This is a genomic window from Acinetobacter sp. A2, assembly GCF_048537555.1.
GTDB lineage: Bacteria > Pseudomonadota > Gammaproteobacteria > Pseudomonadales > Moraxellaceae > Acinetobacter.
In genome coordinates this window covers 1,384,113-1,441,783 of record NZ_CP183239.1, presented here as the reverse complement: position 1 = coordinate 1,441,783, position 57,671 = coordinate 1,384,113, and the positions used below count along the sequence as shown (strand labels likewise).

Here is a 57,671-nt window from a genome sequence, read left to right as displayed (position 1 = left end):
GTAAATCTTATTATTTTCAAACCTATGAATATTTATCTGGCCAGACCTTAAATACCTGGCTGCATCAGCAGCGCCAGCCGATTGCGCTTGAAACCGCCATCCAGATTACGGAACAGATCATTAAAGGTTTGAAGGCTTTTCACCGGCTGGACATGCTGCATCAGGATATTCGCCCTGAAAATATCATGCTGAATGCACAGTTAGAGCTAAAACTGATTGATTTTGGTGCAACCCTGGTCAAGGGGATTTCCGAATCACAGCCGCAACATGCCGCGGCTTTGGGCACCTTGGCCTTTATGGCGCCGGAATATTTTTGCTCGCGGCCGGTTTCCACCCGTTCAGACCAGTTTTCACTGGCCGTGGTACTGTATTATGTACTTAGCAAACAGTTACCCTATGGCACCGAACTGGCGCGTTGTCAGACGCTTAAACAGCTAAAAACGGTGCGTTATCATTCAATTTTAGAATATCGGCCAGATATTCCGGTGTGGATTGATGGAGCCTTGCATAAGGCCTTGGCCCTGATGCCAAATGAACGCTATGAGGTATTGTCGGAATTTCTGTATGATCTTAAGCATCCTAACCGGTATTTTTTAAAGCCGGTTCAGTCTTCCTTGCTGGATAAAAATCCTGTTAGATTCTGGCAGGCGGTTTCAGCTATGTTATTTTTATGCTTGCTGTTGTCTTTGGCGTTGATGTTTAGTGTTTAGACATCAGCTGGCTTGAACCGGTGGGCATCATTCTTCAAGAGTTGTTCAATCCGAACAATTTAAAAACTCCTGAATAATCCATTCAGGAGTTTTCTATTAAGCACAAAAACGATGGCTATGCTTATTTCGAGAATTTCAATAACGCTTCTGCGGTCGCCTCTGAGGAGGCCGGATTCTGTCCGGTAATCAGCAAACCATCTTGCTGTACATGCACCTGCCAGTCCTCGGCTTTTGAGTATTGCCCGCCGTATTCTTTCAGCATATCTTCAACTAAAAAGGGCACAACATTGGTCAGCCCAACCGCATCTTCTTCTGTATTACTAAAACCGGTCACAGTCTTGCCTTTGACCAATGGTTGGCCATCCTGTGCTTTGACATGACGTAATACTCCCGGCGCATGGCAGACCAACGCCACCGGTTTATTGGCTTGCAATGTTTGTTCAATCAAAGAGATAGAATCCGGGTCTTCGGCCAAATCCCATAAGGGTCCATGACCGCCCGGATAAAACACGGCATCAAAATCGGCAATCGACACCTCACTGAGTTTGCGTGTCTGCGCCAGATCTTGCATGGCGGCGGTATCCGCCTTAAAACGCTCGGTGGCTTTGGTCTGAGCATCGGGTTCATTACTTTTGGGATCAAGAGGCGGTTGACCACCTTTAGGAGAGGCCAAGGTCACCTCGGCGCCAGCATCAACAAAAGCATAATAAGGGGCGGCCAGTTCTTCCAGCCAGAAACCGGTCTGTTTGCCTGTATCACCCAGACGGTCATGAGAGGTCAGCACGATGAGAATCTTCATATCATTTTCCTGAATGGTTCATATTATTCGGTTCATCGGCTGTTAATTTAGCAAGCGTAATGGGCGCTAAGTGTTGTGATACGTTCAGTTGCTGTATCGGCATGTGTCAATCTCCAGATACTGCAAAGGATTTTAAGTGCCCATTAACAGGGCCTGCTGCACATCGGCCTGTTTGCGCAGGAAATCCCAGACCAGTTTGATTTTCGGCTCATGCTGTAAATCAACTAGGGTCAACATCCAGAAGGTATGGGTAAAACTGACCTGATCGCCCAGAACTTCTTGCAGATCGGGTTTATCATGCACCAGAAATCGCGGCAAAATTGCCAGTCCGGCGCCGGTACTGACCGCAATCTGCTGGGCCAGAATACTGTTACTGCGAAAACAAGCTGTCACTTGCAGCGGCAAACGTTCCAGCGAATACAGCGCCGAGCTATACACCAGATCATCAATATAATCGACAAATCGGTGCTGTTTCAGATCTTCCAGCTGTCTAATTGGTGGGTTTTGCTGTAAATAGCTTTGACTGCCGTACAGTTTTAAACAGTAATTTGAGAGTCGGGTAATGATATAAGGCCCGGATTTGGGCCGGTCAATTGAAATGACAATATCGGCCTCACGATGTGAAAGTTTGATGGTTTTTGGCACCGGAATCAGGTCAATAGTCAGCGAAGGATAATGCTGTGAAAACTCCGCCAGCAGCCGGGCCAGAAACGCCGTCCCGAAACCTTCCGGCGCACCAATGCGTACCCGGCCTTGTAAAGGGTCATGGCGTTTATCAATCTGGATAAAAGACTGTTCCATCTGTTCGACGCGGGGCACCAGTGCCAGACCTTCCGCAGTCAGCTCATAGCCTTTGGCTTCACGTTTAAACAGCTGGGTACCCAAGGTATTTTCCAGCGCCTGAATGCGCCGTGCCACGGTGCTGTGTTCCACTTCCATCAGGCGCGCAGCATTGGTGAGGGTTTTGGCCCGGGCCAAGACCAGAAAAAAGCGTAAGTGATCCCAATCAACTTTCATTTTATGTTTAACATCCTGTTAAATCTCTGTGCAAATTTGCACAATCGTCGTGCGCCAATCTCTATTGGTGCCAAAAGTGTTCTTTGTTAGTCTGCTGAAACAGCGTAAAAATAATACGTTAAAAACAGCCAGTAAAGGCAGATAAAACGACAATAACAAACCAGCACGGAGCGACCATGAACGCGATTCATCATCCCCATTCGAATACCGGCCTCACCACGGCAAAACTGCTGATTAATGGTGAATTTATCGACTCCAGAACCAGTCATTGGCAAGATATTGTCAATCCTGCTACCCAGGAGGTTCTGGGTCAGGTGCCGTTTGCCACTGCAGAAGAAGTCAATGCCGCCATTGCCGCAGCCCAACAGGCTTTTGCCAGCTGGCGTGAAACACCTATTCAGGCCCGTATGCGGATTATGCTGAAACTGCAGGAGCTGATCCGTCAAAACTTAAAAAGTATTGCACAAGTCCTGACCGCTGAACAGGGCAAAACATTAGCAGATGCCGAAGGTGATATTCAGCGTGGCCTGGAAGTGGTGGAACATGCCTGCTCGGTCGGTTCGCTGCAAATGGGTGAGTATATTGAAGGCGTGGCGCGCGGGGTGGATACCTATACCATGCAGCAACCCTTAGGTGTCTGTGCCGGAATTACCCCGTTTAATTTCCCTGCGATGATTCCGTTGTGGATGTTCCCAATGGCCATTGTCTGCGGCAATACTTTTGTCTTAAAGCCGTCGGAGCAGGATCCGCTATCAACCATGATGCTGGTCGAGCTGGCGATGCAGGCCGGTGTTCCTGCCGGAGTGCTGAATGTGGTGCATGGCGGTAAAGAAGTGGTCGATCTGCTGTGTACGCATTCTGATATCAAGGCCATTTCCTTTGTCGGTTCTACGGCGGTGGGTACCCATGTCTATAACCTGGCAGGCCAGCATGGCAAACGGGTACAGTCAATGATGGGCGCCAAAAACCATGTGGTGGTAATGCCGGATGCCGATAAAGAACAGACCTTAAATGCCTTGGTTGGTGCAGCCTTTGGCGCCGCCGGTCAGCGCTGTATGGCCCTGTCTGTGGCGGTGATGGTCGGTGAAAGCAAGCATTGGGTCGATGAGCTGGTCAATAAAGCCAAAACATTAAAGGTCAATGCTGGCCATGAACCGAATACCGATGTCGGACCGGTCATCTCAACCCGTGCCAAAGCCCGTGTGATTGACCTGATTAACAGTGGTGTCGAGCAGGGTGCAGAACTGCTGCTAGATGGCCGCGAGGTGCAGGTTGCCGGCTATGAGCAAGGCAATTTTGTTGGTCCGACCATTTTTAATCAGGTCACGACCGAGATGCGCATTTATAAGGAAGAAATCTTTGGTCCGGTCTTGGCCATCATTCATGTCGATACGTTAGAACAGGCTATTCAGCTGATTAATACCAATCCGTTTGGTAATGGCGTGGGCTTATTTACCCAAAGCGGCAGTACCGCACGTACTTTCCAGAACCAGATTGATATTGGTCAGGTCGGTATTAATATTCCAATTCCAGTACCGGTACCATTTTTCAGTTTTACCGGTTCCCGTGGCTCCAAACTCGGTGATTTAGGCCCGTATGGCAAACAGGCGGTGCAGTTCTATACCCAGACCAAAACCATCACCAGCCGCTGGTTTGAAGATGATCAGGAAAGCGCCGGTGTGAATACCACCATCAGTCTGCGTTAAGGAGAATGACCATGAAAATTGCATTTATTGGTTTAGGCAACATGGGCGGCTCCATGGCACAGAACTTACTCAAAGCCGGCCATCAAGTGTTTGGCTATGACTTGAGCGAGATCGCTTTAGAACATTTTGCCCAGGCCGGTGGCGTGGTTTGCCAGAGTCCGCGAGATGCAGCCCAACAGGCCAATGTGGTGGTGACCATGCTACCTGCGGCCCAGCATGTACGCACGGTGTATCTGGGTGAACAGGGTATTTTAAACGTGCTGCCGGCTGGCAGTTTATGTATCGACAGCAGCACCATTGACCCGAAAACCATTCAGGACGTGGCCGCAGCCGCACAGGCTCGACAGATTCAGGTCTGTGATGCACCGGTGTCTGGTGGAACCTTAGGCGCCAAAGAAGGCACCTTGACCTTTATGGTTGGGGGCGATGCCGCCACATTTGAAGCAGTGAAGCCGGTACTGAGTGCGATGGGGAAAAATCTGGTGCATTGTGGTGCTATTGGCACCGGGCAGGTGGCAAAAATCTGTAATAACCTGATTCTGGGTATTTCCATGACGGCGGTCGCCGAAGGCATGGCACTGGGAGTAAAACTCGGGATTGATCCGCAAGCGCTGGCCGGAGTCATTAACAGCTCATCTGGGCGCTGCTGGAGTTCTGAAGTCTATAATCCGTGGCCAGATATCTGTGCCAATGCGCCAGCATCTCGTGGTTATACCGATGGTTTTGCCGCACAACTGATGCTGAAAGATTTAGGGCTGGCGGTTGATGCTGCACATCAGGCCGAGCATCCGATTGTTCTGGGCAGTCTGGTGCAACAGCTGTATCAGCAGTTGTGTCAGGAAGGTCATGCACATCTGGATTTCTCCAGCATCATGCATCATTATACCGCGCCAACAGCGTAAAAAAATAGCAACATGATGGAGCAGGGACAGGCTACATCCATACACCTTGTCAGTAATAACGATAAATTCAGGCTGAGGTACATATGTTAAATTATCAAAAAACGGTTCAGGAATTTGATCTCAATACGGTTGCACGCCAGTATCTGTCTGGCACCATGCAGGCACTTAATGCCTGTTTTGAATGCTGCGACCGCCACGCCGGTTCAGATGCGATTGCCTTGTACTGGCATGGTAAAGATGGCCGCAAAGAGCAGTACAGCTTTGCCGAGCTAAAAAAATATGCCAGCCAGTTTGCCAGCTTTTTAAAAGCGCAGGGTGTGCAAAAAGGTGACCGCGTTTCTGGCTTATTGCCACGCACTCCGGAACTGATCATTACTATTTTGGCCACCTGGCGGATTGGGGCAGTGTATCAGCCGCTATTTACCGCCTTTGGACCCAAAGCCATTGAACACCGTATTCAGCTGGCTCAAAGCAAGCTGGTGGTCACCGATTTGGCCAATCGCGATAAATTGGTGGATATTGCGAACTGTCCAGACATTGTGACCGTGCATGCAGAGCGCCAGGCCGATGCCTATCCGCAAGATTTCAGTTTCTGGAGCGTATTGAAGGGTCAGGACGAGCACTGTGAACTGGAAATGCTGACGATTGATGATCCATTTTTATTGATGTTTACTTCGGGCACCACCGGGCCGGCCAAACCGCTGAAAGTGCCACTAAAAGCCCTGATTGCATTTGGCGGCTATATGCAAAATGCCATTGGCCTGCAACCGGAAGATGCGTTCTGGAATATTGCAGATCCGGGCTGGGCGTATGGTCTGTACTATGCCATTACCGGGCCATTGCTACTGGGGCATTCGACCCTGTTTTATGAAGGTGGTTTTAATGCCGAAAGTGTCTGCGAAATTGTTCAGCAATATGGCATCACCAATCTGGCCGGTGCCCCGACGGCGTACCGGATGATGATGGCTGCCGATCAGGCACAGATGGCACAGCTACGTGGCAAATTACGCGTGGTCAGCAGTGCCGGCGAACCATTAAATCCAGAAGTAATCCGCTGGTTTGAACAGGTACTGGATGTGCCCATTTACGACCATTATGGCCAGACCGAAGTGGGGATGGTGGTGTGTAATCATCATGCCTTGGAGCATCCGGTGCGTTCAGGTTCAGCCGGCTTTGCCAGCCCGGGCTATACCATTGCCGTGGTTGATGAGCAGGGTCAGGCCTTAGCAGCAGATACTGCGGGCATTCTGGCGATTGATATCCGTCAATCACCAATGATGTGGTTTGGCGGTTATGAAGAAAGCCGTAAATCACCATTTGTTGGAGATTATTACTTAACTGGCGATACCGCCGAAATTCACGCCGATGGCAGCATGAGCTTTGTCGGACGTAGTGATGATGTCATTACAACGTCAGGCTATCGGGTTGGCCCATTTGATGTGGAAAGCGCCTTGCTGGAACATGATGCGGTGATTGAAGCCGCCGTGATTGGTGTACCGGATCCGGAGCGTACCGAAGTAATTAAAGCCTTTGTGGTGCTGGCCCAGCAGGTACAAGCCACGCAACAACTTGAAGAAGAACTGGGACAGTTTGTCAAAAAACGTCTGTCTGCACATGCCTATCCACGCCTGATTGAATTTGTGACTGAACTGCCGAAAACCCCAAGTGGCAAAATTCAGCGCTTTTTACTGCGTAATCAGGAAATCAGCAAATTACAGCAGGCCAAAACTGCATAAAACGGTAAAAAACGAAAACGCCAACAGATCAAGAAAGACATCTCAATAAGAAGATTAAGGGAAGCAGGTATGCAATTTACGGAAGAACAACAGCTGATTCAGGACATGGCCAAAAGTTTTGCCCAGGAGCAGATTAAACCGAATGCTGGCGAATGGGATGAAAAAGGCATTTTCCCGAAAGAGGCTTTGGCCCAAATGGGTGAACTGGGCTTTATGGGAATGCTGATTCCGGAAGAATGGGGCGGTTCAGGCACGGGAACGCTGGCCTATGTGCTAGCCCTAGAAGAAGTTGCCGCAGCCGATGGTGCGACATCGGCCATTATGAGCGTGCATAACTCAGTTGGCTGTGTGCCCATTCTCAAATTCGGCACCGAGCAGCAAAAGCAGCAATATTTAAAGCCACTGGCTCAAGGTCAAATGATTGGCGCTTTTGCCTTAACCGAACCACATACCGGCTCGGATGCTGCTGCTATTAAAACCCGCGCAGTTAAAGATGGCGATCATTATATTATTAATGGTGCCAAACAGTTTATTACCTCGGGCAACAATGCCGGCATGATTATTGTGTTTGCCGTAACTGATCCAAATGCGGGCAAAAAAGGTATGAGCGCCTTTTTAGTGCCACGTGATACGCCCGGTTATGAGGTCATCCGGGTGGAAAATAAACTGGGCTTACATGCTTCTGATACCTGTCAGATTGCCTTAACCGATGTACGCATTCATGAAAGTTTAAGGCTGGGCGCCGAAGGTGAAGGCCTAAAAATTGCCCTGGCCAATCTGGAAGGCGGCCGCATAGGCATTGCCGCACAGGCGGTAGGTCTGGCGCGCGCCGCTTTAGAAGAAGCCAGCCGCTATGCGCATGAGCGTGTGGCCTTTGGCAAACCGATTTTTGAACAGCAGGCCATTTCTTTCCGGCTGGCCAGCATGGCCACCGAAATTGAAGCAGCACGGCAGCTGGTGCATTTCGCGGCCCGTAAAAAAGAAGCTGGTGAAAGCTGTTTAACTGAAGCCTCCATGGCCAAACTGTTTGCCTCAGAAATGGCAGAACGGGTTTGTTCCAAAGCCTTACAGATTTTTGGCGGCTATGGCTATTTAAAAGATTTTCCAATCGAGCGTATTTATCGGGATGCGCGTATTTGCCAGATTTATGAAGGCACCAGCGACATTCAGCGTCTGGTGATTGCACGTAGTTTATAATTGAACAGGGAGATTGATCATGCAATGGGAAACAATTTTACTTGAACAGCGTAACGGGGTTGGACTGATAACCTTAAACCGCCCGAAAGCTTTAAATGCCCTGAACCATCAGCTGATTGCCGAAGTCAATCAGGCGCTGGACCGGCTGGAAAAAGACCCGGATATTGGCTGTATCGTGATTACCGGTTCAGAAAAAGCCTTTGCTGCCGGCGCCGATATTAAAGAAATGGCAGATCTCACATTTCCACAAATTTATCTGGATGATTTTTTCAGTCTGGCCGACCGCATCGCCCAGCGCCGTAAACCGTTAATTGCCGCAGTCAGTGGCTATGCCTTGGGCGGTGGCTGCGAACTGGCGCTCATGTGTGACTTTATTTACTGTGCTGATAATGCCAAATTTGGCCTGCCTGAAGTGACTTTGGGTGTATTGCCGGGCATTGGCGGTACCCAGCGTTTAACCCTGGCAATTGGTAAGGCCAAAGCCATGGAAATGTGTCTGACGGCCCGCCAGATGGGCGCGCAGGAAGCTGAACAAAGTGGACTGGTGGCACGGGTGTTTGCCAAAGAGGAATTGTTAGAGCAAACTCTGCAAGCCGCAGAAAAAATTGCCGAAAAATCCCTGCCAGCAGTGATGATGATTAAAGAATCCATCAACCGTGCTTTTGAAGTCAGTCTGGCCGAAGGCTTGCGTTTTGAGCGACGTATTTTCCATTCCATTTTTGCCGGTCAGGACCAGAAAGAAGGTATGCAGGCCTTTGTCGAAAAACGCCCGGCCCAATTTAGCCATCAATAAAAATCATAATAGGAAAAATAAATGAGTACGGACAATAATTTAGCCATTTGTGTGCAGGGTGGTCTGGGCATGATTAGCCTGGACCGGACCAGCCACTTAAATGCTTTAACCTTACCGATGATTCAGGGTATTCAGGCACAACTGGAGCAATGGCGTGAGGATGCTGCGGTACAGGCCATCCTGATCAATTCCAACAGTCCGAAAGCCTTTTGCGCGGGCGGTGATATCCGTTATCTGTATGACAGTTATCAGGCCGGCAATACCCAATATCAGGATTTTTTTGCCACTGAATATCGCATGTTAAGCAACATCCGCAATTTTCCAAAAACCGTTATGGTGATGCTGGATGGCTATGTGCTGGGCGGCGGTTTTGGTCTGGCGCAAGCCTGTCATATCAAGATCAGCAGTGAAAAATCCCGCTTTGCCATGCCGGAAACTGCAATTGGCTTTTTCCCCGATGTCGGTGCCACCCATTTCCTGTCACGGCTAGATGATGTTGGTGTATATATGGCGCTGACCGGTGAACAGATCAGCAGCAGCGATGCCTTGTATTTAGATTTAATTGACTATCATGTGCCGAGTGCGCGCTTTGCTGAATTAGAAGCAGCGTTAATTGCAGCGCCGCTACTCAACCCGATTGAAATCCGCAAAATCATCAGCAGCTTTATTACCCATCCGGCAGAAAGTGAATTGCAAAAGCGTATCGAGCAGATCAATGCCCATTTCTCTTATGCAACGCTGGATGATATTGAACACAGTCTGGCTCAGGCAGGTACCGGTCCAGATCAGGAATGGGCGCAGAAAATGCTGGCTATTTTGCAGCAGCGTCCAGTAATGGCCAAACAGGTCAGCTTAAAGCTGCAACAGGTCGGGCAAAACTTGTCGCTGGAAAAGTCAATGCAGCTGGAACGCAATTTACAGGATGTCTGGATGCAGCAAGGTGATTTTATTGAAGGTGTACGCGCTTTAATTGTCGATAAAGATAAAAATCCGCAATGGCAAACTGACAATACTGCTTTTGAAAAAGTGCTGGAAACTTTGTGGCCGGTCTGGAATACGCAGCCGCTGGAGCAGATTTCTTAAACAGCTAAACATTCAAATATCAATAAAAAACCCTCTTTCAAATTGAAAGAGGGTTTTGGTTTAGAGCATCTAAAATGGACGTTTAGCTCTGCATAATTCCGCTGACACCGGTCACAATCATATCAATGGCAATGGTCCCAATCAGCAAGGCAGCCAGACGCCCGACAATATCGACATACAAATCAATATAATTGGAATGTTTATGCTGCAAATGATCATGCGCATATTTCATTAAAATAAGCAGGCTACAGGTCAGAAATAGCGTCACAAAAATCACCAGCACCAGTTGCCACAGGCTTAGCTGAATTCCGGTAATGACCGCGGCGCTGATGGTTCCCGGGCCAATCATAAACGGCATGGCAATGGTGCCGGCCAAATGATGTGGCGCACCGCGCATCACCCCAATGGTATCGGCGCCTTCAAACACATAGCGATAACCAATCACCAGAAAAATAATCCCGCCAAAAATCTGGAAAGATTCAAAACGGACATGCAGGACATCATGAAAAAAGGCTTCACCGGTTTTGGCGAAAATAATAAACACCACAAAGCTGATTAAACTGCCCTGAATCAGGGCGCGATTAAACACTCGGGCCTCGGAATTACGGATAATGCCGAGCATATAAATACTCATTAAAAACGGGTTTAATAATGAGAAAAACAGTGCAAAGGCGTGAAGCGATTCAGACATCCTACAGATTCCTTATTGATCCGGGTCTGGAAAGAGCGGGCGCTTGCCTGGACTAATCCGGTTGATGTGCAAGAACATCAAATGGCGCTCGTATTTATCCAGAATGTCGTTAATGACCTGTTCCTTGCTATAACCCACCAGATCATTGCCTTGCGAGCCTTCAAACAGATAGGTTTCCAGACGGTAATAGTATTTCTTGGTGCGTTTGCCGCGTGAACTGAAGTTGGGTGTGTCATAACGGATTGGCCAGATCTGGTAAACGAAGTTTTCTTCTTCATCCAGCTGAATGGTTAAATCCAGATGTGACAGTTCCGGTTCATCATCCAGGGCTTTTTCCGCCAGATCGACCTGAATGCCTTTGTTGATGAATTCTGTGGCCACCGCCTGCATTGCCGGTTTACAGACCTCTTCCAGCATTTGCTGGGTTTGCGATAAATTGGCATGCAGCATTACCCGGCTGAGGCGTTTTTTCCAGTTAAAGATGTCGACATTGCCGACCACGGGTGCCGCATTCATGCTGGTACTGGCCTGACGGAAATCTTCCAGTCTTAATGACTTGTACAGACCCGCCATCACAAAGAAAATCACAAAGCTAAAAGGCAGCCCCATAATAATGGTGGTGTTTTGCAGTGCAGTCACGCCATTGGCCATCAGCATGGCCAAAGTCAGTAAACCAATCGCCAGTGCCCAGAAGACACTTAACCAGCGCGGCGAATCATGTTCAATATTGGTAAATTTGGTGGTGAAATTCCCCAGTACCAGTGCGCCTGAATCGGCAGAAGTCACATAAAACAGCAAACCGGTAATGGTAGCGACGCCGGCCAGAAATGGGAACCACGGATATTGGGCAAGCAGGTCATAGAAACCATGTGCCGGATTGGCCAATACGGTGGTGGCCAGCTGGGTATTGCCATCAAAAATTACGCTGTGCAGGGCGCTATTTCCAAAAATTGACAGCCAGGTCAGGGTAAACAGCAGGGGAATAATTAAGGTACCGGCCACAAATTCACGGATGGTTCGGCCACGGGAAATTCGCGCCAGGAACAGGCCGACAAATGGCGACCAGGCAATCCACCAGGCCCAGAAAAACAGGGTCCAGCTGTTCATCCATTCTTTAGGCTGCTCAAAAGGAAAACTGCTTAAAGAGAGTTTCGGGAACTGGCTGAGATAATCACCAAAATTCTGAATTAGAGCCGCTAATAAAAACTCTGTATTTCCCATAAAGAGAATAAAGAGCAGCAACCCGATTGATACATAGATATTAATTTCAGACAGAACCCGAATACCTTTATTGACACCCGCAGTCACGGAAATAATAGTAATAATGACTGCAACGGCAATCAGCGCCGACTGGATCAGCAGGTTTTCTGGCACATCAAACAGTACATGCAGGCCGTAGTTGAGCTGAACCACACCAATCCCGCAGGTGGTGGCAATACCAAAAATGGTGCCCAAAACGGCCGCGGTATCAACACTATGTCCAATCCAGCCATTAACACGCTTGCCAAAAATCGGATAAAGCGCCGAGCGGATGGTTAGCGGCAGGTTATAACGATAACTAAAATAACCCAAAGCCACGCCAACCAAGGCATACATGCTCCAGCCAGTTAATCCATAGTGGAACAGGGTCCAGACCATTGACTGGCGCGCAGCCTCAAAAGTCTGACCTTCGCCGACAGGCGGATTCATATAGTGAGACAGCGGTTCGGCCACCGAGAAGAACATCAGGTCAATCCCGATTCCGGCCGAGAACAGCATTGCCGACCAGCTCAGCAGGCTAAATTCCGGCTTGGAATGTTTGGGACCTAATTTGATATCGCCATAACGCGACAGGGCAATAAACAGTACAAAGACCAGATATAAGGTGGCCGCCAGCAGGTAATACCAGCTAAAGGTCCGGCTGACCCAGTTCAAGATTTGGGTAATGAGCTGATTCGCCTGGTCATTAAATAAAATCGTAACCAGCGAAAACAGCAGGATGAGTGTTGCCGAAAGAAAAAAGACAACTTTGTTCAGACTATCGGTCGTCTGTTCAGTTTTCTTTTGCATAAATCTGTGACCATATTTTTTTAATTCGGATCTACAGCGCAGTGTGTTTTGGCTTAACCAGACTATAGGCATGGCTCTCATTACAAACATTTGCAAATGAAAAACAAACTGAGCTGTACATCAGGAAGCAGACGGGACTATAATTTATTTTAATTGAACGTTCAATTAAAATAACGTTTTTATATGTTACCTTGCCTTGTGCATGATTTTTATTAGTCAGGTCGATCTTATGCCTAAAGTTGGTATGCAACCGATTCGTCGTCAACAGCTAATTGATGCCACCTTATCTGCCATTAATGAACTGGGTTTTGCTGAAGCATCTATCAGCCAGATTGCCCAGCGGGCAGGTGTGTCTACAGGCATCATCAGTCATTATTTTCAGGGCAAGCATGGCCTGATTGAAGCGACCATGCGTTATTTGCTGCAACAGCTGGGCGATGCCATTTCTGCCAGTTTAAACGCCGCAGAAAACACCCCGGAGCAGCGCCTGATTGCGATTGTGCGTGCCAATTTCTCGGCCGAACAGACCGATAAAGCCGCCATGAAAACCTGGCTGGCATTCTGGGCCAACAGTATGCATCAACCTGACTTGCACCGTTTGCAGCAGGTCAACCATTATCGCCTGCATTCCAATATCAAGCATGAGTTTGCCAAACAGCTGGACCGCGAGCAGGCTGAACGCGCCGCGCAGGGTCTGGCCGCACTGATTGACGGTTTCTGGTTACGCGGTTCCTTAATGACCACTGAACTGGATGCCGATTTACCTATTCAGATTTGTGCCGACTATATCCGTCAGCAACTCAATATTCACTAAATTGCGAGGAGAACCAATTGATGCAATTCAATACACAACGACCTTATATTCACGGTCAGTTTGTCGATGCTTCATCCTCTGAAACATTCCAAAGTATTAATCCGGCCAATGCTGAGGTGTTGGCCACCATTCAGGCATGTAACCAGGCCGATGTTGATCGGGCAGTACAGTCTGCCAAACAGGGACAAAAAGTCTGGGCAGCCATGACCACCATGCAGCGTTCACGCATTTTAAATCAGGCCGTAGCCATTTTACGGGCACGCAATGATGAGCTGGCAGAAATTGAAAGCCTGGACAGTGGCAAGCCTTTAAGTGAAACCCGGAGCGTCGATATTGTGACCGGGGCAGATGTGCTGGAATATTATGCCAGCATTTTACCAGCGCTCGAAGGCCAGCAAATTCCATTAAGAGAAAGTTCTTTTATTTATACCCGCCGTGAACCGCTGGGTGTGGTGGCCGGTATTGGCGCTTGGAATTATCCAATCCAGATTGCGTTATGGAAATCTGCACCGGCCTTGGCCGCAGGCAACGCCATGGTGTTTAAAGCCAGTGAAATTACCCCACTTACCGCGTTAAAACTGGCCGAAATTTATAGTGAAGCCGGAGTACCAGACGGCGTCTTTAATGTGGTGACCGGTGGTGGCGATGTGGGTAGCTACCTCACTGAGCATCCAGAGATTGCCAAAGTATCCTTTACCGGCGGTGTGAGTACCGGTAAAAAAGTAATGGCACAGGCGGCGGCGTCCAGCTTAAAAGAAGTCACCATGGAACTTGGTGGAAAATCACCGTTAATTATCTGTGAAGATGCCAATCTGGATCTGGCTGCCGATATCGCCATGATGGCCAATTTCTACAGCTCTGGACAGGTGTGTACCAATGGAACCCGGGTGTTTATTCCTGCTGCTTTAAAAACTGCTTTTGAAGAAAAGATTCTGCAGCGCATTCCTTATGTGCGGATGGGGCAGCCTTTAGACCCGAACACCAATTTTGGACCACTGTCCAGCTTTGCCCATATGGAAAAAGTATTGCATTACATGGAGCTGGGCAAGCAACAGGGCGCCCGTCTGTTAACAGGTGGACAGCGCGCAGCGGCAGCTGAGTTTGCGCACGGGGCTTTTGTTGAACCCACGGTATTTACCGACTGTCATGATGAAATGCGCATTGTCCAGGAAGAAATTTTTGGCCCGGTTATGAGCATCTTAAGCTATGACAGTGAAGATGAAGTAATCCGCAGAGCCAATGCCACCACCTATGGTCTGGCTGCTGGTGTGGTCAGTCCGGATTTAAGCCGTGCCCATCGCATTATTCATCAGATTGAAGCTGGGATTTGCTGGCTGAATACCTGGGGTGAATCTCCAGCAGAAATGCCGGTTGGTGGCTATAAACAGTCAGGCGTTGGCCGTGAAAATGGTCTGGTGACCTTACAGCACTATACCCAGACCAAATCGGTTCAGGTGGAACTGAGTCCTTTCCAATCTGTATTTTCAGCTTAAGGGAGGATCATGCTGCATGAATTATGACTATATTATTATTGGCGCAGGTTCTGCCGGGAATGTGCTGGCGGCTCGATTAACCGAAGATCCAGAAACGACGGTGTTGCTCCTGGAAGCAGGTGGGCCGGACTACCGGCTGGATTTTCGTACCCAGATGCCTGCCGCGCTGGCTTATCCCTTACAGGGCCGGCGTTATAACTGGGCCTATCTGACCGATCCGGAACCGTATATGAATAATCGCCGCATGGAATGTGGTCGCGGTAAAGGCTTGGGCGGGTCCTCCCTGATTAACGGCATGTGTTATATCCGCGGCAATGCGATGGATCTGGAACAATGGGCCAGTTTGAAAGGACTGGAACATTGGAGCTATGCCGACTGCCTGCCTTATTATAAAAAGGCCGAAACCCGTGATATTGGCGGCAATGACTATCATGGCGACAGTGGTCCGGTACAGGTCGCCACCCCGAAAGCCGGAAATAACGAGCTGTTTCATGCCATGGTCGATGCTGCGGTACAGGCTGGCTATCCACGTACCGATGATTTAAATGGCTATCAGCAGGAAGGATTTGGCCCGATGGACCGTACCGTAACCCCACAGGGACGCCGTTCCAGCACGGCGCGTGGTTATCTGGATATGGCCAGACAGCGCCCGAATTTAACCATTCGCACCCATGCCATGACCAATAAAATTCTATTTCATGGCAAGCAGGCGGTGGGAGTTGAATATTTTCAGGGACAAAGTACCGCGCAGCCACAGCAAGTCTTTGCTGAAAAAGAAGTGCTGCTCTGTGGGGGTGCCATTGCGTCCCCGCAAATTCTGCAGCGTTCCGGTGTCGGTAATGCCCAGCATCTAAAAAGCCTGGAGATTCCGGTGGTTCATGATTTACCGGGCGTGGGCGAAAACCTGCAAGATCATCTGGAAATGTATTTACAGTATCAGTGCAAAAAACCGGTCAGCTTATATCCCGCCTTAAAATGGTATAACCAGCCAAAAATTGGCGCAGAATGGCTGTTTTTAGGTCAGGGTGTGGGTGCCAGTAACCAGTTTGAAGCCGGTGGCTTTATCCGCACCTCCGATGAGTTTGCCTGGCCAAATATCCAGTATCACTTTTTACCGGTCGCCATTAACTACAATGGCAGTAATGCCATTCAGCAGCATGGTTTTCAGGCGCATGTTGGTTCTATGCGCTCTCCATCTCGTGGGCGGGTCAAACTGCGCTCCAAAGATCCGTTTCAGCATCCAAGTATCCTGTTCAATTATATGAGTACCGAACAGGACTGGCGCGAGTTTCGTGATGCCATCCGCATTACCCGGGACATCATGCATCAACCGGCTTTAGATGCCTATCGCGGCGAAGAAATCAGCCCGGGCAAACAGGTACAAAGTGATGCCGAGCTGGACGAATTTATCCGTAACCACGCTGAAACTGCGTTCCATCCATCTTGCAGCTGCAAAATGGGTGAAGATGATATGGCGGTGGTCGATGGCTACGGGCGGGTACATGGGCTGCAAAACCTGCGTGTGATTGATGCTTCGATCATGCCGCTGATTATTACCGGCAACCTGAATGCCACCACCATTATGATGGCCGAAAAACTGGCCGATCATATTCGCGCCAAACCGGCGCTGGCCAAATCTACGGCGCCATTTTACCGGGCCAATACGCCAGTCCGGTCAATCTAGCCGCAACAGAACGCTTTGATCTCTTAGATCATTTTGATGTGCATTTTTATACACATCCTTTTTTCTTAGTTAAAACCACATATCCAACCATCCGCACAGCTCACGGTCGGATGGTTGGCTGGGATTTTTACATTCAATCAGGTTAAATTTTAAAACAATGATTCCATTTACAAGAACGGTGGTCGCCGCCGGGTGTCTGTCATGTATCAGCATGTCCAGCTGGGCCAATGATGCATCCTCTTCCTCTATTGATGTGTCTGGTCAGCTGACTGCAGTATCCAAATATGTGTCACGCGGTCTGACCAATGCACCAGAAAATGAAGACTTGGCTTTGCAGGCCTCTTTAACCTTGGGTTATGGAAATTTTTATGCCGGTTATTGGGGCAGTACACTGGGTTATTCATACCGCGATTTACAGAAAGGTCGGCAATACAGCACCGATAAAATGGAACATGATTTTATTGTCGGGCATGTGTCAGATTTTAAAGGCCTGACTTGGGATCTGTGGAATGCGACCTATTATTATCCGGGTGGGGACAGCACCACCTCCAATGAACTGGGCCTGCGTGTCAGTAAAAACCTGAATGAGCAAGCTACACTAACCTTCGGCGTGTCGACCTATTTATATGATGTGGTGTATATGAATCAGGGCGATACCTATGTCAGCCTGAACTATGCCCATCAGCTCAGCGACAAATTAACTGGAAATCTGGCCGTTGCCGGTTCATATTTTAATGACTCCGGCAAATATGAAGGTCAGGAATTTTTAGATACCCAGACCGATACCGCTTTTCGTTTTGCCTCGGTCGGCCTGGATTATGCAGTTGCGCCGAATGTGAATGTCTTTTCCGACTTCATTCTGGGTGGCTATGACCGCAGTAAAATCAAACAGAAAAATCAGACGGTTTGGGGCTTAAGATATAGCTTCTAATCTAGTCCCCAAGCATCAACCCTTTAATTGAGCGTGGAAGAGGGTTGCTCCGGCCGAATGCGAATGCTTAAACCCTGAGGCGGGTTCAGGCTTAAATCCATCTGGTAGTGATGATGTTGGAGCAGCGCTTTCACCAAAGCCAGCCCTAAACCATGACCCTGTTGCTGGGCAGATTTACGCCAGAAGCGCCGGGTCATCTGGGTCAGTTCAGCGGCAGTCAGCCCCTGACCATCATCTTGTACCAGCAGTTGCTGATCATGCATGGCAATTGCAATCCGGCTTAAGCCTTGGGCATGTAACAGGGCATTTTCCAGCAGATTTTTCAGGATGGTCTGCAAGCTCAGCGGTGGTAGTTGCAGGGTCTGCAGATTTTCCCAATCGACCTGCAATACGCTATTTAAATGCGGATAAACCGGACTTAATTCTTCTATCACTTGTCTTAAAACCGGCGCGACTTCGGTGGTATCTGAATCTGGGGCAGCTTGCGCAGCGTCATGATCGGTCTGGCTCAGTAATAACAATTGTTCCAGCAACTGCTGATAGCGCCAGATACTGTTTTCGGCCTGTTTCAGGTTTTCAATCAGCTTGCTGGCCTGCGCCGGATTTTGCTCGACCATCATCCGGCTGAGTTGTACATGGGTTTTAATTGCAGTTAAAGGACTACGCAGTTCATGCGCGGCATAGGCGGTAAACAGTTTTTCATTTTCCAGACTATGGTGCAGGTTCTGAATCAGCTGATTGGAATTATCGACAAAAGGCTGGACTTCTTTGGGAATTTTACGCGCATCTAGATGTTGCAGATAATGCGCCGCATCTGACAGCGAATGCTGTTTATCTGCCAGTTGCTGGGCCATATCATCTAAAGGGCGGAATTCTTTACGCAGAATATGAATCACCAGCGCCATACAGATCAGTAGCGATAACACCAGCGGAATCAGCACCGATTGCAGAATCTGTTGCAATAAAGAGGCTCTAAGCACCAGCCGTTCTGCGGCCACCACCTGAATATCACCTTTACGCAGCACATAACTGCGCCATTCCACACCATTTTCCTGCCAGGTACTAAAGCCCGGTTGCTGTCCGGTTAGCTGCGCCGGCGCACCGCGGGTGCGAGCCACCACATACGGCCCCAAGGTAATATCCGAGCTAAACACCGACACCTCACAGGCAATCAGGTTTTGCGCATGATACTGTTCGGCCACCTGTTTTAAGGAATCGGGATTAATTTCCTGGAGCGGCAAATGCTGAATCAGCCGCGCCACCATTTGTGCAGAGGCAAACAGGCGCTGATCCAGCGTATCTTGCAGCCGCTGCTGCAAATCATAATACAGCCAGCAAAACACCAGACTCCACAGGCTAAGAAACACCACCATAAACATGCTGACCAGCCGCCATTTTAAACTGTAGTTCTGCATATTCAGCTCTCGGTTTCCGGTACTTTAAACATATAGCCCACACCACGAATGGTCTGAATCAGCTGCGGCTCTAGTTTCTGGCGTAAATGATAAATATGCACATTCAGCGCGTTGCTCTCGATACTGTCCTGATAGCCATACAGTTTATCGAGCAGCTGTTCATTTTTTAAAATCTGGTTGGGATGGCTCATCAGGGTTTCCAGCAGGCTGTATTCACGCCGTGACAGAGTCACCGGCTGCTGCTGGAACGTCACTTCCTGGGTATCGCGGTTTAACTGCAAATCGCCCAGTTGTAACAGATTGGAAGAAAAACCTCGATTACGCCGTGCCAGCGCATGAATACGGGCAATCAGCTCATCCAGTTCAAAGGGTTTGGTCAGGTAGTCATCGGCCCCCAGATTTAAGGCTTCTACACATTGCCGGGTTTGATGCCGGGCGGTTAAAACCAGTACCGGCAGATGAATTTCATCCTGGCGCCACTGCTGCAGCAGTTCCAGACCATCCTGATCGGGCAGGCCCAAATCCAGCAGGCACAAATCGACCGCACTTTGCCGGATAAAATAATCGGCAGCACGCGCAGTAGCCACATGCTCGACTGAAATATTTAAATAGTCCAGCGCTGAACAGATACTTTGGGCAATATAAGGATCATCTTCGACCAGAACCACAAACATAGTTACTCTCCACCTGAAATCCTATTTTATAAATAATGAGCTATGTTAATGTTCTCTTAATTTAATCTTTTTAATAATGAATCGGGTTTTCTACAGAAAAATGGACGTCATGATTACGCGTGTAAGTGCTTTGCTTGTGGTTCTTTGTGCATTCTGGCCAGTTTGGTCACAGGCGCAGGAGTTCTTGCCACCCGATCAAGCGTTTCAGTTTCAGGCGCGTTCTATTAGCGACGATCAGGCGGAACTGCGCTGGACCATCGCCGAAGATTATTATTTATATCATGATCAGCTACAGGTGCGTAGCGATGCTGGTGCGCTAAAATTACAGCTGCCGGTCCCGGAAGATAAGAACGATCCGACCTTTGGCCAGACCAAGGTGCATTATCATCAGGTCAAGACCACGATTACGGTCGCGCCAAACCAGCAATTTAAAATTCAGTGGCAGGGCTGTGCCGAAAGCGGTTTATGTTATCCGGTGCAACGCGCCACCATTCAGACCGATGCGCAAGGCTTGTTGCCCCAGTCAGATGCGCCTTCAAGCGAACGGCGTTTATTAAGTGCCGCCAAACCGGTCGCGCTGGATGCACCGGCTAAAATTGAAGCGGCACCAAGTAAACCTGAAAAAACAGTACTGACAACTACATCTGCTGCCGCCGAAGAAGCAGTCATTGAAAATGAGTCGATTGCCGCAGTAGAGAATACAGAGCCGACAAAACTCACTGATGCTGTCGCGGCTTCAGAAATTTCAGTCGTAGCGTCTAATCCGGTGCCGGCCAGTGAAATCGCAGGCGAGACACAAACGGCAGCCACCGCATCATTACAATCTGAATGGAACAACGACCAGTATTTTTTCAATTTACTCTCGGAACATCATTTATTTGTTAATCTACTGATTTTTTAGGTTTTGGTATTTTACTGGCCTTTTTACCTTGTTCTTTGCCACTGATTCCAATTCTGTCCGGTATTCTGGTACAGCGTCATCGCGGTTATCGTGCTGCGTTGATTGCGCTGGCTTTTGTGCTGGGTATGGCCGCAGTGTATGCGGTGATGGGACTGGCAGTTGCGCAACTGGGCTATAGTTTCCAGCGCTGGTTCCAAAGCCCGATCTTTATTGGCATTTTTGCGGTGCTATTTATCTTGTTTGCCTTGAACCTGTTTGGGGTGTATCAGCTGTCCTTACCACAAGGTTTATTACAACGACTGGACCGATGGCAGCAAAAACAGCAGGGCGGTACGCTGGTCGGTGCTGCGTTAATGGGGATGATTTCCGCGCTGATTGTAGGTCCGTGTATGAGCGCGCCTTTGGCTGGTGCTTTGCTGTTCGTATCGCAGTTGGATCAGCCGGTACTCGGCGCGACCTATCTGTTTGTACTGGGTCTGGGCCTCGGGATTCCTTTATTTATTGCCGCTGTATTTGGCGCCAAATATTTACCGAAACCGGGTATGTGGATGGACCGGTTGAAATTCAGTTTCGGCTTTTTAATGCTGGCGCTGGCGGTTTATTTCGCCCGCCCATTGCTGCCGACTGTGGCCTATTTCCTGTTGATGGGCATTATTTTCCTGGCACTGGCGATTTACTGCTTCGATTTAATCCGCAGACATCTGCAAGGCAAAATCTCGCGTGTTGGCGTTATTGTACTGGCGCTGGCCATGACCGCTATTAGTATTTGGCATATTCAACATGGCCTTCAGCAGATGGGTGCAGTCCATGCCCAACAAACACTCAGCTGGCAAAAGGTGCATACCCAGCAGGAACTGGTACAGCTGCTACAGCAAAACAGTGGACGCAGTATCGTGATTGATGTCTATGCCGACTGGTGTGTGGCCTGTCAACCGGTAGAAAATGAAGTCCTGCCCCGTACCGATGTACAGGCAGCCTTGCAGGATGTGGTACGGATTAAACTGGATTTAACCGAGTATCATCCATCTCAAGATGAATTACTGCGTGACTGGCAGATTCTTGGTCCACCGACCATGATTTTCCTGGACAGTCAGCAGCAGGAACAGCGTACTTTACGTTTAACTGGTACCTTTAGCGCGACCCAACTTATTCAGCGCTTACAGCAACTTCAGCAGGCAAAAACACCATGATGGTTTCTGCAACGGCGCTGCATATAGGCCCACTGATGTTGCCGTGGCAGATTGTGCTGCTGCTCACCGGATTAGTGCTGGTGTATGGGGCAGGGCGATATTTCAGACACAAACAGCAATGGCCTGAACCTAGCTGGTGCATCTTTAGTAACAGCTTGTGGACATCATTGTGGGTGGGATTAATTGCCGCACGACTGGTTTTTGTGCTGATGCATGCCGATCTTTATCTGGCGACACCACTGGATATAATCAAGATTCAGGACAAAGGCTTTCATTTTTATGGTGGATTGATTGCCGGCATTGGGTGGTTTCTATGGAAAAACCGGGCATTGGCCAATCTGCCTAAAGCGATATTGATCGCGCTATTTGTTGCGATCCAGCTTTGTCTGAATTGGGGTATTCAAACGGTCTTGCCACAGCAGAATCAGTATCCTGATCTGCAATTTCAAAATTTACAGCAGCAACAGGTGCCACTACAGCACTGGGTCAGCAAACCGACCGTCATTAACCTGTGGGCCAGCTGGTGTCCGCCGTGTCACCGGGAAATGCCGGTTTTACATCAGGCCCAGCAGGATTATCCGGACATTCATTTTGTAATGCTGAATCAGGGCGAAACGACTGACACCGTACAGGATTATTTGCGTCAGCATGGTTTTAATTTCCAGCATGTCCTGTTTGATCCTCAAGGTGACATGGCCACCCAGATGAATATGTATGGCTTGCCAAGCACCTTGTTCTTTAATGCACAAGGACAGCTCGTGCATCGGCATATGGGCGAACTGACCCAGCCGATGCTGCGTCGCTATATCAATGATCTTTCTGCTCCATCTTCAAAATAACAGGAAATTCTCATGAAAATGATCTATCCCGCTGCGTTGTTCCTGCTGCTGTTAAATACGACAGCATTTGCCCAGACTGATCTGAAAAAACAGATTGAGCAGGAAGGCTTTAAATTTATCAAACAGATTGAAGCGCCAGAAAAAATGACCGGATGGGCCGGGCATATGCAGCAAAGTCCGGCGACCGTGTTTATTTCCAATGACCAGAAATATTACATTATTGGCGATTTGCACAATGCCAAGGGTGAGAACCTGACCATCAAAGCGCTTGAAACCCATGTCAAAGACGCCGTGCTGGATGATGTCTGGAAAAGTCTGGAAAACTCCACCTGGATTCAGGACGGACAAAAAGATGCGCCGCGGATTGTATATGTATTTTCAGACCCGAATTGTCCGTATTGCCATACCTTCTGGCAAAAGGCACGTCCGTGGGTGAAGGCGGGGAAGGTACAGCTTAGACATATTCAGGTGGCAGTCATTCGTGATGAGAGTCGCGGGCAAGTGGCAACCATGCTGATGGCTAAAAATCCACAGCAGGTGTTTACCAGTTACAATGCTAACAAAGGGCAAAACAAGTTAAAAATTACCAAGAATATCCCTGCTGATATTGCTGCAAAAATAGATGCCAATCAGGAACTGATGGCTAAATATGGTTTCTTTGCCACTCCGTCGATGGTGTGGAAAAACCAGCAAGGCGAGTTTAAGTCCGCCCAAGGGATGATGGAGGATTTAAGAGAGATTTTTGAGAAGTAAAAGGTTCATGAACAATGGCAGATGTTGTTTAGGTTAGCGCTTGGGGCGTAAAAAATCTTCCCCTTGTGGAATGCTGTTCCTCACCTCTTTAATAAAGAGGGGTTAGGGGAGATTAGATATAAAAAAGACTGTCGCTAAGGGCAGTTTTTGATCATAACTTGCTAATAATGACAATTGTCGCTATTATGTACTTAATACAGCCGCCACGCTTAGTTCTTCTTTTGAAGTCCGCGCAACCTTGGCGGTTTTTTATGCCTCGATTTTAGTGAATTATGTTAAAACCTTATAATAAAAAGCCTTTATCATATGCTGAGCAAGTGCATCATCTACAGTCTAAAGGATTGAGTATTCATAATGTTGCTTGGGCTGAAGGAATATTGGCAAAATATGGTTATTATCGCTTAAGTGCATATTGGTATCCTTACCGAATAAGGTCAGGAAATAATGTCTTAGATCGATTCAAGCCGGGCACTTCGTTTGAAAAAATTGTGCAATTATATGAATTTGATACTGAATTACGATTACAAATATTCGGTGCTATCGAAATTATAGAAACGTTTTTACGAACGAAATTAACGTATTATCTCGGTCATCAATATGGTGCATTTGGTATCTACAATGCACAAAATTTTTATCCCAAATTTAACCATAGAAAATTTTTAGAAACATGCAACAAAGAAGTTGGACGCTCTAAAGATACGTTCATCCAGCATTTTCAACAAAATTATGATGGTTTTCCTCAAATCCCAATCTGGATGCTGACAGAAGTTTTAAGTTTTGGTTCATTGTCATTTTTATATAGTGGTTTAATAAATAATAAGGCTAACAATAAAGAAGATAAGAAAGCAATCGCACAGCATTTTTCTTTGCATCATGAAAAATTAGCTGAATGGTTGCATATATTGACCTATGTGAGAAATATTTGTGCCCATCATGGACGGTTATGGAATAAAGAATTAGCTATTAAATCTAAAGCCGACAAAGATCCAAATTGGCAATCACCGATTACACCGACGAATAAACGTATCTTCTATGTACTCTTAATCTTAAAAACCTTGCTAAGACCGACAGGATTTGATTCAGAGTGGTGCTATCAATTGAATAAACTCTTAAAACCTATTGTGAAAGATGAAAATTGGCGTGTTGCGATGGGTTTTCCTGGTAATTGGGAAGAACATCCTATTTGGAGCTTATGAAATATGGTAAAAAAAATACCAGAATTTTTAGAAGGTCGTAGCCCTGATCGTCAAAATCGCATTTTGGAAAATACAAAAATAATCTTAAAAGATTGTGTTATGGATGAGGTTTATTTATTACAACTAGCAGAAAAAGCGAAAAGTGAAGAAACTATCAGGATAACTTTAGCTGACTTAAGAGTTCGAGTTCACAAAAACCGCACTTAAAAGTTTGATAAGCTGAAACCGCGTATCGCTTAGTCTATCAAGTCATTGACGCCAAAATTGTGGTGCTTGTTTTAGACGTTGACTGCCGTGACACCATTTTTAAAAAGATGTAAAAAAGACCGCTATATTGCGGTCTTTTTAGTATTTAGACTTTTATAATTTCACCAACTCCACCCGACGGTTTTTCGCCTTACCATCTTCAGTCGCATTATCTGCAACAGGCTGAGTATCCCCAAAACCTTTGGCTGTCAGACGATTTGTATCAATGCCTGCTTTGGTTAGAGCAGTCACCACAGCTTGCGCACGTTGCTCAGACAATTTTAAATTATGCGCCGCATCGCCTGTATTATCAGTATGTCCGTAAATGCCAAGTTTTAAATCATCGTTATCTTTCAGTAAAGCAATAATCTGATCTATTTGTTCTTGTGAGTCTGGCAAAATATCGGCTTGATCTGTGGCAAAGTTAATTTGCACACTCACTTTACTGTCCTGATCCAGACTTTGTTTCAGTGCACCTGAAGTCAGTGCTTTGGCAGTGATATTTAAGGGCTGACTTTCCGCTACCATTAAACCCATATAGTGGCCAGATTGTGCCAAATGGAACCAAATATTTTTATCCGCTTGTCGAATCACATACGTTTGCGCAGGGTAATTATAAATATCAGCCAAACCTGAACCATGTTGCACCCGAATGGCATCAGGCAGACTGTTGGCAAGCTCTTTGGGGATTTGACTATTGGCAACTTCTACACCACCAAGCTGTTTAATTACCGCATCAAGATTACGCTGTATTTCTAAATAACTGCCTTCTTTATAATCTGATTTAGCGGTAATACCCGAACTAAACAGTTTTCCCTCAACCCAGTGAAAGTCATGTCCTGTCCAAAACGGCACACGTTCAAAATTTCGTTTTTCATCATTCTGATAGCGATAGCCCTCTGGTAATGCAATATAAGGAAACTCACCAAGCACTGCGGTCGAAATGGGGATGTTATTCAGGTCAAAATCAGAGCTGGCTTTGGCAGTTTCATTTGCATCTGATGTGATTTCAGAAGTACTGACTTCAGTTTCAGCCTGATCAGAAGTCGGTTTGGCACAGCCATACATAAGTGCCAGTACACAACTTAAACTTAGCCCCAAGATTATTTTTTGAAAAGTCATCGGATATTTCCTTATTTTACTGATCTTAATATTCTGCTTGTATTTTAAGCAGTATAGCTGAGCCGGTTTAAATTTTCATTTTTTATAGAGGCTGAGCGTCGCTAAGTCGTTTCTCAAGGAAATTGGGCTACAGGAGATCGTTGCATCCATTCGTTCAATATAAAAGGTAAATCACTGATCATTTACAAGCTTAACGCCTTGATTTTTCCTCATCTTCAACTGAGCCAAATTCATGTTGATGCTTTTATAGATATTTTTATATAAGCGCCGTTTGACCTAAACAGACCAGATCCAAATATTTAGGCGAGCCAATTTTTTATTCCATCAAGAAGCTCATTTTCTTCAACAAAATGTGAAGATACTTAGCTAAAATAAAAATTATAAATAATTGTTTTTATTATAATTTTAAAATTTGTTTTGATTTTAAATCTAGCATTGCTTTGACTTTTTCCTGCTAGAAAAAAAGGACTCGAGTGACAACTAATAGGGCAGTCTATTTTTCTGTTCTCTTTCCTTAAATAACGATATTAAAACCTCAACATGAATTTTATTCATTATTGACTTAGATTAAATCATTTTTATTCATCTTAGGGTTCACGTATAACTAAAACCAGAAAGACATTCAGATTTTTATTTTTAGATATTTAAAGCGGTGGAACAGATGAGTCAACAGTTTGCATGTTCAATTCAACGTATTCGTTTTGATGAAAACTATCAACCAGCGGACAGTACCCGTTTAACAACCAACTTTGCCAATCTGGCGCGTGGCGAAAGCCGTGAACAGAACCTGCGTAATACGCTGCGCATGATCAATAACCGTTTTAATGCCTTGGCACATTGGGATAATCCGAAGGGTGACCGTTATTCACTGGAAATTGATATTGTATCTGCAGATCTTGATGTCGAAGGCAATGGTAACGCCTTTCCAGCCATTGAAATGCTGAAATCGACGATTGTTGATCATCGTACCAATCAGCGTATTGAAGGCATGATCGGAAACAGTTTTTCATCGTATGTACGTGATTATGACTTTAGCGTGCTTTTATTGTCCCAAGGCCATAAAGCCGGGGAAATGCCTGACAACTTTGGTGATTTGCACGGCAAGCTGTATCAGTACGTGGTGAATTCCGAGGCGTTCCAGTCACAGTTTAATAAACAGCCGGTGATCTGCCTGAGCGTATCGACCACCAAAACCTATTATCGTACCGCCAATGTTCATCCGGTGCTGGGTGTTGAATATCAGCAAAATGAATACTCAAGAACAGATCATTATTTCGCAAAAATGGGTTTAACCGTTCGCTATTTTAAACCGGAAAATAGTGCTGCACCTTTGGCGTTCTATTTTAGCGGTGATTTATTGGCAGATTATACCGATCTTGAATTAATCAGCGCGATTAGCACCATGGAAAGCTTCCAGAAGATTTATCGTCCTGAAATTTACAATGCCAACTCGACTGCTGGTCAGGTCTATCAACCTAGTCTTGAGTACTCGGATTATTCCTTAACGCAAATTGTCTATGACCGTGTCGAGCGTAGCCAGCTGGCCGTAAAACAGGGCAAGTGGACAGAAGAACACTTTATCAAACCGTATCAGCACATTCTGGAACAGTGGGCTGCCAGCTACACCGTAGAAACCAACGCTGCTTAATTCAACGTATAGAGATAGAAGATTAAAGATGAGCATTTTACTCCCAACTTCAACCGCAGGCAGCTTACCGAAACCGTCTTGGCTGGCAGAACCGGAACAACTCTGGTCGCCGTGGAAACTTGAAGGCGATGCACTACGTGAAGCCAAACAGGATGCCTTGAGCCTGTCACTGCATGAACAGTTACTGGCCGGGATTGATATTGTCAGTGATGGTGAACAAACCCGTCAGCATTTTGTCACCACCTTTATTGAACATCTCGAAGGTGTGGATTTTGAAAAACGGGAAACGGTGCGTATCCGTAACCGTTATGATGCCAACGTACCTTCGGTGATCGGTGAAGTAACCCGGAAACAGCCAGTGTTTGTGAAAGATGCCAAGTTTTTACGCAGCCAGACCACTCAGCCAATTAAATGGGCTTTGCCGGGTCCAATGACCATGATTGATACCCTGTACGATGGTCATTACAAAAGCCGTGAAAAACTGGCCTGGGAATTTGCCAAAATCCTGAATCAGGAGGCAAGGGAACTCGAAGCGGCTGGGGTCGATATTATCCAGTTTGATGAACCTGCTTTTAACGTGTTCTTTGATGAAGTCAATGACTGGGGCGTGGCCACACTGGAACGCGCACTGGAAGGACTGAAATGCGAAACCGCCGTGCATATCTGTTATGGCTATGGCATTAAAGCCAATACCGACTGGAAAAAAACCTTAGGCTCTGAATGGCGACAATATGAAGCCGTATTCCCGAAATTGCAACAATCCAAAATTGATATTGTATCGCTGGAATGCCAGAACTCGCGCGTACCGATGGACCTGATTGAGCTGATCCGTGGCAAAAAAGTCATGGTTGGCGCTATTGATGTGGCCACCAACCAGATTGAAACCGCAGAAGAAGTGGCCAATACCTTGCGTAAGGCCTTGCAATTTGTCGATGCCGACAAGCTTTATCCATCGACCAACTGTGGTATGACGCCGTTATCACGTCAGGTGGCGCAAGGTAAACTGCGTGCTTTAAGCGCTGGCGCCGATATTGTGCGTCAAGAATTGAGTGCTTAACGCGCAGGTACATCATGTGGCAGAGCTGATGGGAATGGATGGAAAACATCTGGCCCATCCGCTTAACAACCATTTCAAGCATAACCCAAGAAAATGAAGGAATCCGGTGATGATTGAAGCAGCAGACTTTAGAAATGCCATGTCTTTGCTCAGCAGCGCGGTCAATGTGGTGACCACGGCTGGGGCATCTGGTGTGCATGGATTTACCGCATCTGCCGTGTGTAGTGTAACCGATACACCACCGACCTTATTGGTTTGCATGAATCAGACCTCACGTTCACACGCCCATTTTATTGAAAATAAAGTCTTGAGCGTGAATGTGCTAGGCGCGCAGCATCAGCAGATCTCCAATGTCTTTGCTTCCAAAATGAAGTCTGAAGAGCGCTTTCAATATGGAACCTGGACCGAACTGGAAACCGGCGCACCGGTGTTAACAGATGCCTTGACCAGCTTTGATTGCGAGATTGAGCAGATTCAGCAGGTGGGTACGCATAGCATTTTTATGTGCCGTGTGCTGGCCATTCAGCACAGTCAGCAAGAACATGGTCTGGTGTATTTTAATCGTGCCTATCATCAGGTTGGTGAGCTGGAACTTGCTTAAGGCGCCTTGTCTTTAATTTCAAATTATTCAGTCAGTATTTCGTGGAAATTATCATTTTTTTAATTATCGGGGCATGCGCAGGTTTTGCCGCTGGGCTGTTTGGGGTCGGTGGCGGAACAATCATTGTACCACTGTTATATATCGTGTTTATGCAGATGGGTTATAGTCCGGATGTGATTATGCATTTGGCTTTAGGTACATCGCTAGCAACTATTGTGATCACCTCTATCAGTTCATTGATGGCGCACCATAAGAACGAGGCAGTGCTGTGGCCAGTCTTTAGACATCTAGCTCCGCCTATGGCCATTGGATGCTTTTTCGGTGCAGGGATTGCCGGTTTAATTTCGGGCTTACATTTGCAGATTGTGGTAGGAATCTTTCTGATCTGGGTGGCGTATACCATGTTTACAGGTAGCAAAAAGCCGGCAGAGCAGGGGCGAACCTTGCCCTCAACCGGTCAACAAATCGCTGCAGGTTCGGGAATTGGTTTTGCTTCAGCCATCTTTGGGGTTGGCGGTGGCAGCTTGACCGTACCGTATCTCAACCGTTATGGCGTGGTCATGCAACAGGCAGTAGGCACATCTGCAGCCTGTGGTTTCCCCATTGCAGTTGCCGGTGCTTTGGGATTTATGATTTTTGGGATGCAGGCGCAGGTGAATGTGCCCAATACTATTGGCTTTGTTCATATTTATGCTTTTCTTGGTATTAGCATTATGAGTTTCTTTACTGCCAAACTTGGGGCGAAAACAGCACATGCATTATCGCCACAAATCCTGAAAAAATGTTTCGCCGTGTTATTGGTGATTGTGGGCTGTTTCTTTCTGGTTAAGGGTTTGGGTTAAGCTGAAGGCAATTGGAAGATAACGAATACGCTCATAATAGTGGTTTGATTATAGAGCGTATGCTTCTTAGCAGATTCATGATCTAAATAATTATCTTTAGAAGGAGCTTCCTGTTCAATTTGGATTACTTGATTTACTTAGAAGAAGTCGGTTACCTCAATTAAAAATAGATCAATAAATATTAATTTTTTTCATTTCAAAGCAGTGTTCATTGTCTGTTTTATGAAATTTTTCCTGTGAAGTTTCAAGCCAGGAAAGTACTCAATAAAATTTTTAAATAATAATTTTACATCATTAATAATAATGATTATCATTTGCTACAAAATTAACAATTGCAATCTAGGGAATGAAAATGCGGCGATCTCAATTTAATCTTTGTCTTCTCACAATCGCTATTTCTATGCATCTTTATGCAAAAGAGAGTAGCCCAGCAGCTGCACCAGAAAAACCGGATATCACTCAACTTTCAACAATGGTGATGACCGCCACACGTACACCTAAAACAATCGCCGAGATCGCAGGGACAGTACAAACCATTCATGGCGAAGCAATTGTTCAACAAGCTGGCGCAGGTCGAAAAGTCGCGGATATTTTAGCGCAGCTTGTACCATCTTTAGCACCTAGTAGTGGAACTACAAGTAATTATGGTCAGACCATGCGTGGACGTAATGTACTGGTCATGATTGATGGAGTTTCACAGACAGGTTCACGGGATATTGCACGTCAACTGAATAGTATTAGTCCAAATATGATTGACCATATTGAGGTGGTTTCCGGCGCATCCAGTATTTATGGTTCAGGTGCAACTGGCGGTATTATTAATATTATTACCAAACGCACAGATAAATCTGAACCCGTAAGTTTTCAAACCAAGCTGGGCATCACATCAGCCGATAATTTCCGCCGTGACGGTTTAACTTACCAAGTGGGTCAAACTGCCTCATTTAGTAATGATCAAGTGGATGGATTTTTAGGCCTAGATTATACCCGTCGAGGTTCTCGATTTGATGGTCGAGGAAAGCGTATTTCATTAAGTCCTTGGCAGGGTAGCACAATGGATACCGATACCCTTGACATCAATGGCCGCTTAAACTTTGACTTAACAGATACGCAAACTTTCAGTGTAGGGTTACCCTAAACGTTATCTTTTGCCTGCAACCTATTTAACAATCACTGACTTATTCTATAGTCTATTTGGTAAGGCAAAATTGATGAAGGTCGTGGCAAAAAGTCGGTTTGCAGTCCTATCAGGTTCGGATTGTTATCAGGGTTATTATTCATTAGTTGAGGAAAACCAAAACTGGGATAACCAAGTTCCTGCACGAATCGTCCTCACTATTCCATTTTATCGCCCCATTTCCGTAAGTCATAAAATTCAGACCCCCACCTTAATGATTGGAGCAAAGCAAGACTCTTTAATTCCAATATCAAGTACACGCAAAACGGCGCAACAATCAAAGTCAATCCGCTATTTAGAAGAAGACTGTGGGCATTTTGATCTGTTTCATGCACCCTTTATCGATCGCATCCAATCGCAACATATATCATTTCTACAGCAGCTTTAATTTAAAAATTTTCTATCGATCGCTTTAAAGAAATAGCCTTATCCAGGGATAAGGCTATTTTAGCTGTTATAAGCGGTATGGCATTTATACGTGTGCTCTTGAAGACTTTAAGCTGTTTAAAAAGTCCAACTGATAACTTAAATTTTGTGAGAAGTATGGTTCAAAATAAGGGTCAAAATGGTCCGCTTCAATTTTCTTCATTTGAATGAAAGGATTTTTTACCTTTTCAATCTTTTTAGCTACGAACGGAGCGACGGTATCTTGAGTTGCCCCTACAATCAACATAGGTACTTTGACCTGCTTTAAACGTTTCCATGGGCGATAGAATCCCATAGTCAAAAGCGAACGTGCAGTAACACGATTATCATAGTCTATATTCAATTTCTCTTTAGCAAGTTCCATGGCATTCCAGGCCTGATCACGATCCATCGCTCCTAATTGACCCGGTTGTGACACAGTTGGAATGCAAATTCGTTCACCTGGTTTAATTCTGTCCGCTAAACCATACCCTAAAAATTTAAACATTTGGGGTAGAGGTACAGAACGTACTGTACTGATGCCATCTAGCATAGGAACTTGAATAATGGCACCTTTTAATTCAGGGTGTTCTGCTACTAGATCCACCACATGTCCACCACCAAATGAAGTACCCCAGGCAATAATATTGTCAGCATCCACCTGAGGCATAGACTTCAAATGGGATAATGCTTTATTAACGGTTTTTACTCTCTTCCACGGATTAATATCCTGACGCGGCAGACCTCCACTTAATCCCCAGCCTGGATAATCAAATTCCATCACAGCATAACCTTGGGTAACAAAGTGATTGATGAAAGAATCGGTCAATGCACCTTGAATACTTCCCCAACCACCTACCATTAAAACAGCAGGCAGCTTTTGTGTTGCTGACTCTTTAGGTACATGTAATGTTGCTGAGCACATATCACCTTCAGTTAGGAAGTTAGACTCATAGACTGATTTTTCAATATGTGAGGTATCAGGATATTTACGGTTTGACATATATTTTGGCCTGCTCTTAGATTTCTTGATGGCTGCCTTCCATCTTATTTCTTGTTAAAAATGCACCAGAAAATTAAATTTATTTTGATCAATCAGTAGTGCATTATTATTCTTTTACATTATCTTGAATGTTGTTCAAGATAGTATGATTTAACTATATTCTTGAATAGCATTCAAGAAGAATTTACGATACTGCTTTGATCCGTTTTATGTGATAGCACCTTAATTTTTAGTAGAGTAGGAAAACTGAATGGCCCGTAATAAACGTGTACAAGATCGGGAAGAAAAACAACAAGAGATCATTGATGCTGCACGTTCGTTGTTTTTAACCGAAGGGTATGATGCGACTTCCATGAGTCGTATTGCTGTTGAAGCTAGAGTTGCCCCAAATACCATTTACTGGTATTTCAAAAATAAAGATGAATTATTGGTTAGCATCCTGAATGCTGAGTTAACCAAGCATGTAAATGAATACATGTTGCAATCATCAAAGGATCTTTCTGAACGATTAATCTGGGTAGTGGATCAACTGCAATTAGTTGATCGCTTGGTGAGTACTGTGCATGCTAGACTGAAATTTTCGACAGAACTAAAGGAGTGGCATGAGAGATTCCATGTCATGGTGGAGGCATTGTTTCGTTTAGAGCTACAGAAGATAGGAATGTCCGCTGATCAAATTGAGCCTAGAGTAAAAATAGCTGTATTCACCATTGAAGGTCTTTTAGCTCATCAGTTATCTGAACCAGAGAAGCGGGCCGTTTGTGCAGCATTAGTTGCGAGTGCTTAAGTTAAATATGCTGATATAGAACCGTCAGACCCAATTCTTATTTAGTTTTAATTTCTAAGGAAAATTTCAAAAGGCTTGACAGTTGACATAAGCAATTTAATGGCTTACAGCCAAAGTTAGCTAAGTAATTCATTGCGAAAACTTTCAAAGGAATACTCCTAGGGCTATCAAATCCTCAAGGAAGCTATATTCAAAGCCGGCAAGATTCATAAGTTTTGGTGAATAGCCAATTCAGGTGAGAGTAAGATAAATATGAACTTATTGTATGGTGAATGGTATTTAACATAATATTGATTATACGCAATACACTTGTAACTCCAAAATAGAAATGTCCGGTTTCTCCAAAGTAAAAATGTCCGCTTTTAGAATATGCACTTTTGCAATTTCGTTAGCGGACGGTTTGATATGTTGGTGTCTATGTCGGATAAAGAACTTAAACGATTGTCGGTCTTGCAGGAAATCTGCGATCAACGCATAACTCAATCCCAGGCTGCTCAGCTACTTCATATTTCAGAACGTCAGATCAGACGCTTACTGCAGAAATACAAAGCTCAAGGTCCCGCTGCATTAGCCCATGCCGGTCGTGGCCAAATCAGCAATTCCAAACTTCCTGAAGAACTCAGACTCAAGTGCCTCAATATTGTTTCTGACCAACTCCATGGTTTCGGACCCACTTTAGCGCATGAAAAGCTCACCACCGTACATGGATTCGATCTTTCAGTAGAAACCCTGCGTTCCTGGATGATTGCAGCTGACTTATGGATTCCTCGATCCAAGCGCCTGAAACGCCCGTATCAGCCTCGTTACAACCGGGATTGCTTTGGTGAACTGATCCAAATTGATGGCTCATATCATGACTGGTTTGAAGGACGCGCTGCTAAATGCTGTCTGCTGGTGTTTATCGATGATGCTACAGGAAAATTGCAGCATTTACGCTTCTGTGAATCAGAATCAGCCTTTGATTATATGATTTCAACACGCTTGTATGTTGAGCAGCATGGTAAGCCGTTGGCATTTTACAGCGACAAACATTCAGTCTTCAGGGTGAATCAAAGCAGCAAGAAAGACACCAAGATTACCCAGTTTGGACGCGTACTCAGTACCCTGAATATCGATATCATCTTCGCCAATTCACCACAGGCCAAAGGCCGTGTGGAACGTGCCAACAGAGCCCTTCAGGACCGTCTGATCAAGGAGATGCGTCTGGAAGGTATCAGCTCGATTGAGCAAGCTAATGCCTGGCTACCCTGCTTCATTGAGCAGTTCAATCAGAAGTTCGCCAAGATGGCTTTTAATCCTAAGGATCTACATCGGCCTATCACTGAAACAGCCGAAGAATTAGATGATATTTTTACTTGGCGTGAACCCCGCAGAGTCACGAATAGCCTGACGATTACTTATGATAAATGCGTATATCTCCTGGAAAACACCGAAGAAAATCAAAGGTTGATCGGTAAGTATCTTGAGTTCCTGGAATACCCGGATGGTACTGTAGCCCTCATGCATGATGGCCGAAAGATCAATTACAGCCTCTTCGATAAATTAAGTCAGCTGAATCAGCGAGAGATTGTTGAGAATAAACGGTTGGGTGCTGTTCTGAATCATATCCAACAACAGCATGAAGAACTGGAACAACAAAACAAACGCAATCGTTCTCAAAAGATGCCAAGCAGACGTGCACAGAAAATAGCAATCAAAGAACGAAATCTAAATCCTGTGCTTGACTTGGAATTGTCCATATAGGACATTTCTATTTGGTTATTAGGTAGGACATTTCTACTTAGGAATAACAACACTTGTATATTAATTGAAATATCAGATACTTATTTAAACCATAAAAATCTAAAAATGACCGAAAAGCCGATTTTGAAACAAGTCGGCTTTTTTATGATCGTTTTTGATAGTTCTTGCCAATAATCTTGTTTAAAAAGTAATCAATTTTGGCATTTTCCCAATGTTCTCAGCTCTTCCAGGGCGAAAACTATCCCCAATTACTGTGGATGAAATTTAGGCTATTTTGTACGCTCTGGCGTACATAAATCTCGGCCCTTTGCGGCTACCTGGGACAGTGGAATTTTCATATGATTAATTGGTCAGGAACAGGATGTTCCTTAGAATTACAAAGAATGAGCACCAGGATGGGGCCAGATACGACAAGCACTAAGACAGCACAGACCTAAAGTTCCAATAAAAAACCCTGGCAGGATGCCGGGGTTTTTTATTATCTAAACTTTTAAATCAGAGTTGGATGGGCATCCAGAATGCGAATTAAAGTCGCTGCAGGACCAGTCGGATAACGACGGCCTTGTTCCCAGTTTTGTAGGGTTCTCGCGCTGATATGCAAACGTGCAGCAAACTCTGCCTGGGTTAAGCCAGTTTTCTCACGTACTTCTTTAATATCTGGCAATTCAAGCGCTGTGACTCGGCTTGCTTTTATTTCATTGCGTTTTATGGCACCAGCTTCTTTGATTGAAGCAACCAGGTCATCAAATAAGTTGTTATCCATGAAATTGCTCCTTTACTAATTGACGTAGAATCGAGGTTTCTTTGTCTGTCAGATTATCTTTCACAGACTTTGGATAAGCCACCAGGAAAAAGATCTGATCATCTTCTGTAACCCAATAATAGATCACACGGATACCGCCACTTTTGCCTTTATTGCCCTGAGCACAACGTACTTTACGAATTCCACCACCATTCTTGATTAAGTCGCCCTTATCAGGCTGTACCAAGAGATCTTGCTGGAGCTGACGATACTCTTCACCACTCACAAGCTCTTTGATTTGCTTAATAAAAATACTGGTTTCAATGAATAACATAGGTTTAAGTACGTCAATGGCGTATAAGAATTTTAGCAGTTTTAGAATAAAAAAACGAGAGCTGTGAACTCTCGTTTCGCATAAGCAAAGGCTTACAAATATAAATATTAGGTATAAAAAACCCGCATGATAGCGAGTAGGTCCTGATATTTCATTCAGACTATAGATTTTATAAAAACTATATTTCTAGATGATTTTAAATATTTTTCCACTTAAGGTACTTTGAAAAAGCATTTCAAAACTAGGTCGAATATCTTCACCATCAACGGTGATATGTTTTATATTCAAATGAGATTGCGTGTTGGCAGACTCATGATCCACTGTGGCTTGAATAGCGTGTTTAACGCCAAACTGGTCTTTTACGCTGAGAGTCTGTTTAAACATATATATTTCCTTAAAAAAATTGCAGTGGAAATCCCACATAAATTATTGATGTTTAAAAATTTATCGCTAAGCAACTTTATGATTTAATTTAAATAGCTGATTTAGAGAAGTGTAAAATGTACGGCCATCCAAATTTAAATCAACTTCTATTCCAGATTCCAGTAGAACTCTTTTACCTACTTCGACTTGTTTTAAACCTTGACGTGTATTTTGCATTTTATGTAGAGGAATTAATGAAACAATAATTTCAGTACCATTTTTAGATTTTGCAATTAAATCATTTACTTTTAACAACTTATATCCTATTTTTTAGAGATTTTTTCAATTTTGAAAACATTTTAAAGCATAAAAAAAGCACTTATGAGTGCTTTTTATTACTGCTTATTATTACTTAGATAGCAACAATATTTACAGCATTCGGTCCTTTTTGACCTTGAGCTACACTGAATTCAACTTGCTGGCCTTCAAATAAGGTCTTGAAACCTGAACTCGCGATTTCGCTGAAATGAGCAAAAACGTCTGGACCTGATTCTTGTTGAATGAAACCAAAACCTTTAGTTTCGTTAAACCACTTAACAGTACCTTTAACAACATTTGAGTTTGACATAATATATCCTACTAATTTTTAATAATTTTTTAGTCATTTTATTGACTGATTAATAACTTTGAAAATAATAAAGAATGAGACTTAAAATCTAAAAAACGAAGGATTATGACTAAAACTGCGATACTTAAGGAAGATTTACCGAAACAAGACTTTTTTTCTAGTTAAGTTAAATATACAGTAAAAATAAGAATAATCAAGTTTTTTTGATATAAATATTAATTTTTCTTATAAAATCTATATTTTTTCTTTAAAAATTAATTAAATTCAATAACTTATTTATTATATTATTTAATATTTTCTTTAACATAAAATCTCTTATGCGAAATCTGTTTGTTCATCAGATCAATCATCTTCTTTAAATAAAGATTCAACTTCATCCCAGTGCGGAAATTTATGCTTTTTTGGCACCACTTCAAACTGTAATTTGACACGGCTTTGTTGCATAAATATGTAAGCATCTGATTTAAATAAATTTAATTTTGGATCAAAAAATAATCAAAACTTCTAAAATCATATAGTTATGAAATCTTTGTGCAACAAAGCCTCTCGCAGTGATAAAATTGCTGGTTCAGTTATTTGGGGTAACTGTTCTAATAACCAGTCTGGTAATTTTTTTAATTCAGTCGGTTGCATTTTTAGTTATCCTATTTTTAATAATTTCAACTTGTTACATACGTTACACAACATAATTTATGCAAGTTCAGTATAAGGAACCCGGCGCAAGTACAAAGATTTTTGACATAAACTGATCACACTTATATTCATCACAAGACATAAAAAAGAGCGCACGGAGCGCTCTTGATGCGAGCTTTTAAAGCTCAGCTGAACTTTTCGGGACTTCATACCGGATATAAGACGCAAATGTCAGGTAATTAATCCCCTGAAATAAAATATCAATCGCCAGAAACAGGCCCAGGACCCAAAACGGTGCATCTGGGGATTGCAAAATCACAATCCCTGCCAGCAGGGTCAAGATGCCTGAAAATAAAGTCCAGCCCCATCCACCCAGAGCGCGAAACAAAAGGCTATTCAAGATCCGGATGATACCTGCAATAATTAGAATAATCGCCAGAATATGGGTCAGGACCACCGCGGTCTGTAGCGGTGTACTGAACGCATAATATCCGGCAAGCAAGTATAAAAGACCGAATAAGGCCCAGAACCAGCGAAAACCGCCATGAAAAATTTTAAATGCAGCAACAAAATGCAGAATCCCGCCGATCATCATCAGTACGCCAAACATGAATACCACGGACAAGGTTGCAAAGGGTAAAGTCGCTAGCAAGACCAGACCAAAAATCACTAGTAAAATGCCCAGCCCCAGATACCATTTTCGCTTTTGATGCAACTGACTACGTACCAAGTCATTGCCTACTGTTTTCATCTTTTCTTCTCAAGTGATGTCTTATTTGACTGATCATACTTTAAAACTTGATTGGCTTTAGAAGAATCTTACGTTTCCTGTTCCTTAAAATGTAGTCAAACATAGTCAAGGACTAATTCGCACTCTGTTAATGTCTTGTTGCCAAGCGTGTAACTAGAGCCTGAGTCGGTCAGTTCCGACTTGTAGCGGTCAGTCCGTTCTTGCAATATACGCTTTACAGTTTTGTAAGGCGTATAACGACTTATCTCATTGTCGTTTAATCTTGCAAGCACGTTTCTCGCAGCATTCCAATCAGCTTGCACAACTTCCCCATTGAAACGGTGAAAACGATCTCCCTTACGTGTGCCTATTAAAAGCCCACGTAAGAAAGAATCACTTTGCGAAGTATATGCAGAATTGACTAGATGCACCGTAGAACCTCTACGGTGAGATATAGAAGTTAGGGCATTAGCTAACAAACCTTTAGCCCATGTATTTAAGCGTCTATTGGTGTTTTTGCCATAGTTGCGTTTACTTTGAATTGGGGATGTTAAATCTTCCGCAACAATCACTTTGGCTTTATCAACCAACTTGTGAGTTGCTGTAAATATTAATGTTTTGAGCTTTGCTTTTTGAGTATCTTGTCGCTTATCTAGTTTTTTTCGACCTAGATTATTTAACTCAATTTTCTGTTTCTTGTGTGGTTTGGCTTTAGCAATCGCTCTGAGCTTGTTTCTGTGCTTGTACTTTTGATTTAAATAATCTGATTCACTTGAGATCAGCTTGCCTAGATCACTCCCATATACATCGCCATCAGAGTCCACAAAAGCTTCTGAGTACCCTTTATCAACACCTACTGTTTCCTGACCACAATCTTGTGTTTCAACTGCATCATAGGTTGAATGAACTTCAATATTGCCATTTTTTAGAATAATTCTTAATGTGCCTTGCGGTGCAAAATCAACAGTCGTATTTAATGGGATTTTAATGGTTTGTCGAGGGATTAGGCTTGGTACTTTAAGCCAACATTGACCATTTAACTCAAAGGTTTTACACATATCCGCACGAACAATAATTTGATTATGTGTGTGATTAACACCATGCTTAAAGTGATTACGCATTTGACGATGGAGGAAATTATCTGTTGTCCATTCATCTTTTTTTAGCAGCGTATAGAGTCTTTTACGTTCATTGTCGCAAGTCGTACGTTTGCGACTAGCTTGTTTGACCTTTTCCTTGGCAGCTTCACGATAGGCTTTAATATCACCCATACAGTCACGCAGGGTTTCTTTCCACGCATTTGCAGATACACCGAAGTTGCGACCTTCTTTCATCCACGCATCACGAATAGCCCTGTCACTGATATTTAAGCCTGCAACAGCACCATATTTAGCCCACACCTCGCTACGAATACGACCAAGTAAAACAGCTTGTTTCTCAAGCTGTTTGTACTTTTGCACATTCAAGTTTTTACAATGGTGGATGCGTGTTAATTTCACAAAGTCATGCCTAGGTTAAGGGATTGGATAATCAATAGATATGGATGCTAATATACCAAGACACTCACCTAAAATACAAAAGATAATCATTTAAATCTCTAATAAATACCCACCTTGCCACTACTGAATCGACATAGACAAAATGAGCACTTATGCAAATATTTGTCTATATTTTTAGTTATAGTTAATTACTCCACTTTATTTATTTTCAGACAGCAACCAATCAAGAGCGTTCATTTTTACAATACCATTATAATTGGCTTCAGTCCCTATGGTGTCTAAGGTAAGTAAATACTTGGGATATGAATCAGAAATTTTCTGTAATGGACGTAACTCTCGGCTTAGTGTCTCCTCATTGAGAGTTTCTAATGCCACCTGATAATAAGTTAAATTCTGTAAAGTATCGACAGCAACAAAATCAATTTCATATTCATCAACCCGCCCTACATAGACCGTATAGCCTCGTCTGACAAGCTCAAGATAAATCACATTTTCTAAAATATGACCTTGATCAGCATTAGCATCAGGCAACATAATGCGGCGCAATCCGACATCAACTAAATAGTATTTTTCAGAGGATTGTAATAACTCACGCCCACGTACTTTAAATTGTGCGGCGCTATAAAATAGCAAACTGTCCTGTAAGCCCTGAATATAGCGTTTTACTGTTTCAAATGAGATTTTAACCCCACTTGAAACAAAGGTATTTTTAATTTTATTGATGGAAATGGGTGAGCCTGTCACGCTTGCCAAATATCTTGCGACACGCTCGAGAGAGTTAATATCGGCCGTATTCAAACGGGGAATAACATCTTTAAACATTACACTGGCATAGACCGCTTGCAAGTAATCATAGGTTTCCTGCTGGCTGGTCATGGCAAGCGTATAGGGGAAACTACTGCGCGTGTACATGGCATACAAATCACGATTGGATAATTGTTGGATGATCGGATTATTTTCAATATGCCACTGTTTAAACTCTTGGAATGACAAGGGTAAAACATGTTGCTCGATATAGCGTCCTGTGAGTAACGTCGCAAGTTCTCCACTCAGAAAGAATGCCTTTGAACCTGTAATATATAAATCGATATAATCCCGAACATATAAAGAGTCGACTACTTTTTCAAAATTGGTAACATGTTGTATTTCATCTAAAAAAACATAGTTTTTCTTGCTTTCATCAACTTTTGACAGTACATAATCATGTAGTTTGCGGTAATCGGTAAGTTCTTCAAATTCCATAAATTCAAAGTTGATGGCAATGATGTTTTCGGCTTGTACACCCTGTGCTTTTAAGTCTTGTTGAAACATCGCCAACAAGGTGGATTTTCCAGAGCGACGTACACCTGAAAGCACTTTAATAACATCACGGTTTTGCCATGTATTCAGAAATTTTAAGTAGCTATCACGTCGAATATTAGTTTTTCTCATTGTTTACACTTAAACTCTAAAGTTTTAATTGATTCTATCAAAGTTTAGATACCAAGTGAAAACATATTTAATTACAAAGAAAGTTTCTAGTTCATGTGAGCTATTTAAAATTCTAAACTGCTTTTATAGCAGTTTAGAGACGCTAATCACGGCAAGCTCCAAGATACCAGATCTACTCTTTAGACGAAATTTGGTAGGTTTTTTTATCGACGACATAAATCCGAATTCTGTATTTTTGATTATTTTCTATGTCATGTTATGTCATTGCTGCTACGACTTATCTGCTATACAAATTGAGTGAATAGTAAATTGCATATTCCTATGTAAATCTACCCCCTATTCCTATTTGCACCCTACCATTCATTTCTGTTCGTATAAGCCACTAGGCATGCCAAACTCTTGATTAATGGTATCAATATTGATACTATTAATCATTGGCACTATTGAGCATTTAAATGGCAAATCTTGATCAACTTATAGAACAAATGCGGAATAATCCAAAAAATATCCGCTATGTCGATTTACTCAAGGTTTGTAAGCAATATTTTGGTGAACCAAGACAAACAAGTGGTAGTCACACGGTATTTAAAACACCGTGGCAAGGCGATCCTCGTATTAATCTTCAAGATGATAGCGGAAAGGCTAAACCTTATCAGGTTAGGCAAGTATTAGCTGCACTTGATAAACTTAAAACATTGTGAGGTGTCAAATGGATAGCAAACAATTTACTTATCGTGTTACATGGTCAGCAGAAGATAATGAGTATGTTGGTCTATGTGCCGAATTTCCGTCACTGTCTTGGCTCGATGCAGAACAATCTAAAGCATTTTCAGGGATTGTTGATCTTGTTGCTGAAGTTGTAGCAGATATGATCAGCAATAATGAGAAATTACCTGTACCGCTTTCAGAAAAAAAGTATAGCGGACGGTTTGCTGTTCGTGTTCCATCAATGGTTCATCAAAAACTAGCACTTGAAGCTGCGGAGCGTGGTGTGAGTATGAATCGTTTGGTATCGGCAAAATTGGCTATGTAGTTTTATATCTTGATGGTCTACTTGGAATGAGAATGACTGGTAGACCTTGACTTCCTCACCTCCCTAAACGGAGGTGATTCCTACTGCTAGACGCTTAAGCCCAAGCGCAAGTATGTTCTTAGAACTATTTAAATCCCGATCATTGGTATTTAAACAGTTTTCACTGAACCGTACCGGGTTTGTCGGAGACTTTTTTATTTAAGTTAGGCCGCCTGACCTAACGGGTTAATCTTATCATAGTACATTGCTTCAAACTCAAAAGGCGATACATAACCCAGTGCACTGTGTACACGCTTTTTATTGAACCAATCTACCCAGTTTAATGACGCAAGTTGTACATCCGTTAAACCTTGCCAATCTGCTTTTAAATATTCAATCACCTCTGTTTTGTATAAGCCATTCACCGTTTCAGCCAGAGCATTATCATATGAATCACCAGTTGTACCGACTGATGCTCGTAAATTTGCTGCTTCTAAACGATTGGTATAATGAATGGAAAGATATTGCACACCTCTGTCGGAATGATGAATCACGTTCTTTGGCAAGCCTCGATCATACAATGCTTGCTCAAGTGCATCGAGCACCATGTCTGTATTCATACGTGTTGATACTTTCCATCCAACAATTGCTCGTGAGAACACATCAATAATAATGTTAGCGGCAGTGTAAAAATGACCCCCTAATGGCATTTAAAAACTGACCCCCTTGGTTAATATAGCGGTCATTTTGGACTGCTCAACATGTTAACTTTGGAGCAAGCAGTGACAATCCAAATACTTCATCAGCAAGGTAAATCTATTAAAGCCATTACTCGTGAACTGGGGGTGTCCAGAAATACCGTACGTAAATATTTACGGCAAAACACCACACCTCAGTATCAGCGTATACAGCCTAGAATAAGTATCCTTGACCCATATAAACCCTATTTACTCCAACGTGTAAACGCAGCTCATCCTGAATGGATTCCTGCTGTTGTGCTCTACCAGGAAATTTTAAGGTTGGGATATCCAGGAAAGATCAGGATCTTGAGGGAATATCTTGCAACATTAAAACCAGTTGCTAAACCGGAACCGATCATTCGTTTTGAAACCCAACCTGGCCAACAAATGCAGGTGGATTTCACCACAATTCGACGCAACAACACGACTTTGAAAGCCTTTGTCGCAACATTAGGGTATTCCAGAGCGACTTTCGTGAAATTTTATGATCATGAACGTACGGATGCATGGATCGATGGTCTAGAAAATGCATTTCAGTTCTTTGCAGGAGTACCTCAAGAAATCCTGTTTGATAACGCTAAAACGATCATGATTGAACGGGATGCCTATCAGGAGGGGCAGCATAAATGGAATCCCAAACTGCTCGACTGCGCCAAGAAATACAGCTTTCGTCCTCGCGTATGTAAGCCCTACCGTGCACAGACCAAAGGCAAAGTTGAACGCTTTAATGGATACCTCAAATCAAGCTTTATTGTGCCATTGAAAGCAAGCCTGAAGACTTCGGGTTTACTGTTAGATGTTGATGTCGCCAATGCCCACATTGGCCGGTGGCTGCATGAAACCGCCAATCAGCGAATTCATGCCACCACGCAAGAAAAACCGGCTGTTCGACTGCAACAAGAGCAGCAAAAATTTACGCCATTACCACAATCAGATACGGGTTCTGGCACTGTACCTGTTGCAGCAGCACAGCATGTCATGCCCTACGAGAGTTTGCAGCATCCCTTATCGGTATATGACCAGTTGCTGGGAGTTTCCTGATGAATCTGCAATACGACCGTATAGAGCAGCTTTGCCAAAAACTCAATCTGCCTGCCATCGCATCACAATGGTCACATCATGCACAACAAACATTAGGTCAGGATGGAAGTTATGCCGACTTTGTTGAAGCGATCTTGACGCATGAATATGCTGCCAGGCAACAGCGCAGCCAGCAGGTACTGATGAAACTCTCAGGCCTGCCTCAAGTCAAAACCCTGGAAGACTATGATTTTAATTATGCCCTAGGTGCCCCTAAATCACAGGTGATTGAACTGTTCAATCTGAGCTTTATTGCTAGAGCAGAAAATGTGGTGTTTCTCGGGGCTAGCGGAGTAGGAAAAACGCACTTATCTATGGCATTAGGCTATAAGGCCATCATGAACAACATTAAGATCAAGTTCATTACCGCAGCGGATTTAATGCTGCAACTGAGTACAGCCTATCAGCAAGGTAAACTGAAAACCTATATGCAACGTGCGGTACTGGGACCAAAGTTACTGATTATCGATGAAATTGGTTATTTACCGTTTGGACGTGAAGAAGCGAATCTGTTCTTTAACGTGATTGCCAAGCGTTATGAAAAAGGCAGTACGATATTGACGAGTAACTTACCCTTTAGCCAATGGTCTAAGTCATTTGCGGATGATGTTACGTTGACCGCTGCGATGTTAGATCGGCTATTACATCACTGTCATATGGTACAAATATCGGGTGAGAGTTATCGTTTGAAGGATAAAAAAAGAATTGGGATTCAGCCCCAGGTTGAAACTTAATACGAGATCAAAGGGGTCAATTTTACTTTGCCATTTGTAAGGTAAAAGGGGTCAATTTAGAGATGGATTCGGAAATTTGAACAACTCCTATAAGTGATATTCTGCTCCTCAAATGATGTTATAAACATCAATATATGGAGTATTTTATGGCACGTAGACCAAGAAGAAATCATTCAAACGACTTTAAGGCCAAGGTAGCACTTGCTGCGATTAAAGCAGAAAAAACACTTGCTGAATTGAGTGCTGAATTTGATGTTCATCAAAACCAAATTATTGACTGGAAAAATCAATTAATCTCAGCTTCCTCGCAAGCTTTCAATCAATCAAAAGCTCCATCAGACCCCCCCATTGATCTTAAAAAGTTACATGCAAAAATCGGTGAGCAGGCATTAGAAATTGATTTTTTAGAAGGTGTGTTGAAGAAACTGGGCCGCTTCAACCACAAAAGTTAATCGATCACTCACTTCAGATTTCAGTATCTAAACAAGCTAAGTTACTGAAAGTCTCTCGTGGTTGTTATTATTATCGCCCAAAACCTGTTAGCTCATCAGATCTGAAGCTGATGCGATGTATTGATGAATTACATATGCAATATCCTTTTGCAGGCAGTCGTATGATGCGTGATTTGTTGAATCGTCAAGGGCATCATATAGGACGACGTCATACACGTACTTTAATGAAGAAAATGGGTATTCAGGCGTTATATTGCAAACCAAATTTAAGCCAGGCTAATCAAGCTCACCGTAAATATCCATATCTGCTCAAAGGATTGGCTATTCAGCGCAGTAATCAAGTGTGGTCTACGGATATAACGTATATCCCTATGGCAAAAGGCTTTGATTTATGTGCTGTGATTGATTGGCATAGCCGCAAGGTACTTGCACATAGGGTATCGATTAGTATGGAGGTGGATTTTTGTATTTCGGCTTTAAATGAAGCGATTGAAAAATATGGATCACCTGAAATATTGAATACAGACCAAGGCAGTCAGTTCACCAGTGATGGATTTATTGATGTATTGAAATCAAATGGCATTCAAATCAGTATGGATGGTAAAGGTCGATGGGTAGATAATGTGATGGTTGAACGATTATGGCGGAGCGTTAAATATGAAGAGGTGTATCTCAAAGCTTATAGCAGTGTCACAGATGCGAAAAAGCAATTGAGTGCATATTTTGAGTTTTATAATCTGAAACGACCTCATTCGAGTCTAGACAAAATGACACCAAATGAGTTTTACTATGATCAGCTACCCCAACAAAACAAGGTGGCTTAACTAGAGCGGAATATCACTTATAAATACGCTTTTAGTTGTTCAAACAAGTGGAACCACCTCTCTTTGAATTAAATCAAAAGCAAATCTAGGTACTGTCGCTATTACGGTTAGAGCGTCGTTAATATGACCAAGCCAAGTTTTTCCGTTATTGTTTTGGAACTGTTGCTTTATTATTTCAGTATATAATTCCCAACGATCACCTATGGTTTCTTCTGAGAATCGTTGATAAAAAGTTTCCACAAAATCAGAGAGGAATTGACTTTTGTTGTACATTACTTGGTATTTGATGTTTTCACCTGATGGTGATTGGTCACTATAGCGTTCTTCTATTTCATTAAGATTCTTACGAGCTGTTTTCTCATCCGTAAGAACACCATTGAAATAGGCTATAGTTATATCAGACTTGTTGCACAAATCATTTACATCGTCTGTAGCATTAGTGATGCTAGATGCAACCATTAAAAGAGAAATGGCACTCAAATGAATTTTCTTATTCATCGCAGTAATCTCTTTGTGGTATCGTGAACACAAAGCCATCTAAAGCATCACTATATTTGTAATAAGCCTGTAGGCGTTTTTTGGTATTTGTAGTCATATTTCCTATTTCATCAATTACATCGGATGCGTCTATATTCGGGTTATTTTTGAATGTTTTATAAACACAAGTCGTTGCTCTATCAGCTTCATAAGATGATGCTTGTAATTCAACTTCATTCTCTAAATTAACAGCCATTTTTTGCTGACTATTCCTTGCAAATTGTTGAACCGCTTTTTTTTCAATTTCATCTTTATATTTTTGTTCAATATGAGCGTCAATATCATCACGGATGCCATTTTGGTCCTTATCAATCCCTAAAATTGAATCTGTTCTTTCAAGTTTTGGTAATTTCCCTTCATCCTCTAATTTCTGAAAGACTTGCTCTTTTGTCGTTATTTTTTCATTTTGTGGTGCTGAGGAATCATTTTCTCCACCGCAGGCACTTAAAGCTATTAAGCAAAAAGATCCTAATAAAATAGACTTAAACATTATTACCCCTGTTGTTACTCGTATATTTTTCAGGCTTTGTTGCACAAAGATTTCATAACTATATGATTTTAAAAGTTTTGATTATTTTTTAATCCAAAATTAAATTTATTTAAATCAGATGCTTACATATTTATGCAACAAAGCCGTATGAATGGCAAAAAATTAAAAAAATCAAAAGCTCTCAGGGTAATCCCCCCTAAAAATAATAGGATCTAAAAGTAGAATTTTCTCTTAAGATACGAGCAGGAGATTCTGCATGAAAACATCTAAATTTACTGACAGTCAGATCATGTCCATCTTGAAACAGGCAGAATCTGGCACACCTGTAGCGACCCTTTGCTGTGAACACGGCATGAGTAATGCTACCTTTTATAAATGGCGTGCCAAATATGGTGGTATGGATACATCATTAATGGCTCGACTGAAAGAGCTAGAAGCCGAAAATACCAGACTTAAAAAGATGTATGCGGAAGAGCGATTAAAGGCCGAAATCATCCAGGAAGCGATGGCAATGAGCAGCACTGCTGCGCAAGGGTAAAGCCATCTTGCCGACGTCAGATGGCTCAACAAGCCGTTGCCCAGCATGCCATTAGTATTCGTTTGGCTTGTAAAGCATTTGGCATTAGTGAAACCTGCTACCGCTATCAAGCCAAACTCAGCGATGACAATGCACTCATTGCTGAACAGCTCATTGAACTCACTGAGGAAAATTCCGACTGGGGCTTTGGTTTGTGCTTCTCGTATTTACGGCATGTTGAGAGTTGCTGCTGGAATCACAAGCGGGTTTACCGCATTTACTGTGAGTTGGCACTGAATCTGCGTATTAAACCGAGAAGAAGACTAAAACGGCATGCGCCTGAACCATTGAAAGAACCAATCCGAGAAAATCAGGTTTGGTCATTAGATTTTATGCATGATCAGCTTTCCGATGGTCGCAAGTTTCGATTATTGAATGTGATTGATGATTACCGCCGCGAAGGCCTAGCCATTGAAGCAGGGTTCTCATTGCCCACAATCAGGGTTATTCGTACGTTGAATCAATTGCTGGAGTGGAGAGAAAAACCGTTAGTGATCCGATGCGATAATGGTCCCGAATTTATCAGTCACGAATTTGTGCGCTGGGCTACTGAGCACGGTATTCGTATTGAATATATTCAACCGGGTAAGCCACAGCAGAATGCGTATATTGAACGCTATAATCGGACCATACGTTATAGTTGGCTGAGCAAGCATTTATTTGATACTTTGGATGAAGTACAAGATTATGCAACAAACTGGTTGTGGCATTACAACCATGAAAGACCACATCAAGCTAACAAAGGAAAGCCACCTCTAATGGCTGCTTAACCTCTACTTTTAACTTCGGTTATTTATGGGAGGATTACCACTGAACTATATTAAAGTTTTTTCCACGTCATCGCTGTGGTGACATTTGCATGTTTGGCTTTACCAAATACTTTCATTTGGTTATTCGCCGTATTTAAACGCGCCTCAACTTTGTAAACTAGTCCATCATTTGGATCAAGCCATTGCCCTTGAGTAAATTGTTTTGGCGCTGAATTTGCAATTAATCCCTCTAAAGCCTGCATACCTTTAATTGGCTGATTCTTTAAAGCACCTTGGCATTTTGTACATAACCCTGCGTTACTTACACTTGCCGATGATAAATTCTGAGTAATTACGGCACTATATTGCAAAGATTTGGAGTTTTTACGAATCACAATTTCTGCAACATAATAGCCTGTACGGTCATCAATGACTTTCCATGTACCAATTAATGGATCAAATGGCATGGCATTAACTGGAAAAATAAGCCCGAAACATAGTGCAATTGCACCTAAAAAGTTACGCATCATCATAAATATCAAATTAAGGAGTATAAACAGCACGCTTGTGCAAAACGGGCGCAATTATAGCAATTTATTCAAATTTAAAATAAATTTTTCATAAAAATTAAATATTTATTTGTTATGTGGTTGGTTTTATTTTACTAACCTGAGTTCGATGAAATCCACTTAACCTTTTAGCATATTTTGGAAAGTTGGCTTATTGGGGTTCAAACAATAAGCCACTACAGCAGCCATGATATTCACCATGAAGTTATTTACCGAACGATGACGTGAATGTTCAAGTTGATGTAAATTTTTTAATTGATCATTCACTGTTTCGATCAATCCTCTTCTGCAAAGTAATTGTTTTTCTTCTTCAGTTTGGATGGGTTTATTTTTCATATTCCGACGTGATGGGGTCAATATTTTCAGTCCTCTTGCTGCTAAAGCTTCGGCTTTTGCTTTGCTCAAATAGCCTTTGTCTCCGAGTAGGATCCCTTTTAATTCTTGAGTTAAAGATTCTAATATAGCAACATCATGAACATTTCCCGATGTCAGCTTGAGATTAATAATTTCACCTAAATTATTGATAACGAGATGTAATTTAAAACCATAAAACCAACCCGTACTACTTTTTCCACGACCGGCCAAGCCTTTAAATACACGATGCCTTTTAATCCGAAGATTATGGCAAACTACCAATTTAGTGGAGTCAATGATACTGATTCCCGTATCTTTTCCTTTCACCTGATGGAAGAAACTACTCAGAGCTTGCAAACAACGGGGCATGATTTCAATAAATCGGTTGTAGCTAAGCAGTTTAGGAAAAGCAGATTTCCAGAATGGAACGATCATTTGGCAATAAAAATATTTGAAGAATCTAAAACCGGATTGATGAAATAAAATGACAATGGTCATTGCTTCAGACAAGCTTAAAGCTGACTTTTTCAACCTGGTTTTTTGATTAGAAATTAAAGCTTTCTCTAAAGATTCATTAAATTTTTTGCAGAAATCATCCAAAATACAAAATAATTCGGTAATATGATCCATTGAGAAGCCTTGTTTTATAACATTTTGTCTTGAGAACCAATATGTTACAAAAACAGGGCTTTTTTTCTACTCTTTTTTTATATCGAACTCAGGTTACTAAAATTGTGATGTATGACTCTTTTTAAACATTTTATTTTTACTGGTTAAAGGATATTTGAATACTTATAGGCTTATTGCCTTGCAGTACTTTTAAGCAAGCTCATTTTAGCTTTCAACATTTAGCGCATTATGGCGTAAACTAGGCTTTCTTTTGATTTGAAAGTCAAAAATTAAAATTTGGCTTTACAAATACAAATCAAACTTTTGTTTTATTCAATTTAGTCTATTCATCTGCACGTTTTAGCTTAAATCTCAGTATTGTTAACAAGGTAAAGTCGCATGCTTAAGTGGTTCGAGAAACTTATAGATCCTTATCCAAATAAAGGTTTGACCGAACCCTTGCCAACCAAGTTTTTTCCTTTTGTTTGGCAAGCTGCTTCAGGCGTGCGTCCATATTTGCTGATACTGGTATTGTGTACAGCTGGGGCTGCTAGTTTTGAAGCCTTATTGTATGCAAAAATTGGCGATTTAGTGACATGGCTTAGCCAAAGCCAGCCAGATACATTTCTTGCACAACATCAGCAGAACTTAACTTTATTGTTTTTTATTTTATTGGCCAATATTTTCTTTGCCAGCGCACAATCTATCGTTAAACACCAAATATTGTATAGCGGCTTTCCAATGCGTTTACGTTGGCGCTTTCATAATTTAATGCTGCAACAAAGTCTGGATTTTTTCCATAACGATTTTGCCGGACGATTATCTGCCAAAGTCATGCAAACAGCTTTGGCAGTACGTGAGTTTTGGGTGATTTTGGGCGATATGCTCGCCTATGTCTTTATTTACTTTATTACAATCAGCATTGTACTTGGTGCAATTTCACCCATACTAATTCTACCGTTACTGGTTTGGTTAGCCTTATTTATTCTTGCAGCGACTTATTTTATTCCACGTTTAAGTAAAGTCTCGAACGAACAAGCCGATGCACGTGCAGTCATGACAGGACGTGTAACCGATGCCTATACCAATATTCAAACGGTAAAACTGTTTGCACATGCAGGCCGTGAAAGCCAATACGCCAAAGCGTCGATGCAAGAATTTATGGTGACCGTGTACAAACAAATGCGTTTAGGCGCTCAATATGAAATCAGCATCAATTTACTGAGTGTGGTGCTATATGTAGGAGTTTTGGGTACTGCAATTTGGCTCTGGCTCAATGGTCGTGCTGAGTTAGGTATTATTGCTGCAACTACAGCCATGATTCTTAAACTGAATAGTATTGCTGAGTTTATGATGTGGCAGACCTCTGCCCTGTTTGAAAATGTCGGAACCATCCAAGATGGTATGAAAACCCTTGGACGTCCAATCGCGATTCAGGACAAAGCCGATGCAAAACCATTACAAGTTGCTCAAGGTGAAATTCAGTTTAAAGATGTAAGTTTTGCCTATAACAGCAAAAATGTGATTGACCAGTTTAATTTAAACATTCGCGCAGGCGAAAAAATAGGAATTGTTGGGCGTTCGGGTGCAGGAAAATCGACCTTAATTCAATTATTGCTACATTTCTATCAGCTGAAACAAGGCACGATTAGCATTGATGGGCAGAATATTGAAGATGTCACTCAAGATAGCCTGCGTAAAAACATCGCCTTAGTTACCCAAGATACTTCATTGCTTCATCGTACCGTTGCAGAGAATATTAAATACGGTCGTCCAGAAGCGACAGATGAAGAAATGTATGAGGCTGTACGTAAAGCCAAAGCTGAAGAATTTATCCCACAATTGACTGATTTACGGGGCAAAAAAGGTTATGAAGCCTACGTGGGTGAACGTGGAGTAAAACTTTCAGGCGGACAGCGCCAGCGTATTGCAATTGCTCGTGTTTTCTTAAAAGATGCACCTATTTTAATTTTAGATGAAGCCACCAGTGCGCTAGATTCTGAAGTGGAAGCGGCTATTCAATCTAGTCTAGATGAGCTAATGCAAGACAAAACGGTGATTGCCATTGCGCACCGACTTTCCACTATTGCGCAGATGGATCGCTTAATTGTGCTCGATCAAGGACGTATTGCAGAACAAGGCACACATGATGAGTTAGTTGCTATGAATGGTATTTATGCGCAATTATGGCAACGTCAAACAGGTGGTTTCTTGATTGAACAAGATAAAATTCTAAAACCATCAGCTGATAAAAATTAGCATCTAAAGCATTATTTATCTTATTCGGGCTTTGATTAAATGCAGATGAATAGCATGAAGTCAAAGCCTGCTTTGTCTAACAATTTTCATAGAATTTCTTTAAATTTCATGCCAAGATGCAAAAGTCATCTGATTATATTTTCGGAGCTAACTCCTAAAAAAGAATGCTGAAAAATAGATGATGATGACGAACGCAAATTAAAATAAAACTTGCAAATGCAATGGAATATGCATGAAAACAATATCAACACGTCAGGAACAAGGTGTTCCTGGAGTATATGGCTTATTGGTTTTAGATGTTGTATCCCGCTGGGGATATAACGCAGATACCCTATTTGCACCATTTCAGCTAAACAGTGAAATGTTGGCAGCCCCTGAATTTCGAATTCCAACACCTGTTGCCAACGAATTAGTCAAACATGCCTTAAAACTGACTGGTGAAAATACGCTGGGCTATCATTTGGGCACACAAATGCGTATTTCCATTCATGGTTTTATTGGTTATGCCATTATGACTGCACATGAAATAAGTGATGCACTGGTATTGGCGAACCGTTTCATTCAGCTGCGTATGCCCTTTTTACAGCTATTTTTTTCGACCTTTGGAGAAAAAGCCAGCCTGCAGTTACAGTGTGATATTCACATGGAGCCTTTGCGCACAGAAATTGCAATTGCCTTAATGATTGGCATGATCACCATGACCAAAGCCATGACAGGCATGCAAGATTTTACAGGTGAAGTCGATTTTGACTTTCCAAAGCCAGAAGGCTTTGACCAATACATGGCTAAATTTCCCTATCATCAATTTCGTTTTGATCAACCTTATTTAGCACTCAGTTTTGATAAGCAATATCTTGGCTTAAAAATGATTAATGCAGATCCAATTGCCAGTCAAATTGCCATTAATCAATGTGAAGCAGAACTTTCTGCCTTGGGCGAACGTCGGCGTATTTCCATGCGTGTACGTGATATTTTGACTCATGCGGAACAACATTATTTAAGTATTGAGCATGTGGCTGACCATCTACACATGTCAGATCGCACCCTAAAGCGACAACTGGCTGCCGAAGGCACCTCTTTTTCAAATTTGGTGGATGAAGTGCGCTATCGGCATGCGACTTCGCTCTTGTCACGTACAGACTATACCCTAGAGCAAATTGCCGATGAGTTAGGCTATAGCGACGTGGCAAATTTTAGTCGTGCCTTTAAACGCTGGAGTGGACGCAGTCCGAGCAATTGGCGTAAAGATCCATATTTATAAACTTTTGTTTTTAGCAAAAAGCATGTATAAAACATGGCAAAAAGATTCGATACAATTTAAGGAGTTATCAAATGAATCACCCTGCAGACTTAAAATATGCAAGCACCCACGAATGGGTACGTATTGAAGGTGATTTGGTCGTCACAGGAATTTCAGACCATGCACAAGATGCTTTGGGCGATTTAGTTTATGTAGAAGCCCCAGAAGTTGGCCAACACGTTACTGCGGGTGATCAAGCTGGCGTAGTAGAATCTGTTAAAACAGCTTCAGATATTCATGCGCCTGTTTCTGGTGAAGTGGTTGAAGTGAATAGCAATTTGGAAGATGATCCTGATTTTGTGAATGATGAACCCTATGGCAAAGGCTGGATTTATAAAATCAAACCAGACAACATTGCAGATGTTGAAAAATTACTTTCTAGCGCTGAATACGAAGCTGGTTTATAAAATTTCAGTTACTCGTAACGGATACATAATTGAAAAATCAGCCTTAGGGCTGATTTTTTTATTCACACAATCTTAATTATCATATATTTATCTTATTGTGATAATTTACCTATATAAAATTCAATAAAATTAAAGTTTTTCAATCATATTATTAAATAACTGTACTTTTCACATAAGTTATTTTATTCTATCTTGCATGATAGCGCTGTACTCTGTCTTCAATAACAAATCATCTGCATAACAATGTACGCACAGCGTGATCGCTCCCATTCACAAGCTATAGGTTATTCCCATGTCCTCCGTAAATGCCGAACATTTATGGAATAAGTCGTTTATTCTCTGCTTATTCAATAACTTGTTCTTATTCATATTTTATTTTGCGCAAACGACAATTCTGCCTATTTATATTGTGAATGAGTTGGGGGGCAGTCTGTCACAAGCTGGTCTTGCAATGACCCTGTTCATGCTCTCAGCCATTGCGGTACGTCCATTTAGTGGACTGATTATTGAAAAATTTGGCTATAAAAAGACCTTATATGTGTCTGAAATCCTGTTCTGTTTATGCAGCGTGGCCTATATTTTTGCAGATAATCTACAATTTCTTTTACTTTTACGCTTCTTACATGGAATTTGGTTCAGCATTGTCACTACGGTAACAGTACCTATTGCCAATAATTTTATTCCTGACAGCCGTAAAGGTGAAGGTATGGGCTATTTCTTGGTTTCAGTGAATTTGGGTATTGTCCTTGGGCCATTAATTGGTTTAAGCCTAATTCAATCCATTTCTTATGCCAGTATTTCAACCTTATTATCACTTAGTGTCTGGGTTGGCTTTGCATTTTGTTTAATGATTCCAATAGCGAATAAAAAAACTGATGTAGCACCCGTACCTAAACGTAAATTAGGCTTAAATGATTTTGTCGAGACAAAAGCAATCCCTGTTTCACTAATGGCAATGATGGTGGCATTTTCATACGCCAGTATTATGTCGTTTATTTCAACATTTGCAGAATCACGCCACATGCTGTCTTATGCCAGTTTATTCTTTGTGGTGTTTGCAATTTCAATGATGAGTTTACGCCCCATTACCGGCAAAATTTATGATCGCAAAGGGCCAAGTTATGTGATTTATCCTGCCATTACCCTTTTTGCTTTGGGTTTAATTGTGTTGAGCCAAGTGCAAAGTGTCATCGGTTTTATGTTTGCAGCTGTTCTAATTGGCGTGGGTTTTGGTTCAGCTCAGCCTTGTTTGCAAACGATTTCAATTCAGCGCTCACCTAAAGACCGTATTGGACATGCGACTTCAACCTATTTCTGTTGTTATGATATTGGTATTGCTATTGGCGCGTTGGTTCTAGGCTTTGTAATTGCAGGCTATGACTATACGGTGGCTTATTTGCTATGTGCTGTATTGACCTTTTTAAGTTTAATTTTCTATAAATTTGTGGTTGAAAAACCAAATAAATCTGTGGATGCTCATTCTTAATGTTTTTTGCTGAATCAAAACATTAGTGTATTGCATGATGTTATTACAGCATTTTTAATGCACGTGTAAAACAAAACCCCCTTAATTATTCAGGGGTTTAATGTTTGTGTCATATCATTTTAAGCTGTCTTGGCTAGATTTTGACAGCTTAAGTTTTCTGCAACTTCAAGTAAGAGTTGCTCTGTTTTATCCCAGCCTAGGCAACCATCTGTGACCGACTGACCATAAGTCATATCACAGGAAATTTTTTGATTACCATCGACCAAATGGCTTTCTAGCATGATGCCACGTACTTGAGTTTGCTCACGCTCTGCCACAATTGTACGTAATACCTGTGGTTGTAATTGTGGGTCTTTATGACTATTGCCGTGGCTACAATCAATAATTAAAGCAGGCAACTGCCCTTTGCTTTTCGCTTTAATTTTCTCAATTTCTGCCAATTGGTAATTTGGGCCTGAATTTGAACCACGTAAAATTAAATGTGCGTGCGGGTTACCTTGTGACGCTAAAATTGATGGTAAACCAGATTGGCTCATGCCCATGAATTGATGTGGATGGCTTGCAGACTGAATTGCATCTAAAGCAATTTGAATAGAGCCATCTGTACCATTTTTAAAGCCAATGCTATATGGCATTAGGCTAGAAATTTCTCTGTGAATTTGAGATTCACTAGTACGTGCACCAATTGCACCCCAAGCCAGTAAATCATCAAAATAAGCAGTTGCCATTGGACTTAGAATTTCAGAAGCAATTGGTAAACCCATTTCTATAATTTGTAAGTAGAGTTCACGTGACTTTTCTAAACCTAGCTGCATATTGGCAGAGCCATCTAAGTCTGGGTCATACATAAAGCCTTTCCAGCCAACTGTAGTACGTGGTTTTTCGATATAAGCACGCATGACCAAAAATACATGATCTGAAATCTGGCTTTGTAATTGTTTTAATTTTTTTGCGTATTCAAGTGCAGCTTGTGGATCGTGAATTGAACAAGGTCCAGTAATGACCAATAAACGGGAGTCTGTACCCTCTAAAATATCTAGAATGGTTTGGCGGTGTTGTGCGACTTGCTGTTTTAACTCAATCGAAAGTGGAAACTGTGCTTTGAGTTGTTGCGGTAAGCTTAAACTAATTTCTGAACTGTTGTGCTGTTGTTGTAAAGCAGTATTTAAAGCATTCATTGGTTTGTTCCTTTGGACTGTGTTTCTGTTTACAGTCCGATCATTTATTTCAGCGTTATGGGTCTAATCGTTTGTAAGGTTTGAGTCATAAATTGACTAAAGTAAAACCAATAAAAGTTGCCAAAGTATGAATAATTAAGGTTATACATATTTTTCTCCAAAAAACTCATAAAAATCAAAATGAAATCGCAGGCATAAAAAAACCTGATCAGGGTTGCCGATCAGGTATCAACTGGTGGGCAACCTTTTTTGCCCGAACGCATCTCAGGCAATCATTTAAACTGCCAAAAGTAATAGTATGCGTTTACGATTAAAGGTTGCTTCAACATCTTGATTTCATCAAAAAATGAACTGTTAAAATTAAAATACGCTGTATTGTTCAGTTTGGCAATGCTTTTTCAAAAATATTTAACCTATATTTTTAATCCAAATTTGCCAACTGATAAGACTCATCCTAAGTCTTTTCAGTGTATCTATGCTGTTATTTTTTAAACCACTGCCCTATTTTTTGTCGGGCCGTTTGTTGTATTGCTGCTTTAGCAAAACGCAACTGCTCAGATAAATCTTCTGCATTGGGTAAAGAGCATTTTGCTAAGCGTATCCAGACACTGGCAAATTGCTGAGTAAAACTGGCTTCGTTGTAGTGAATACCGTATTCTGCACAAAGTGCTTTTACCTTAGGTGCAGCTTCTGCATAGCGGTTTGCAGGCATATCTGGAAATAAATGGTGCTCAATTTGATGGCTTAAAT

53 protein-coding genes and 4 pseudogenes (2 of these 57 cut by a window edge) are annotated in these 57,671 nt (G+C 42.9%); 34 read left to right on the top strand and 23 right to left on the bottom strand.

All coding sequences use genetic code 11. The annotated features are described in order from the left end of the window. Nucleotides 1-710, top strand: the 3' portion of a protein-coding gene (locus ACNS8M_RS06760) for a bifunctional protein-serine/threonine kinase/phosphatase (RefSeq protein WP_168418664.1). Its footprint begins 1,045 nt before the window's first position; the window shows 710 of its 1,755 coding nt (coding positions 1,046-1,755); the start codon falls outside the window, past its left edge; the stop codon is at nt 708-710. Nucleotides 711-831: 121 nt separating this feature from the next. Here ACNS8M_RS06760 and ACNS8M_RS06755 read toward each other — a convergent pair whose 3' ends face one another. Continuing rightward, a complete protein-coding gene (locus tag ACNS8M_RS06755; protein WP_168418665.1) occupies nt 832-1,509 on the bottom strand; it encodes a type 1 glutamine amidotransferase domain-containing protein in 678 nt (225 codons plus the stop codon). A 132-nt stretch (nt 1,510-1,641) separates the two neighbouring features. Continuing rightward, nucleotides 1,642-2,526 (bottom strand): LysR family transcriptional regulator, encoded by an 885-nt coding sequence (locus ACNS8M_RS06750; RefSeq protein ID WP_104471333.1) that lies wholly within the window; start codon nt 2,524-2,526, stop codon nt 1,642-1,644. Between the two features lie 176 nt (nt 2,527-2,702). Between ACNS8M_RS06750 and ACNS8M_RS06745 the strand changes: the two genes are divergently transcribed. The 6 genes from ACNS8M_RS06745 (at nt 2,703) to ACNS8M_RS06720 (ending at nt 9,943) form a co-directional block, all read left to right on the top strand. Beyond that, nucleotides 2,703-4,232 carry a CoA-acylating methylmalonate-semialdehyde dehydrogenase gene (locus ACNS8M_RS06745; RefSeq protein ID WP_168418666.1) on the top strand — a complete coding sequence of 510 codons (1,530 nt, stop codon included), beginning with the start codon at nt 2,703-2,705 and terminating at the stop codon, nt 4,230-4,232. Between the two features lie 11 nt (nt 4,233-4,243). Next, nucleotides 4,244-5,134 carry a 3-hydroxyisobutyrate dehydrogenase gene (gene mmsB, locus ACNS8M_RS06740; RefSeq protein ID WP_168418681.1) on the top strand — a complete coding sequence of 297 codons (891 nt, stop codon included), beginning with the start codon at nt 4,244-4,246 and terminating at the stop codon, nt 5,132-5,134. An 83-nt stretch (nt 5,135-5,217) separates the two neighbouring features. After that, entirely contained in the window at nt 5,218-6,870 is a 1,653-nt protein-coding gene (locus ACNS8M_RS06735; RefSeq protein WP_168395992.1) for an AMP-binding protein, read from the top strand. 69 nt (nt 6,871-6,939) lie between these two features. Continuing rightward, nucleotides 6,940-8,067, top strand: coding sequence for an acyl-CoA dehydrogenase family protein (locus tag ACNS8M_RS06730; RefSeq protein WP_104470213.1), 1,128 nt, complete (start codon nt 6,940-6,942; stop codon nt 8,065-8,067). A gap of 19 nt (nt 8,068-8,086) precedes the next feature. Continuing rightward, on the top strand, nt 8,087-8,860 hold the full coding sequence (locus ACNS8M_RS06725) for an enoyl-CoA hydratase (RefSeq protein ID WP_168389937.1): 774 nt from the start codon (nt 8,087-8,089) through the stop codon (nt 8,858-8,860). A gap of 21 nt (nt 8,861-8,881) precedes the next feature. After that, a complete protein-coding gene (locus ACNS8M_RS06720) occupies nt 8,882-9,943 on the top strand; it encodes an enoyl-CoA hydratase/isomerase family protein (RefSeq protein ID WP_168526016.1) in 1,062 nt (353 codons plus the stop codon). A gap of 82 nt (nt 9,944-10,025) precedes the next feature. Here ACNS8M_RS06720 and ACNS8M_RS06715 read toward each other — a convergent pair whose 3' ends face one another. Next, entirely contained in the window at nt 10,026-10,634 is a 609-nt protein-coding gene (locus tag ACNS8M_RS06715) for a MarC family protein (protein ID WP_005177911.1), read from the bottom strand. Nucleotides 10,635-10,646: 12 nt separating this feature from the next. Then, complete coding sequence (locus ACNS8M_RS06710; RefSeq protein WP_168461529.1) at nt 10,647-12,683, bottom strand: choline transporter; 2,037 nt, start codon at nt 12,681-12,683, stop codon at nt 10,647-10,649. A gap of 229 nt (nt 12,684-12,912) precedes the next feature. On the opposite strand from ACNS8M_RS06710, the gene betI reads away from it, so the two are divergent. From betI to ACNS8M_RS06690, 4 genes are all read left to right on the top strand, one after another. Next, on the top strand, nt 12,913-13,497 hold the full coding sequence (gene betI, locus ACNS8M_RS06705; protein WP_034597681.1) for a transcriptional regulator BetI: 585 nt from the start codon (nt 12,913-12,915) through the stop codon (nt 13,495-13,497). A 17-nt stretch (nt 13,498-13,514) separates the two neighbouring features. Beyond that, the gene (betB, locus tag ACNS8M_RS06700; protein ID WP_419225311.1) at nt 13,515-14,990 is read left to right on the top strand and encodes a betaine-aldehyde dehydrogenase; all 1,476 of its coding nucleotides are present in this window, start codon (nt 13,515-13,517) and stop codon (nt 14,988-14,990) included. Between the two features lie 16 nt (nt 14,991-15,006). Beyond that, nucleotides 15,007-16,674 carry a choline dehydrogenase gene (gene betA, locus ACNS8M_RS06695; protein WP_168418669.1) on the top strand — a complete coding sequence of 556 codons (1,668 nt, stop codon included), beginning with the start codon at nt 15,007-15,009 and terminating at the stop codon, nt 16,672-16,674. A 157-nt stretch (nt 16,675-16,831) separates the two neighbouring features. Then, nucleotides 16,832-17,605, top strand: a complete 774-nt coding sequence (locus ACNS8M_RS06690) for a TorF family putative porin (protein ID WP_168418670.1) — start codon at nt 16,832-16,834, stop codon at nt 17,603-17,605. 23 nt (nt 17,606-17,628) lie between these two features. Here ACNS8M_RS06690 and ACNS8M_RS06685 read toward each other — a convergent pair whose 3' ends face one another. Together ACNS8M_RS06685 and ACNS8M_RS06680 are read right to left on the bottom strand one after the other, a co-directional pair. Next, a complete protein-coding gene (locus ACNS8M_RS06685; RefSeq protein WP_168461531.1) occupies nt 17,629-19,020 on the bottom strand; it encodes an ATP-binding protein in 1,392 nt (463 codons plus the stop codon). Nucleotides 19,021-19,022: 2 nt separating this feature from the next. Continuing rightward, entirely contained in the window at nt 19,023-19,694 is a 672-nt protein-coding gene (locus tag ACNS8M_RS06680) for a response regulator transcription factor (RefSeq protein WP_016658141.1), read from the bottom strand. 109 nt (nt 19,695-19,803) lie between these two features. Between ACNS8M_RS06680 and dsbD the strand changes: the two are divergent. From dsbD to ACNS8M_RS06655, 5 genes and pseudogenes are all read left to right on the top strand, one after another. Beyond that, nucleotides 19,804-21,785: pseudogene (gene dsbD / locus ACNS8M_RS06675) on the top strand (protein-disulfide reductase DsbD). After that, the gene (locus ACNS8M_RS06670) at nt 21,782-22,624 is read left to right on the top strand and encodes a prolipoprotein diacylglyceryl transferase family protein (protein WP_419225310.1); all 843 of its coding nucleotides are present in this window, start codon (nt 21,782-21,784) and stop codon (nt 22,622-22,624) included. The pseudogene dsbD and the gene ACNS8M_RS06670 overlap by 4 nt, the downstream one beginning before the upstream one ends. Nucleotides 22,625-22,636: 12 nt before the next feature. Then, entirely contained in the window at nt 22,637-23,377 is a 741-nt protein-coding gene (dsbG, locus tag ACNS8M_RS06665; protein WP_168418674.1) for a thiol:disulfide interchange protein DsbG, read from the top strand. A 272-nt stretch (nt 23,378-23,649) separates the two neighbouring features. Continuing rightward, nucleotides 23,650-24,573, top strand: a complete 924-nt coding sequence (locus ACNS8M_RS06660; RefSeq protein ID WP_168418675.1) for an Abi family protein — start codon at nt 23,650-23,652, stop codon at nt 24,571-24,573. Between the two features lie 3 nt (nt 24,574-24,576). Then, complete coding sequence (locus ACNS8M_RS06655; RefSeq protein WP_127801575.1) at nt 24,577-24,780, top strand: hypothetical protein; 204 nt, start codon at nt 24,577-24,579, stop codon at nt 24,778-24,780. A 153-nt stretch (nt 24,781-24,933) separates the two neighbouring features. Here ACNS8M_RS06655 and ACNS8M_RS06650 read toward each other — a convergent pair whose 3' ends face one another. Further along, a complete protein-coding gene (locus ACNS8M_RS06650; protein ID WP_168418676.1) occupies nt 24,934-25,941 on the bottom strand; it encodes an OmpA family protein in 1,008 nt (335 codons plus the stop codon). Between the two features lie 661 nt (nt 25,942-26,602). Between ACNS8M_RS06650 and ACNS8M_RS06645 the strand changes: the two genes are divergently transcribed. From ACNS8M_RS06645 to ACNS8M_RS06620, 6 genes and pseudogenes are all read left to right on the top strand, one after another. After that, complete coding sequence (locus ACNS8M_RS06645) at nt 26,603-27,589, top strand: DUF1852 domain-containing protein (protein ID WP_168418677.1); 987 nt, start codon at nt 26,603-26,605, stop codon at nt 27,587-27,589. Between the two features lie 28 nt (nt 27,590-27,617). Beyond that, nucleotides 27,618-28,646, top strand: coding sequence for a methionine synthase (locus tag ACNS8M_RS06640; RefSeq protein WP_168418678.1), 1,029 nt, complete (start codon nt 27,618-27,620; stop codon nt 28,644-28,646). A gap of 109 nt (nt 28,647-28,755) precedes the next feature. Beyond that, a complete protein-coding gene (locus ACNS8M_RS06635) occupies nt 28,756-29,247 on the top strand; it encodes a flavin reductase (protein WP_160232475.1) in 492 nt (163 codons plus the stop codon). Nucleotides 29,248-29,288: 41 nt separating this feature from the next. Continuing rightward, nucleotides 29,289-30,089 (top strand): sulfite exporter TauE/SafE family protein, encoded by an 801-nt coding sequence (locus tag ACNS8M_RS06630; protein WP_168418679.1) that lies wholly within the window; start codon nt 29,289-29,291, stop codon nt 30,087-30,089. A 352-nt stretch (nt 30,090-30,441) separates the two neighbouring features. Then, nucleotides 30,442-31,218 (top strand): annotated as a pseudogene (locus ACNS8M_RS06625) (TonB-dependent receptor plug domain-containing protein); the annotation flags it as partial. A gap of 82 nt (nt 31,219-31,300) precedes the next feature. After that, nucleotides 31,301-31,654, top strand: coding sequence for an alpha/beta fold hydrolase (locus ACNS8M_RS06620; protein ID WP_075168280.1), 354 nt, complete (start codon nt 31,301-31,303; stop codon nt 31,652-31,654). An 84-nt stretch (nt 31,655-31,738) separates the two neighbouring features. Here the strand turns inward: ACNS8M_RS06620 and ACNS8M_RS06615 are convergent, their stop codons facing one another. Then, on the bottom strand, nt 31,739-32,674 hold the full coding sequence (locus ACNS8M_RS06615) for an alpha/beta hydrolase (protein ID WP_104492492.1): 936 nt from the start codon (nt 32,672-32,674) through the stop codon (nt 31,739-31,741). 250 nt (nt 32,675-32,924) lie between these two features. Between ACNS8M_RS06615 and ACNS8M_RS06610 the strand changes: the two genes are divergently transcribed. Further along, nucleotides 32,925-33,461, top strand: a complete 537-nt coding sequence (locus ACNS8M_RS06610; RefSeq protein ID WP_075168278.1) for a TetR/AcrR family transcriptional regulator — start codon at nt 32,925-32,927, stop codon at nt 33,459-33,461. 417 nt (nt 33,462-33,878) lie between these two features. Beyond that, nucleotides 33,879-35,204, top strand: a complete 1,326-nt coding sequence (locus ACNS8M_RS06605) for an ISNCY family transposase (RefSeq protein ID WP_419225309.1) — start codon at nt 33,879-33,881, stop codon at nt 35,202-35,204. 490 nt (nt 35,205-35,694) lie between these two features. On the opposite strand, the gene nadS is transcribed toward ACNS8M_RS06605, so the two are convergent. From nadS to ACNS8M_RS06565, 8 genes are all read right to left on the bottom strand, one after another. Beyond that, nucleotides 35,695-35,967, bottom strand: a complete 273-nt coding sequence (nadS, locus tag ACNS8M_RS06600; protein ID WP_005108769.1) for a NadS family protein — start codon at nt 35,965-35,967, stop codon at nt 35,695-35,697. Continuing rightward, on the bottom strand, nt 35,960-36,280 hold the full coding sequence (locus ACNS8M_RS06595; protein ID WP_104483799.1) for a type II toxin-antitoxin system RelE/ParE family toxin: 321 nt from the start codon (nt 36,278-36,280) through the stop codon (nt 35,960-35,962). Before ACNS8M_RS06595 ends, nadS begins: the two co-directional genes overlap by 8 nt. A gap of 186 nt (nt 36,281-36,466) precedes the next feature. Beyond that, nucleotides 36,467-36,664: a hypothetical protein gene (locus ACNS8M_RS06590; protein ID WP_004755867.1), complete on the bottom strand. Its 198-nt coding sequence runs from the start codon at nt 36,662-36,664 to the stop codon at nt 36,467-36,469. Between the two features lie 66 nt (nt 36,665-36,730). Continuing rightward, entirely contained in the window at nt 36,731-36,958 is a 228-nt protein-coding gene (locus ACNS8M_RS06585; RefSeq protein ID WP_004745640.1) for a hypothetical protein, read from the bottom strand. 97 nt (nt 36,959-37,055) lie between these two features. Further along, nucleotides 37,056-37,271, bottom strand: coding sequence for a cold-shock protein (locus tag ACNS8M_RS06580; protein ID WP_000071892.1), 216 nt, complete (start codon nt 37,269-37,271; stop codon nt 37,056-37,058). An 811-nt stretch (nt 37,272-38,082) separates the two neighbouring features. Then, the gene (locus ACNS8M_RS06575; protein WP_159139015.1) at nt 38,083-38,655 is read right to left on the bottom strand and encodes an HdeD family acid-resistance protein; all 573 of its coding nucleotides are present in this window, start codon (nt 38,653-38,655) and stop codon (nt 38,083-38,085) included. A gap of 95 nt (nt 38,656-38,750) precedes the next feature. Then, complete coding sequence (locus tag ACNS8M_RS06570; RefSeq protein WP_419225308.1) at nt 38,751-40,133, bottom strand: IS200/IS605 family accessory protein TnpB-related protein; 1,383 nt, start codon at nt 40,131-40,133, stop codon at nt 38,751-38,753. Nucleotides 40,134-40,331: 198 nt separating this feature from the next. After that, nucleotides 40,332-41,564 (bottom strand): ATP-binding protein, encoded by a 1,233-nt coding sequence (locus tag ACNS8M_RS06565; RefSeq protein WP_419225307.1) that lies wholly within the window; start codon nt 41,562-41,564, stop codon nt 40,332-40,334. 455 nt (nt 41,565-42,019) lie between these two features. On the opposite strand from ACNS8M_RS06565, the gene ACNS8M_RS06560 reads away from it, so the two are divergent. Beyond that, nucleotides 42,020-42,265, top strand: coding sequence for a hypothetical protein (locus ACNS8M_RS06560; protein ID WP_063454489.1), 246 nt, complete (start codon nt 42,020-42,022; stop codon nt 42,263-42,265). A gap of 8 nt (nt 42,266-42,273) precedes the next feature. Continuing rightward, a complete protein-coding gene (locus ACNS8M_RS06555) occupies nt 42,274-42,597 on the top strand; it encodes a type II toxin-antitoxin system HicB family antitoxin (RefSeq protein WP_063454488.1) in 324 nt (107 codons plus the stop codon). A gap of 203 nt (nt 42,598-42,800) precedes the next feature. Here ACNS8M_RS06555 and ACNS8M_RS06550 read toward each other — a convergent pair. After that, a pseudogene (locus ACNS8M_RS06550) lies at nt 42,801-43,274 on the bottom strand (DDE-type integrase/transposase/recombinase); the annotation flags it as partial. 63 nt (nt 43,275-43,337) lie between these two features. On the opposite strand from ACNS8M_RS06550, the gene istA reads away from it, so the two are divergent. From istA to ACNS8M_RS06535, 3 genes are all read left to right on the top strand, one after another. After that, nucleotides 43,338-44,357, top strand: a complete 1,020-nt coding sequence (gene istA / locus ACNS8M_RS06545) for an IS21-like element ISAba8 family transposase (protein ID WP_168461930.1) — start codon at nt 43,338-43,340, stop codon at nt 44,355-44,357. Next, nucleotides 44,357-45,130 (top strand): IS21-like element ISAba8 family helper ATPase IstB, encoded by a 774-nt coding sequence (istB, locus tag ACNS8M_RS06540; RefSeq protein WP_168461929.1) that lies wholly within the window; start codon nt 44,357-44,359, stop codon nt 45,128-45,130. Before istA ends, istB begins: the two co-directional genes overlap by 1 nt. 134 nt (nt 45,131-45,264) lie before the next feature. Next, nucleotides 45,265-46,406 (top strand): IS3 family transposase gene (locus tag ACNS8M_RS06535; RefSeq protein ID WP_419225306.1). Its coding sequence is split into 2 segments (ribosomal slippage): nt 45,265-45,529 and nt 45,529-46,406, totalling 1,143 coding nucleotides; the frame shifts between segments, so codons are not numbered across the junction. A 39-nt stretch (nt 46,407-46,445) separates the two neighbouring features. On the opposite strand, the gene ACNS8M_RS06530 is transcribed toward ACNS8M_RS06535, so the two are convergent. Beyond that, a complete protein-coding gene (locus tag ACNS8M_RS06530) occupies nt 46,446-46,904 on the bottom strand; it encodes a hypothetical protein (protein WP_228284191.1) in 459 nt (152 codons plus the stop codon). Then, nucleotides 46,897-47,433 (bottom strand): hypothetical protein, encoded by a 537-nt coding sequence (locus ACNS8M_RS06525; RefSeq protein ID WP_168461955.1) that lies wholly within the window; start codon nt 47,431-47,433, stop codon nt 46,897-46,899. Before ACNS8M_RS06525 ends, ACNS8M_RS06530 begins: the two co-directional genes overlap by 8 nt. A gap of 256 nt (nt 47,434-47,689) precedes the next feature. On the opposite strand from ACNS8M_RS06525, the pseudogene ACNS8M_RS06520 reads away from it, so the two are divergent. Next, nucleotides 47,690-48,780 (top strand): annotated as a pseudogene (locus tag ACNS8M_RS06520) (IS3 family transposase). A gap of 50 nt (nt 48,781-48,830) precedes the next feature. Here ACNS8M_RS06520 and ACNS8M_RS06515 read toward each other — a convergent pair. Both ACNS8M_RS06515 and ACNS8M_RS06510 read right to left on the bottom strand, forming a co-directional pair. Beyond that, complete coding sequence (locus ACNS8M_RS06515; RefSeq protein ID WP_228284166.1) at nt 48,831-49,292, bottom strand: DUF2147 domain-containing protein; 462 nt, start codon at nt 49,290-49,292, stop codon at nt 48,831-48,833. Between the two features lie 156 nt (nt 49,293-49,448). After that, the gene (locus ACNS8M_RS06510; RefSeq protein ID WP_004679438.1) at nt 49,449-50,312 is read right to left on the bottom strand and encodes an IS982 family transposase; all 864 of its coding nucleotides are present in this window, start codon (nt 50,310-50,312) and stop codon (nt 49,449-49,451) included. Between the two features lie 378 nt (nt 50,313-50,690). Between ACNS8M_RS06510 and ACNS8M_RS06505 the strand changes: the two genes are divergently transcribed. The 4 genes from ACNS8M_RS06505 to ACNS8M_RS06490 all read left to right on the top strand — a co-directional run bounded on the left by ACNS8M_RS06505 (nt 50,691) and on the right by ACNS8M_RS06490 (nt 55,743). Then, nucleotides 50,691-52,550 (top strand): ABC transporter ATP-binding protein, encoded by a 1,860-nt coding sequence (locus ACNS8M_RS06505; protein ID WP_168418308.1) that lies wholly within the window; start codon nt 50,691-50,693, stop codon nt 52,548-52,550. 232 nt (nt 52,551-52,782) lie between these two features. Continuing rightward, the gene (locus ACNS8M_RS06500; RefSeq protein WP_168461103.1) at nt 52,783-53,811 is read left to right on the top strand and encodes a helix-turn-helix transcriptional regulator; all 1,029 of its coding nucleotides are present in this window, start codon (nt 52,783-52,785) and stop codon (nt 53,809-53,811) included. A gap of 71 nt (nt 53,812-53,882) precedes the next feature. Beyond that, nucleotides 53,883-54,257, top strand: coding sequence for a glycine cleavage system protein GcvH (gcvH, locus tag ACNS8M_RS06495; RefSeq protein ID WP_168418306.1), 375 nt, complete (start codon nt 53,883-53,885; stop codon nt 54,255-54,257). A gap of 292 nt (nt 54,258-54,549) precedes the next feature. Then, entirely contained in the window at nt 54,550-55,743 is a 1,194-nt protein-coding gene (locus tag ACNS8M_RS06490; RefSeq protein WP_419225305.1) for an MFS transporter, read from the top strand. A 119-nt stretch (nt 55,744-55,862) separates the two neighbouring features. On the opposite strand, the gene ACNS8M_RS06485 is transcribed toward ACNS8M_RS06490, so the two are convergent. Next, nucleotides 55,863-56,921: a 3-deoxy-7-phosphoheptulonate synthase gene (locus ACNS8M_RS06485; RefSeq protein ID WP_419225304.1), complete on the bottom strand. Its 1,059-nt coding sequence runs from the start codon at nt 56,919-56,921 to the stop codon at nt 55,863-55,865. A 481-nt stretch (nt 56,922-57,402) separates the two neighbouring features. Next, on the bottom strand, nt 57,403-57,671 hold the end of the coding sequence (locus tag ACNS8M_RS06480) for a fatty acid desaturase family protein (RefSeq protein WP_419225303.1). The gene runs 907 nt beyond the window's last position; 269 of the gene's 1,176 nt are visible here — the last part of the coding sequence; the start codon falls outside the window, past its right edge; its stop codon occupies nt 57,403-57,405.

Coding starts and splice junctions, on each gene's coding strand:
- ACNS8M_RS06500 (WP_168461103.1), top strand. CDS start 52,783: ATGAAAACAATATCAACACGTCAGGAACAAGGTGTTCCTGGAGTATAT.
- betI (WP_034597681.1), top strand. CDS start 12,913: ATGCCTAAAGTTGGTATGCAACCGATTCGTCGTCAACAGCTAATTGAT.
- ACNS8M_RS06575 (WP_159139015.1), bottom strand. CDS start 38,655: ATGAAAACAGTAGGCAATGACTTGGTACGTAGTCAGTTGCATCAAAAG.
- istB (WP_168461929.1), top strand. CDS start 44,357: ATGAATCTGCAATACGACCGTATAGAGCAGCTTTGCCAAAAACTCAAT.
- ACNS8M_RS06610 (WP_075168278.1), top strand. CDS start 32,925: ATGGCCCGTAATAAACGTGTACAAGATCGGGAAGAAAAACAACAAGAG.
- istA (WP_168461930.1), top strand. CDS start 43,338: ATGTTAACTTTGGAGCAAGCAGTGACAATCCAAATACTTCATCAGCAA.
- ACNS8M_RS06720 (WP_168526016.1), top strand. CDS start 8,882: ATGAGTACGGACAATAATTTAGCCATTTGTGTGCAGGGTGGTCTGGGC.
- ACNS8M_RS06485 (WP_419225304.1), bottom strand. CDS start 56,921: ATGAATGCTTTAAATACTGCTTTACAACAACAGCACAACAGTTCAGAA.
- ACNS8M_RS06555 (WP_063454488.1), top strand. CDS start 42,274: ATGGATAGCAAACAATTTACTTATCGTGTTACATGGTCAGCAGAAGAT.
- ACNS8M_RS06490 (WP_419225305.1), top strand. CDS start 54,550: ATGTCCTCCGTAAATGCCGAACATTTATGGAATAAGTCGTTTATTCTC.
- ACNS8M_RS06530 (WP_228284191.1), bottom strand. CDS start 46,904: ATGAATAAGAAAATTCATTTGAGTGCCATTTCTCTTTTAATGGTTGCA.
- ACNS8M_RS06710 (WP_168461529.1), bottom strand. CDS start 12,683: ATGCAAAAGAAAACTGAACAGACGACCGATAGTCTGAACAAAGTTGTC.
- gcvH (WP_168418306.1), top strand. CDS start 53,883: ATGAATCACCCTGCAGACTTAAAATATGCAAGCACCCACGAATGGGTA.
- ACNS8M_RS06620 (WP_075168280.1), top strand. CDS start 31,301: ATGAAGGTCGTGGCAAAAAGTCGGTTTGCAGTCCTATCAGGTTCGGAT.
- ACNS8M_RS06730 (WP_104470213.1), top strand. CDS start 6,940: ATGCAATTTACGGAAGAACAACAGCTGATTCAGGACATGGCCAAAAGT.
- ACNS8M_RS06715 (WP_005177911.1), bottom strand. CDS start 10,634: ATGTCTGAATCGCTTCACGCCTTTGCACTGTTTTTCTCATTATTAAAC.
- ACNS8M_RS06605 (WP_419225309.1), top strand. CDS start 33,879: ATGTCGGATAAAGAACTTAAACGATTGTCGGTCTTGCAGGAAATCTGC.
- ACNS8M_RS06645 (WP_168418677.1), top strand. CDS start 26,603: ATGAGTCAACAGTTTGCATGTTCAATTCAACGTATTCGTTTTGATGAA.
- ACNS8M_RS06735 (WP_168395992.1), top strand. CDS start 5,218: ATGTTAAATTATCAAAAAACGGTTCAGGAATTTGATCTCAATACGGTT.
- ACNS8M_RS06505 (WP_168418308.1), top strand. CDS start 50,691: ATGCTTAAGTGGTTCGAGAAACTTATAGATCCTTATCCAAATAAAGGT.
- ACNS8M_RS06685 (WP_168461531.1), bottom strand. CDS start 19,020: ATGCAGAACTACAGTTTAAAATGGCGGCTGGTCAGCATGTTTATGGTG.
- ACNS8M_RS06755 (WP_168418665.1), bottom strand. CDS start 1,509: ATGAAGATTCTCATCGTGCTGACCTCTCATGACCGTCTGGGTGATACA.
- dsbG (WP_168418674.1), top strand. CDS start 22,637: ATGAAAATGATCTATCCCGCTGCGTTGTTCCTGCTGCTGTTAAATACG.
- betA (WP_168418669.1), top strand. CDS start 15,007: ATGAATTATGACTATATTATTATTGGCGCAGGTTCTGCCGGGAATGTG.
- nadS (WP_005108769.1), bottom strand. CDS start 35,967: ATGGATAACAACTTATTTGATGACCTGGTTGCTTCAATCAAAGAAGCT.
- ACNS8M_RS06560 (WP_063454489.1), top strand. CDS start 42,020: ATGGCAAATCTTGATCAACTTATAGAACAAATGCGGAATAATCCAAAA.
- ACNS8M_RS06580 (WP_000071892.1), bottom strand. CDS start 37,271: ATGTCAAACTCAAATGTTGTTAAAGGTACTGTTAAGTGGTTTAACGAA.
- ACNS8M_RS06660 (WP_168418675.1), top strand. CDS start 23,650: ATGTTAAAACCTTATAATAAAAAGCCTTTATCATATGCTGAGCAAGTG.
- ACNS8M_RS06750 (WP_104471333.1), bottom strand. CDS start 2,526: ATGAAAGTTGATTGGGATCACTTACGCTTTTTTCTGGTCTTGGCCCGG.
- ACNS8M_RS06510 (WP_004679438.1), bottom strand. CDS start 50,312: ATGGATCATATTACCGAATTATTTTGTATTTTGGATGATTTCTGCAAA.
- ACNS8M_RS06615 (WP_104492492.1), bottom strand. CDS start 32,674: ATGTCAAACCGTAAATATCCTGATACCTCACATATTGAAAAATCAGTC.
- ACNS8M_RS06670 (WP_419225310.1), top strand. CDS start 21,782: ATGATGGTTTCTGCAACGGCGCTGCATATAGGCCCACTGATGTTGCCG.
- ACNS8M_RS06525 (WP_168461955.1), bottom strand. CDS start 47,433: ATGTTTAAGTCTATTTTATTAGGATCTTTTTGCTTAATAGCTTTAAGT.
- ACNS8M_RS06515 (WP_228284166.1), bottom strand. CDS start 49,292: ATGATGATGCGTAACTTTTTAGGTGCAATTGCACTATGTTTCGGGCTT.
- ACNS8M_RS06635 (WP_160232475.1), top strand. CDS start 28,756: ATGATTGAAGCAGCAGACTTTAGAAATGCCATGTCTTTGCTCAGCAGC.
- ACNS8M_RS06565 (WP_419225307.1), bottom strand. CDS start 41,564: ATGAGAAAAACTAATATTCGACGTGATAGCTACTTAAAATTTCTGAAT.
- mmsB (WP_168418681.1), top strand. CDS start 4,244: ATGAAAATTGCATTTATTGGTTTAGGCAACATGGGCGGCTCCATGGCA.
- ACNS8M_RS06590 (WP_004755867.1), bottom strand. CDS start 36,664: ATGTTTAAACAGACTCTCAGCGTAAAAGACCAGTTTGGCGTTAAACAC.
- ACNS8M_RS06655 (WP_127801575.1), top strand. CDS start 24,577: ATGGTAAAAAAAATACCAGAATTTTTAGAAGGTCGTAGCCCTGATCGT.
- ACNS8M_RS06725 (WP_168389937.1), top strand. CDS start 8,087: ATGCAATGGGAAACAATTTTACTTGAACAGCGTAACGGGGTTGGACTG.
- ACNS8M_RS06640 (WP_168418678.1), top strand. CDS start 27,618: ATGAGCATTTTACTCCCAACTTCAACCGCAGGCAGCTTACCGAAACCG.
- ACNS8M_RS06650 (WP_168418676.1), bottom strand. CDS start 25,941: ATGACTTTTCAAAAAATAATCTTGGGGCTAAGTTTAAGTTGTGTACTG.
- ACNS8M_RS06690 (WP_168418670.1), top strand. CDS start 16,832: ATGATTCCATTTACAAGAACGGTGGTCGCCGCCGGGTGTCTGTCATGT.
- ACNS8M_RS06745 (WP_168418666.1), top strand. CDS start 2,703: ATGAACGCGATTCATCATCCCCATTCGAATACCGGCCTCACCACGGCA.
- ACNS8M_RS06680 (WP_016658141.1), bottom strand. CDS start 19,694: ATGTTTGTGGTTCTGGTCGAAGATGATCCTTATATTGCCCAAAGTATC.
- ACNS8M_RS06595 (WP_104483799.1), bottom strand. CDS start 36,280: ATGTTATTCATTGAAACCAGTATTTTTATTAAGCAAATCAAAGAGCTT.